Source organism: Shewanella sp. ULN5 (assembly GCF_030731885.1).
Taxonomy (GTDB): domain Bacteria; phylum Pseudomonadota; class Gammaproteobacteria; order Enterobacterales; family Shewanellaceae; genus Shewanella; species Shewanella holmiensis.
In genome coordinates this window covers 115343-173013 of sequence record NZ_JAPJEE010000009.1, presented here as the reverse complement: position 1 = coordinate 173013, position 57671 = coordinate 115343, and the positions used below count along the sequence as shown (strand labels likewise).

The 57671-nt window shown below is 40.5% G+C and carries 43 protein-coding genes and 1 pseudogene (2 of these 44 running past the window's edge); 18 read left to right on the top strand and 26 right to left on the bottom strand.

All coding sequences use genetic code 11. The annotated features are described in order from the left end of the window. The 5 genes from ORI98_RS10930 to ORI98_RS10910 form a co-directional block, all read right to left on the bottom strand. A protein-coding gene (locus tag ORI98_RS10930; protein ID WP_306135233.1) for an AAA family ATPase crosses the window boundary here: on the bottom strand, positions 1–2172 show its 5' portion. The gene continues 174 nt to the left of window position 1, outside the view; only the first 2172 of its 2346 coding nucleotides appear in the window; its start codon is at positions 2170–2172; the stop codon falls past the left edge of the window. Then, complete coding sequence (locus ORI98_RS10925) at positions 2138–2827, bottom strand: ABC-three component system middle component 1 (protein ID WP_306135232.1); 690 nt, start codon at positions 2825–2827, stop codon at positions 2138–2140. Before ORI98_RS10925 ends, ORI98_RS10930 begins: the two co-directional genes overlap by 35 nt. After that, on the bottom strand, positions 2817–4076 hold the full coding sequence (locus ORI98_RS10920; RefSeq protein ID WP_306135231.1) for an ABC-three component system protein: 1260 nt from the start codon (positions 4074–4076) through the stop codon (positions 2817–2819). The genes ORI98_RS10925 and ORI98_RS10920 overlap by 11 nt, the downstream gene beginning before the upstream one ends. Before the next feature lie 70 nt (positions 4077–4146). After that, entirely contained in the window at positions 4147–5049 is a 903-nt protein-coding gene (locus tag ORI98_RS10915; protein ID WP_306135230.1) for a nuclease-related domain-containing protein, read from the bottom strand. A 458-nt stretch (positions 5050–5507) separates the two neighbouring features. Beyond that, positions 5508–6824 carry a PD-(D/E)XK nuclease family protein gene (locus ORI98_RS10910; protein ID WP_306135229.1) on the bottom strand — a complete coding sequence of 439 codons (1317 nt, stop codon included), beginning with the start codon at positions 6822–6824 and terminating at the stop codon, positions 5508–5510. 602 nt (positions 6825–7426) lie between these two features. On the opposite strand from ORI98_RS10910, the gene ORI98_RS10905 reads away from it, so the two are divergent. Both ORI98_RS10905 and ORI98_RS10900 read left to right on the top strand, forming a co-directional pair. Further along, on the top strand, positions 7427–7783 hold the full coding sequence (locus ORI98_RS10905; RefSeq protein WP_261298710.1) for a hypothetical protein: 357 nt from the start codon (positions 7427–7429) through the stop codon (positions 7781–7783). A 27-nt stretch (positions 7784–7810) separates the two neighbouring features. Continuing rightward, on the top strand, positions 7811–9223 hold the full coding sequence (locus ORI98_RS10900) for an FUSC family protein (protein WP_261298709.1): 1413 nt from the start codon (positions 7811–7813) through the stop codon (positions 9221–9223). 19 nt (positions 9224–9242) lie between these two features. Here ORI98_RS10900 and ORI98_RS10895 read toward each other — a convergent pair whose 3' ends face one another. Further along, the gene (locus ORI98_RS10895) at positions 9243–10550 is read right to left on the bottom strand and encodes a sensor domain-containing diguanylate cyclase (RefSeq protein WP_306135228.1); all 1308 of its coding nucleotides are present in this window, start codon (positions 10548–10550) and stop codon (positions 9243–9245) included. Positions 10551–10879: 329 nt separating this feature from the next. Between ORI98_RS10895 and ORI98_RS10890 the strand changes: the two genes are divergently transcribed. Next, complete coding sequence (locus ORI98_RS10890) at positions 10880–11305, top strand: HPP family protein (protein ID WP_261298707.1); 426 nt, start codon at positions 10880–10882, stop codon at positions 11303–11305. Between the two features lie 264 nt (positions 11306–11569). Here the strand turns inward: ORI98_RS10890 and ORI98_RS10885 are convergent, their stop codons facing one another. Continuing rightward, a complete protein-coding gene (locus ORI98_RS10885) occupies positions 11570–12781 on the bottom strand; it encodes a porin (protein WP_261298706.1) in 1212 nt (403 codons plus the stop codon). A 280-nt stretch (positions 12782–13061) separates the two neighbouring features. Here ORI98_RS10885 and trxC point away from each other — a divergent pair, with 280 nt between their 5' ends. After that, positions 13062–13484: a thioredoxin TrxC gene (gene trxC / locus ORI98_RS10880; protein WP_306135227.1), complete on the top strand. Its 423-nt coding sequence runs from the start codon at positions 13062–13064 to the stop codon at positions 13482–13484. A gap of 86 nt (positions 13485–13570) precedes the next feature. Here the strand turns inward: trxC and ORI98_RS10875 are convergent, their stop codons facing one another. From ORI98_RS10875 to ORI98_RS10825, 10 genes are all read right to left on the bottom strand, one after another. Then, the gene (locus tag ORI98_RS10875; protein WP_306135226.1) at positions 13571–14029 is read right to left on the bottom strand and encodes a nuclear transport factor 2 family protein; all 459 of its coding nucleotides are present in this window, start codon (positions 14027–14029) and stop codon (positions 13571–13573) included. A 146-nt stretch (positions 14030–14175) separates the two neighbouring features. Beyond that, a complete protein-coding gene (locus ORI98_RS10870; RefSeq protein WP_306135225.1) occupies positions 14176–15168 on the bottom strand; it encodes a GGDEF domain-containing protein in 993 nt (330 codons plus the stop codon). A gap of 208 nt (positions 15169–15376) precedes the next feature. Beyond that, on the bottom strand, positions 15377–16570 hold the full coding sequence (locus ORI98_RS10865; protein ID WP_306135224.1) for a serine hydrolase: 1194 nt from the start codon (positions 16568–16570) through the stop codon (positions 15377–15379). Positions 16571–16959: 389 nt separating this feature from the next. Further along, a complete protein-coding gene (locus ORI98_RS10855) occupies positions 16960–17757 on the bottom strand; it encodes a polysaccharide deacetylase family protein (RefSeq protein WP_306135223.1) in 798 nt (265 codons plus the stop codon). A gap of 5 nt (positions 17758–17762) precedes the next feature. Continuing rightward, positions 17763–18446 carry a PilZ domain-containing protein gene (locus ORI98_RS10850; protein WP_306135222.1) on the bottom strand — a complete coding sequence of 228 codons (684 nt, stop codon included), beginning with the start codon at positions 18444–18446 and terminating at the stop codon, positions 17763–17765. Between the two features lie 99 nt (positions 18447–18545). Beyond that, a complete protein-coding gene (locus ORI98_RS10845; protein WP_306135221.1) occupies positions 18546–19034 on the bottom strand; it encodes a GDYXXLXY domain-containing protein in 489 nt (162 codons plus the stop codon). Beyond that, positions 19021–20163 (bottom strand): DUF4401 domain-containing protein, encoded by a 1143-nt coding sequence (locus tag ORI98_RS10840; protein ID WP_306135220.1) that lies wholly within the window; start codon positions 20161–20163, stop codon positions 19021–19023. The genes ORI98_RS10845 and ORI98_RS10840 overlap by 14 nt, the downstream gene beginning before the upstream one ends. After that, complete coding sequence (locus ORI98_RS10835; RefSeq protein WP_306135219.1) at positions 20156–21229, bottom strand: DUF2157 domain-containing protein; 1074 nt, start codon at positions 21227–21229, stop codon at positions 20156–20158. The genes ORI98_RS10840 and ORI98_RS10835 overlap by 8 nt, the downstream gene beginning before the upstream one ends. Before the next feature lie 308 nt (positions 21230–21537). Beyond that, a complete protein-coding gene (locus ORI98_RS10830; RefSeq protein WP_306135218.1) occupies positions 21538–23367 on the bottom strand; it encodes a S8 family serine peptidase in 1830 nt (609 codons plus the stop codon). 557 nt (positions 23368–23924) lie between these two features. Beyond that, positions 23925–26078, bottom strand: a complete 2154-nt coding sequence (locus ORI98_RS10825; RefSeq protein WP_306135217.1) for a M3 family metallopeptidase — start codon at positions 26076–26078, stop codon at positions 23925–23927. Positions 26079–26383: 305 nt separating this feature from the next. Here ORI98_RS10825 and ORI98_RS10820 point away from each other — a divergent pair, with 305 nt between their 5' ends. Both ORI98_RS10820 and ORI98_RS10815 read left to right on the top strand, forming a co-directional pair. Continuing rightward, positions 26384–26644, top strand: coding sequence for a DUF5062 family protein (locus tag ORI98_RS10820; RefSeq protein WP_188840837.1), 261 nt, complete (start codon positions 26384–26386; stop codon positions 26642–26644). A gap of 204 nt (positions 26645–26848) precedes the next feature. Further along, a complete protein-coding gene (locus tag ORI98_RS10815; RefSeq protein WP_188840836.1) occupies positions 26849–27097 on the top strand; it encodes a DUF3297 family protein in 249 nt (82 codons plus the stop codon). A gap of 233 nt (positions 27098–27330) precedes the next feature. Here ORI98_RS10815 and ORI98_RS10810 read toward each other — a convergent pair whose 3' ends face one another. Further along, positions 27331–27939 (bottom strand): protein-disulfide isomerase, encoded by a 609-nt coding sequence (locus tag ORI98_RS10810; RefSeq protein ID WP_306135216.1) that lies wholly within the window; start codon positions 27937–27939, stop codon positions 27331–27333. A 238-nt stretch (positions 27940–28177) separates the two neighbouring features. Between ORI98_RS10810 and ORI98_RS10805 the strand changes: the two genes are divergently transcribed. Continuing rightward, positions 28178–28702, top strand: coding sequence for a hypothetical protein (locus ORI98_RS10805; RefSeq protein ID WP_261298773.1), 525 nt, complete (start codon positions 28178–28180; stop codon positions 28700–28702). A gap of 178 nt (positions 28703–28880) precedes the next feature. Here the strand turns inward: ORI98_RS10805 and ORI98_RS10800 are convergent, their stop codons facing one another. After that, positions 28881–31844 carry a M9 family metallopeptidase gene (locus ORI98_RS10800; protein WP_306135215.1) on the bottom strand — a complete coding sequence of 988 codons (2964 nt, stop codon included), beginning with the start codon at positions 31842–31844 and terminating at the stop codon, positions 28881–28883. 992 nt (positions 31845–32836) lie between these two features. Between ORI98_RS10800 and ORI98_RS10795 the strand changes: the two are divergent. Next, positions 32837–33968, top strand: a pseudogene (locus ORI98_RS10795) (Na/Pi symporter). A gap of 416 nt (positions 33969–34384) precedes the next feature. On the opposite strand, the gene ORI98_RS10790 reads toward ORI98_RS10795, so the two are convergent. Both ORI98_RS10790 and ORI98_RS10785 read right to left on the bottom strand, forming a co-directional pair. Then, positions 34385–38242 (bottom strand): Ig-like domain-containing protein, encoded by a 3858-nt coding sequence (locus ORI98_RS10790; RefSeq protein WP_306135214.1) that lies wholly within the window; start codon positions 38240–38242, stop codon positions 34385–34387. Further along, positions 38242–39348 (bottom strand): OmpA family protein, encoded by a 1107-nt coding sequence (locus tag ORI98_RS10785; RefSeq protein WP_306135213.1) that lies wholly within the window; start codon positions 39346–39348, stop codon positions 38242–38244. The genes ORI98_RS10790 and ORI98_RS10785 overlap by 1 nt, the downstream gene beginning before the upstream one ends. A gap of 429 nt (positions 39349–39777) precedes the next feature. Here ORI98_RS10785 and ORI98_RS10780 point away from each other — a divergent pair, with 429 nt between their 5' ends. Then, positions 39778–40692, top strand: coding sequence for an aspartyl protease family protein (locus tag ORI98_RS10780; RefSeq protein ID WP_306135212.1), 915 nt, complete (start codon positions 39778–39780; stop codon positions 40690–40692). 28 nt (positions 40693–40720) lie between these two features. On the opposite strand, the gene ORI98_RS10775 is transcribed toward ORI98_RS10780, so the two are convergent. Beyond that, a complete protein-coding gene (locus ORI98_RS10775) occupies positions 40721–41623 on the bottom strand; it encodes an ABC transporter substrate-binding protein (RefSeq protein ID WP_261298692.1) in 903 nt (300 codons plus the stop codon). A gap of 467 nt (positions 41624–42090) precedes the next feature. On the opposite strand from ORI98_RS10775, the gene ORI98_RS10770 reads away from it, so the two are divergent. Further along, positions 42091–42477, top strand: coding sequence for a ribosome recycling factor family protein (locus tag ORI98_RS10770; protein WP_261298691.1), 387 nt, complete (start codon positions 42091–42093; stop codon positions 42475–42477). Positions 42478–42664: 187 nt separating this feature from the next. Here ORI98_RS10770 and ORI98_RS10765 read toward each other — a convergent pair whose 3' ends face one another. After that, positions 42665–43525, bottom strand: coding sequence for a PA4780 family RIO1-like protein kinase (locus ORI98_RS10765; protein ID WP_306135211.1), 861 nt, complete (start codon positions 43523–43525; stop codon positions 42665–42667). A gap of 360 nt (positions 43526–43885) precedes the next feature. On the opposite strand from ORI98_RS10765, the gene ORI98_RS10760 reads away from it, so the two are divergent. From ORI98_RS10760 to ORI98_RS10745, 5 genes are all read left to right on the top strand, one after another. After that, entirely contained in the window at positions 43886–44383 is a 498-nt protein-coding gene (locus ORI98_RS10760) for a VF530 family DNA-binding protein (protein ID WP_306135210.1), read from the top strand. A gap of 772 nt (positions 44384–45155) precedes the next feature. Next, positions 45156–45365, top strand: a complete 210-nt coding sequence (locus tag ORI98_RS10755; protein WP_226411051.1) for a cold-shock protein — start codon at positions 45156–45158, stop codon at positions 45363–45365. Between the two features lie 236 nt (positions 45366–45601). Beyond that, the gene (gene rluF / locus ORI98_RS10750; protein WP_306135209.1) at positions 45602–46534 is read left to right on the top strand and encodes a 23S rRNA pseudouridine(2604) synthase RluF; all 933 of its coding nucleotides are present in this window, start codon (positions 45602–45604) and stop codon (positions 46532–46534) included. Between the two features lie 180 nt (positions 46535–46714). Then, positions 46715–47083 (top strand): deoxyribodipyrimidine photo-lyase, encoded by a 369-nt coding sequence (locus ORI98_RS18150; RefSeq protein ID WP_371931152.1) that lies wholly within the window; start codon positions 46715–46717, stop codon positions 47081–47083. 560 nt (positions 47084–47643) lie between these two features. Next, positions 47644–49824 carry an OsmC domain/YcaO domain-containing protein gene (locus tag ORI98_RS10745; RefSeq protein ID WP_306135208.1) on the top strand — a complete coding sequence of 727 codons (2181 nt, stop codon included), beginning with the start codon at positions 47644–47646 and terminating at the stop codon, positions 49822–49824. Between the two features lie 129 nt (positions 49825–49953). Here ORI98_RS10745 and ORI98_RS10740 read toward each other — a convergent pair whose 3' ends face one another. After that, the gene (locus tag ORI98_RS10740) at positions 49954–51321 is read right to left on the bottom strand and encodes an MATE family efflux transporter (RefSeq protein ID WP_261298685.1); all 1368 of its coding nucleotides are present in this window, start codon (positions 51319–51321) and stop codon (positions 49954–49956) included. Positions 51322–51970: 649 nt separating this feature from the next. On the opposite strand from ORI98_RS10740, the gene ORI98_RS10735 reads away from it, so the two are divergent. After that, entirely contained in the window at positions 51971–52630 is a 660-nt protein-coding gene (locus ORI98_RS10735; RefSeq protein ID WP_306135207.1) for a nitroreductase family protein, read from the top strand. A 106-nt stretch (positions 52631–52736) separates the two neighbouring features. Here the strand turns inward: ORI98_RS10735 and ORI98_RS10730 are convergent, their stop codons facing one another. Next, positions 52737–53942 (bottom strand): ammonium transporter, encoded by a 1206-nt coding sequence (locus ORI98_RS10730; protein WP_261298683.1) that lies wholly within the window; start codon positions 53940–53942, stop codon positions 52737–52739. Between the two features lie 546 nt (positions 53943–54488). On the opposite strand from ORI98_RS10730, the gene ORI98_RS10725 reads away from it, so the two are divergent. Together ORI98_RS10725 and ORI98_RS10720 are read left to right on the top strand one after the other, a co-directional pair. Further along, a complete protein-coding gene (locus tag ORI98_RS10725) occupies positions 54489–55130 on the top strand; it encodes a TetR/AcrR family transcriptional regulator (RefSeq protein WP_306135206.1) in 642 nt (213 codons plus the stop codon). Between the two features lie 90 nt (positions 55131–55220). Continuing rightward, the gene (locus ORI98_RS10720) at positions 55221–56204 is read left to right on the top strand and encodes an MDR family oxidoreductase (protein ID WP_306135205.1); all 984 of its coding nucleotides are present in this window, start codon (positions 55221–55223) and stop codon (positions 56202–56204) included. A gap of 347 nt (positions 56205–56551) precedes the next feature. Here the strand turns inward: ORI98_RS10720 and ORI98_RS10715 are convergent, their stop codons facing one another. Further along, positions 56552–57671, bottom strand: partial view of a M13 family metallopeptidase gene (locus tag ORI98_RS10715; protein ID WP_261298680.1) — the 3' portion only. 950 nt of this gene lie beyond the right edge of the window; only the last 1120 of its 2070 coding nucleotides appear in the window; its start codon lies off the right edge, out of view; it ends in the stop codon at positions 56552–56554.

Here is a 57671-nt window from a genome sequence, read left to right as displayed (position 1 = left end):
CGAGGCAATATTAATTTCATCCATGCATTGGGTAGGATCATCAATGAACACAAATGCAGTCTTTGCATACTTTTTATTCAACGCGAGAAACAACGATAGTGACAATGCACTGATTTGCCCGCTGCTCATCGACAGAATTGCATCATGTTGAGAATCACGCGCGGTAGTAAAGTTCATCGCAGAGGTTTTTCTCTTTGCGTCTGGTGTATCAATAAACACACCTAATCCACTTTGATAATTTTGAAGTAAACGACCACTATATATATGAAAAAGTGACTCCATTTGACCAATTGTTCTATTCATATAGTCAGTTTGTGCATGTTTTAACTGAGTAACTACTTTTTCTAGTTGCTTGTTCAGGTTATTTAAGAGAACTACCTTTCGTGCACAAAAATCAACCTCCTTTTTTCTCTTTATGATCGAATCGTTTATCGCAAAATTGTGCTGTTGTTGAATATAATTTTGTTTTTGCTCGATCAACTCTTCTGACAGTTTCTCTAGTTCGCTGAGTTCAGTAAATTGGCTAACGAAAAAGTTTATCTCTTGATCTGAAATGATCTCATCTTCTTGCTCAAGAGATTGCAAAACTGATTTTTTTACATTCGATACCTGTTCCTCTTGAACTTCTTCTCTATGTTCATAGTGTTTTGGTAGTTCTATATCCAATGAAACCAGTCGCTGTCCAATAGTACTTAATCTCTTTTCTTGATGCACATGCATCATTAATTCAGCGTGCAATTGCCCTTCATATTCATTCCTAGCCTTTTCGAGTACAGGGATATACTTGACTTTTAAAGGACTTATAATGGCTTCAATATTTTGATAACACTGATTGATTTGTTGGCCAATTCCATCTAATTGCTGCTTGAGCTGTCGTGTTTTTGCTTCAATCGACGCAATTAATAGTGTGCTTTCTTTATAATCAAAACCACAAAGTGGGCAATCATGTTCGTCGCTGCTACAAACTTGAAGTAATTTTCCCCGTAGTTGCATCACTTCGGCCTGTTTTTTACTAACGCCTCCATGTTCAAGTTGCAGTTTGTCTTTAACTTGTAAGAGCTTTGTTAACTCATCAGCATATTGAGCGCTAAGGTACGATGAAATAATAGTGTTGTGAGATGAAGATAGCTTTGGTACCTCTACACTTAATGTGATGCATACTTTTTCTAGCTGATCCAGTAGTGCTTTGTTTTTATTTAAGTCCGGTAACCTTATAAAATGATGATACAGCCTGACAGCTAAACCAAATTCGTCACGTTTCGTGAAATCTACTTTTTGTTTATTTCGGATTCTTTTCGCTATTTCCCCTCGGCCAACATAAGTACGTTTTAGCAGATTCATTTGCTCTAAAAGGTCACCTATATTCTTGTAGTTATCTACTGTGAAAGGCAGTTCCAGATCCCATTGAGGAGTGATGTTTAAGTCTGTTAACTTTGTATAGATAATCTGTTTAGAGTCATTTACAGTTAATGTTTGTTGAAGCTCATTTAGTAACGCTATTTGGGTTCTACTTTCATCATCTGCTTCTTTTAATTGTACTTTGGTCTCTTTTTTTAGTTTACTTATTTTATCAATGCGAGCTTCTAGTCCGTCAAGATTAAGAAGATGACTTATTTGGTCTGTTCTTTTTCTATCGTCGCACGCGTCCGGAATAACAATTGATTTGCTATCTTGTTGAAGGTAATTGAGCACTGAAAAGTTATTCAGAAATTTATCACCTAGTCTTTCTGACCAAAACTTTTCCTCATCGCTAACCAACCTAGATTCAGCATCAGCATGCAAGCTCGTTAATTCATATAGCTTAAAGTCATAAAAGCTATTAGGTTTGTTTTTACTCGCATTTAAATCCTCTTTCTTTGCCAATCTCATGACATAGAGGGACTCATCACCCTTTTTAAGCTCCGCTACTATCGAGATATCTTGTTGGCTATAATGGTTTTGATATAAGCTTTTCTCAAAATTCTTGCCTGCAGCGATTTTAAGAACATCATGCCTAGCTACCACCCTTGGAAGCTTGTTGCAAAAGAGAAGTTGTTTCGCATCAAACAAGGAAGTTTTTCCGAAACCATTCGGTCCATCGTAAATGACTAAATCAGATGCGTAACTTTCCTCAAACTCAGTGAATACTTTGAAACCATTAATCTTCAGTTTGTGAATTCGCCATCTTTCCACGAATATGCTCCTTAACTATTGCTTGGTAATTGTTGTCACTGCTCACAAAAAGCCGTTCAAACTCGTTACTCAACTCTAAAACATTTGCATCTTCTAAGTAGTTATCCGCAAGTTTGCAAGGATCGTCTAATTCAGATTCATCGACAGGAACGGATAGAAAAGGTAGCTTAATGAAGATACGGCTAGCAATGCCATACTCAGATTCCACTAAGGGTGATTTTTTATATAAGCGAAATTTACTCTGATCTTTGATCAAAGTAGCAATAGCGTTTATATCCATGTTGTTTAGAAGGTCCATTTCAGCTTTTGAGTAATATAAAACATGCTTTTTAAAGCTATATCCATCCTCTTCGAGGGCAAAAATGTCACTTTCATAATCAACTATATTTGCTAAGCGATCTATCTCGAGCAAAACCAAAACATCCGTATTCTTAGCAAAAGCAGGCTGTTCTTTTAACGCATCGGGTGTGTTGATAAGTACCCACTGATTAAGCTTGCTTGGTGTCATAAGTTTTGTGACCTTAACTACAGCCAAAAATCTTTGGTATTCTTTCGACGTTGCTCTATAAAAAGAAAACCGCTCATCCTCTTGCTTAACTAACTCAAACTGACATGGAGATTGATTGGAGAGTGCTGTTATTATTTTACTGATCATTTATTTCACCACTTGCGTCACGTACAGACACAAACCTCACGTTGTTAATTTTGGTAAATCTATTTTTATCCGTTTCACTGATGTCAGTGAATTTGCTTGCATTATTGGATTGCTCACATAATCTAAATGGAGGACTTGGCATGTCGACAATCAAGTTTTCATAATCATAAAGTACATCCTGCACGATTGGATTACGCCGCATACCTGTTACATTATCTTGAATTTCATCAATATTAATTTTCTGATTGGTGCGTCGAAATTGCATAGAAGTCGGTAGAAAAGCACCCAGATCACTTTTGAAGTAATGCGGTAAGTCCTGTGTGATTCTAATACCTTTAATTTCCGCAATAATATCAAGATACATTTCTACAGAATTCACACTAAAACCTTCCAAAGAAATATTATTTTGATTGGGTACTTTTGAGTAATATAGCCTAGTTAATCTATCTGTATTCATACTAGCTATAAAGTGTCTGCAAGCGAACAAGTCGTTCAAGTCAATACTTTGGTTGTCTTGATGAGACTCTAATAATTTATCGGTTCTTTCTAGGAGCTTGGTTCTAAACCTGAATAATACTGCATCGTAATCACTGTCATGTATTGCTACAGAGTGGAGACAATCCACAATTTCAGTAAAATTGATCGGAATAGAGTCTGCGGCTTCGAATTTATTTATAGATTCATTCTGATTACGATGATGTGCTAGATTCACGCGACTAGCTAAAAGCATTTGCAACTTTGCCAGTTTATGTTCGACAAGTTGTTCTGTAGTTAATAAACGATTATCGGCAAGGTACTGCGTAACAATTTGATTGAGTGCAGTATCGATAAACCCAGTTTCAACAAAGTAACGTTCATCATGATATACATAAAATTGGACTAGAAATTCGCCATTCACAACATTAGCTGCTCTATCAGTAAAATCATCGAGATCTGTTGAAACATGAAACCATCTAATTGTTTTTGAGTTACATTGACTAGATACTTTTGAAGCTTGTTTTAAAGCTGGTTCATAAGCAGAGCGATTGCCACTTTTCATTGCCTTAACTTGATGGATAGATAGAACGGAGCCGACACTATTGTGGATAACAAAATCATCCAGAGTTTCGACTTTCAGACAAAATGCTTCATTGTCCTTTTGCACAAGAAGACGTATTGCGTGATAAAGTGCAACTTTCCCTTGATATACAAATCCACTCCAAGCCGGAATAGCACTACTGTTAGCTATTTGAGACGTGACTAGTGTCAATCTTTTTTTTCCTTAAAGCATATAGTTGAATTAGGAATAAATGAAGTCAAACTAAACCGTTCAATTCTCATCATTTCCCCACCTCACTCTTACTCAAACATCTCTGCGCGACTTGATACACAATCGCATCGACTTGTTGTTGTGTGAGTGCTTGGGTTCGGACGGCTGGTATGGTTTTGACCAGCTGTTTGTGATTTAAGATGGGGAACGGTGGCCTAGTTTGGCTAGTGACGTACCAGCCGGGAAATACCAATACTGGGCTGGAAAACACCTGCTGGCCAGTGGCTTTAGTGAGCCATTGGCTGACCCAAGTGGCTTGTCGGGTTGCTTGTTCTATTGGCTTGGTTTCAGTCCACGATGGGAAGCATAAGAGGCCATCTTTATAAAATAGTTGGTAGTCTTTAACTTGGGTTGCGCTAGTCGATTTACTGTCGCGTTTGCGCTTGTGGCGACCTTTGGTTTCGATGGCGAATACACCATTTTTTCCAATGGCTAAGTGGTCGATGTTAAAGCCGTCGGCTTGTATGTCGTGAAATATTTGATAACCCAAAGCTTGTAAGCCAATTAACTCATTAGCTGTGGCGATTTCTGCGGTATGGCCTAAACGTAGCTTGGTGAGTTTTGAGAAGTTCTTCCATGTTTTATAACCGCAATAAGTTAATCCGATAATTGAGGTTAGGGCAAACAGCCAGGGGAATTTACCTACGGTAATATGTGCTTGAATACTGTTAATAGCAAACGGCAGGCATACAACCAATACGCCCATTAACATGCTGGCTATCAAATTAATTTGCAGATCTTGTATCTCTTGCTGTAAGCCAAATGCGGGTATGCGGATCAGTTGATCACGATCAACAGGCAGCTTTACCGTGGCATCACGATGCTTGAGTAAGACATACATAACTCCTAAGGTGACAAACATGCTCGAAAGCAAAATACCTACAGATAATATACCGGAAGCGAAGCCTGTCATTTTCATCCTTGAGCGTAATGTGATCGAAAATATAGTGTCAATAAAGTTTATTGATCAGAATATTTATAAATCGAATAAGTTAACCTGAAATGCAGCAACAAAGATCAAAGGGGAAGGGCGTTAAGCGGTGAGCTGTGGCTTTGTGTAAACAATAGCGCGGTGGCTATGGTTTCATCCCTGATTTTGATTGCTTCACTTTTGTCGCTTTTACTGCATTAGAGCCTGCATTCCTTGTGTATTCAGACAGTAACCGATTTTGTTTACTGCTATCAATCAATATTTACTGTTTATGTGATAATAAGTGCAAAAATATCATTGCATAAGAATGACTTGTATTAATTTGTATCTAAGAGATATTTTTAGTAAAACACTTGTTTGGCTTGCTGATTGGCTAATTAATATGGTCTCCGTGATTATTAATAGGGCTGAATTGTACTCAGCCCTATTTTGCTGCAGGGTTATAAGCTTCTGGCGAGTTTTATGAATTTATCAATTTCTATGCGGATGCGGGAGTTAGGTGAGATGTCTAACTTATCAATGCCATCTTCTTTGGTGATCCTCGCTATAGTCTTATTTTGCCAATTTGATCTAACTTTCATCTGCGCCTTTTCTACAAAAGCCTCGGCATATTTTACGTCAGCTTCATTACAATATCTTAGCGCTTCCCAGCTGATAGTATAGTAATCAGCATTAGTTTCTTTGTCGGTGTGTTTTACTAAATCGAAGTAATAAGGCATGAAGTCAACTTCATTGTTACCTGTGTAATGTCGGCTCAATAAGAAGTAGACACTCTCTGAATTGACTTCAATGGTTATTTCAGGGTAAATACGCTTGATTTCATCGGCAATATGCTCGAATGCTGAGTAGTCTTGGATGTTATTAAGTACCTGATGTGACGCTTGCAAGATGAGTAAAAGTTCATTGTGCTCACTATCATTGTGAACTTTCGGTTCCAAAGCGATAGTGTTGAAATAAGTTTCAGGAGAGACATCGATTAATTTGATTTGCTTACCGTTTGCCGTTACTGATTCATTGGCTAATGTTTCTAGCAATGAGGCATGGTTGTGTGCCAATAATTTTGCATATTTAGTGAGGTCTTTATCTAATTTTTCAGTATGCTCATCCCACTCACCAAACACATAGGCTTGAATGTCTTTTAATATGCCTTCTTGTCTAGCCGGTAATGCTTCTAATTCTAGTAGCCTTTTAATTGCGGTGACTACCCATGCATCATCTAACTGCACAAAGGCATGATGCATTTGTACGCCGTGATTTTGTTTGTGGCTGTCAGATAAAATGTAATAACGCTGCCAATTCGGATAGTGAGTTTCAGCCCAATCAAAATAAGCGGAAAGCTGACCTGTATGGGCTTTGCTGCCGTCTTTACGTTCAATCAGCATGAGGGTTTTTGTTGCAGCATCTGCGAGCAGTAAATCAATTCTTTTGTTGTCGGTGATCACCAGTTCGCGCATTACGGTAACTTGGTTAAAGCTTTTTACCGATAACTCATATACTTGTGGTAATCCTTTTAGTTGTTCATCAGTTGCACTTTGATAATAAGCTGCGAGTAATGCCTTGATAAAATAGTCTTGCTGTAGGTGCCCCTCATGCGGGGAGAGTAGCCATTGTAAGATGTCCGATTTACGGTTTTCATCAAAACTGACATAACTATCCAGATAAGTGACAGATCTAAATCGCTGGTAAAAGGCGAGGTAATTAGGGTCTTGAAAGAAGTTGTTCAAGTCCGATTTGAGTTTTTGGTATAACGGTTCCATTGATAACCTTTTAATAAGTGTGTCAGAGTAAAATTTTTACAAATTAACTCACAGATCCAATTATTGAGTCTGAAATGCATCAAAAAGATCAAAGTGGGGAGGGCGTTAAGCGGTGAGCTGTGGCTTTGTGTAAACGATAGCGCGGTGGCTATGGTTTCATCCCTGATTTTGATTTGATCACGTGTGTCGTTTGACCGCATTCCCTGTGTGCAAACAATAACCGATGTGAGCGGTTTTATTCAATCTCTATTTACCCTTTTTGTGACAAATAGGCCAAAATATCATTGCATAATAATGACTTGTATCAACGCGTGTCATTTGTCGTTAGCCTAAGTAAATTGCCCTTTGGTTAATCAATTTATCTTTAGCGGCTATTTTTAATGCTAGCTGCGTGGAATTGACTTGCTATAAGCCCAGCTACTGGCGCGTATTCTAGCGAATGTGGTTATTCATCTTGCTTTGGATGCGATTCGTAGGGGCTCATCCATCAAAGATGATAATGGCTTTGGTTAAAGTGGCGTTACTATACTGTTAATCTGTGAATTTACGAGGTTCGTGCGTGTGAGTTCACTCTCTGATTTCATTTTTTGAGGTAATACCCAATGAGCAAAGCAAAAACAATCTTACTTGCGACATCTTTAAGCCTGCTAGCATTAACGGGTACTGCGAATGCAAGCGATTTAACCTGTACTGTGGCAGGTGGTGAAGATATCGTTATGAATAATATTGATATTCTACGCACTAACCAACCTATTGTTAAAATTGATGGTGGTTATAAATCGCCAATTTTAAGCAATATCTATCGCATTGATGGTGTCGATGGCGTCGATATTAGTGATACGCCAACGTATTTATCTTATGAACATTACCCATTGGCTGACCATCAGCTGGCTGCAACGGTTCAGGTTTATGGTAAAGACGCGGTGAAAGGCCTTTGTATTGTAACCGATGAAATGTAAGCCTACTTATTTCTTTGAGGTGTTTAATTGGATCTAACGCCAAATAAATCAGCTGTTAAGGTGGCACTTGCTGTGTCTCTTTCTGTGTGTTGTGCGCTTTGGTTGCAATGGGACAAGCCTTATTGGTCTGGCATGGCGGTGATTGTTATCGCCATGAGTGAGTCACTTGGGCATGCCATCAAAAAAGGTCAGCATCGACTTATTGGTACCAGTGTTGGCATTGTTATTGGATTACTGCTAATTAGTTTTTTATCTCAAGAACGTTTTCTGTTTTTGGCCTCGCTGTGTGCTGTGTTAGTTGTGTGTGTGTTTATGACTAGCGATGAAGAATACGGCGATATCTATCTGACTGTTTTTATCTCTTGCGTTGTGGTTGCCAGTATTGGTGGGTTTGATAGCCAAATCACTTTTAATACTTTATTGTTGCGTTTACAAGAAACCCTATTGGGGGTGGTGGCTTACACGTTGGTTTTTCGTGTGTTATGGCCGTGGGATACCGAAGAGATTTTTTTCTTACTGTTTAGCCAAACTCAACAAAAGTTAATTACCAGCCTTGATGACTTAGGGCATTTTTTAGCGACTGAGCCAGATGAGGGCTTGCTTAAAAAGGCGATTAAAAAGTCAGACCATCGCAATAGTATCAAGAAGTTAAATGAGTATCTTAACGTGCCTTTAAAGGGCAGTTATCAATTACAAAACCAGCATAGGCAGTGGAAAATACGTGTTAAAGCCATGTCTGTTGCCCAATACTATCTGTCATTTATACTGCAAAATATTTCCAGCTCAACACCGTTGATGATCCAGCAACGGCGGTTAAATAAAGCCGTGAATTTTTTAAAAGATGCAGAAAACGATACCCAACCGGCCACCATTAGCACTGAATATATATTGCAGGCTTATGATAATTTGCCGTCAGACGCTAAACCTGAGTTTATGCGCCCCAGAAATTATCGTCTTGATGCGTTAAAAGCATTGAAGGCGTTAAGTATTTTTGTGACGGCGATATTTATGTGGATTTATCTTCCCATTCCAGACAGTTACCTTTTCCCACTCAATGCCGCTATATATGCGGGGTTGTTAGCGACTATGCCCGATCGCGTCCTTAAACACTGGATGTTGGGTTATTTAGGTTTTGGGATATTGTTTATTGCCCAGTACGTATTGATCATGCCTTTGATGACGGAGGTTTGGCAATTAGCCTTATTTTACTTTATTAACACTTTCATTATTTGGCGGGTGGCATCAAAACCACAGTTTGTTATCCACCGACTTATTGGGGGGAATTTAATGATGATGATGACCATGGGCGCCTTACATAGCACCCCAACGTTTGACATTGAAACATCTTTAATCATGCTGATTTACATCATGTTGAGCTTGGTGTTGGTGCAATTTTATACTCGATTATTCAGTAATAAAATCGCACAACTTGGCAATTAATCATGAGTGGGTGTAGGGGCTATTCGTTGTTTTCCCAGCATATAACTTGATTTCTACCCGCTCCTTTAGCTTGGTAGAGGACTTTATCTGCCCTTGCAAGTAAATCGAGGTGTGAGCAAGGCACGCTGCTATAACTTGCGGCTATGCCAATACTAATGGTGATGTTGAATTGGCTTTTTTCAAATTCTATTGTCATAGCGGCAGCTTTTTTACGCAAATTGTCTGCCATTACGCGGGCCTCTTCTAGCGGGATGTGCGGTAAGCTGATGATAAACTCTTCGCCACCAAAACGGCCAATGATAGTCCCATCTTTAAATGTGTTGCGGCATAAGGTGGCAAAGGTTTGTAAAACATGGTCTCCAGCTAGGTGACCTAAACTGTCATTGATGTTTTTGAATAAATCTATGTCTATGATGAGTAATGACAGGGGCTGATTTTGTTGTTGGCAGCTGAGTAAGGCTTTTTTACTCAGCAGAAGACACTGACGTCGATTCAATAAGCCTGTCAGCACATCAGTGGTTGCTAATGCTATTAGTTCTTCTTCATGTTGTTTTCGTTCACTTATGTCAAGCCCAATCCCTTGATACCCTATGGGTTGACCGTCATCGGAAAGTATCAATCTGTCTGTCCATTGAAACCATTTTCTGTTGCCAAGACTGTCAGTACCACTGTGTTCGTGGGTTGAAATAGGATTGTCTGGGGTAATACCTGCAAGATGAATTTTGGCTCTTTCAATGTTTTCAGCATCCATCACATCATAAATACTCATTCCTATGATGTCTTCTGCTTTAGCACCAAAATAATTACATACAGCCGCATTTGCTAGGGTGACTATGCCCTCTGTAGTGTAGCGATATATTAGCGCGGGCATGTCTTCAACAACGGCGCGGTAGAAGGCTTTTTCATTTTGCAGATCTTTTTCAATCTGTTGTTTCGATTTAGATACCAGGATAACAATCAGTATTTCAAGCAAGTTGTTATCCTGATCAAACACCGGGAAGTAACGTAATGATAAGTCGATACTCATTTGCTGGTTTGCTAGCGTTAGCTGCGACATTTGGTCAGCTTGGGTTTGGCTAGCGCGTAACCATGGGGTGTCTTGTGTTGCGGGGGCTAAGGTGTTGATGATATCAAGCCATTGTTTACCATTGAGATAAGTGTCGTGTTCCTGGGAGGATAATGTGGGTAAAAACGACTTAATTAACGTTTCAAGTTCAGCATCAATGGTGCTGATGGCAAAGTGTTTATCCAGCCTTAACATGCCACTTTGTGGAAGTTCGACTAACTTATTAACGTGATTTCTACTGCTGTGCGATGGGATTGCCATAGTCATCCTTCTAAGGGGTACGCTATATTGAAATGCTAGCAAACTCGTTGAGTAAGATTAGATTACAACCACTTAGCAAATAGCACCTTAAGTTGGGGGCCCGTCATTAACGTGCACTTTATTGGTGCAATTGTATTGACTCTATCGGTTAAACACAACCAAACACTGATTAGTATATTTCAAGGCTTATGCTTTGTTAAAACCTTCTAAAGATGAGGCCTTCAGCGAACGTCTCTTTACGGTTATTGTTGATATGCAGTAAGGGGACCTCGCTATTTATGCAGACTTGGATTAATCTTTAAGCATCATCCGGTATAAGGAGTAATACCATGAAAGTCAGCGATATTATGACCCCAAATCCTGTCTGTATTAGCGATGAGGCCAGCTTGAAAGATGCCCATCAATTGATGCAAAGTCGCAATGTGCGTCATTTACCGGTGATTTCAGAAAACACCGGCGAATTTATTGGCATGCTGACCCACAAAAAGATGATCGCCAGTGTGCTAACTATGCTGAATAAGTATGGCCAAGGGGCGCTAGACCGTAAAGAACGCTACACACCAATTGCTGATGTAATGGAAACCCAAGCGCAAAAACTAGCGCTAGATGAGCCGCTTACTGTGGTGGTGCAATATTTTATTGATAACAAGCTAGGTTGTTTACCTGTGATTGATGCGCAAAACAAAGTGCTTGGCATTGTGACCTCATCAGATTTTGTGAAGTTGTGTCAGCGGTTGTTATTAACGCAAAAATAACAATCAAATGATTTAACGCTGCAGCGAATATGCTGTGGCGAAAACTAATGGAATACATGATTAAGCGACTAATAGGGTCGCTTTTTTGTTGGGTATAAAAAGGGGCTAAGCGCATTAGTCACCAGATCTGATACAGATAGGGTGTTTTACGTTGTGCTAAACATCATTTTCTATTAATCAGAAATAATGTTTTAGCAAATCAGGAGTCCACAAAAAAGCCCGAAGTAAAAAACTTCGGGCTTTTTATTTTTATTAGCTTATCGATTACAAAGTGTAACGAACACCAATTGCTATACCGTCTTCTTCTGACATTGACATTCTTGCTTCTTGTGCTTTGTCTGCACTGGTAAAGTCGCTGAAGTCTTTACGGCCTTCTACATACAATACTGTGTTGGTATCCCATACATAGTGTAAGCCAACTACCACAAACTGGCGCTTGAATACGTCGTTAGGGTCAGAATTAAAGTTTGGTTGAATAACATAATCATCACCCGCATCTAAAATGTTGTATGACACAAATGGACGTAAACCGTTGTCAAACTTGTACGAGAATAATGTTTCAACACCATAGGCATCTTTGATTAAGCGGCCTAGGTTATCTGTGTCATGGTTTTCTTGTTTATTGACGTTAGCGGCAGCATATAGGCCATTATTGTCCCAGTTGCCCCAGGTAATACCAGCACCGTAAATTAAGTCGATAGCCGTTGTTTGCTCACCATTACCAAAGGTCACATCAAACTCACCTCGGTTTACACCCGCGGTAAAGGTTAATTTGTCTGTGGCGTTATAGGTTACTGAGCCGCCATAGGTGTAATTAAATTCAACTTGTTGCGCTTCTTTTGCACCGCCAATGAACTCTTGCTCACAGTCAGATTGGCTTATTTCTTCGGTTGTATCACAAGTATAGAAGCTGCTGTTTTTAAGCTGAGTTTGAAGAGCGAAGCTGACGTCGCCAAAGCTGTTGCGGTATTGAACGGTTTTGTCGCCGCGACCGACACCATTTACTGCACCATCATCTTTGTTATAAGTGTATACACCGGCGGCATTACCATCCCACACAAAGCCGTAGTTGGTATTATAAACCACATCGTACCAAGCACCCCATTGCTTACCTATGGTTAATGAGCCATAGCTGTCATGTTCAAGCCCAACATAACCTAAACGGTTATAAAAGAACTCATCTTGTACTGATTCAAAGCGGTTGTTATAAACAATATCGCTGTTACCAACAGGGTTAACGCCCCACTCTAATTTAGTAAACGCTTTCCAGCCATCAGTAAGCTCACGATTAAAACCGAAGTTAATACGTGACGCACCATTAACAACTTCAGTTTCGCCCTGAGTATTAATGATACGGGCATCAACAAAACCGCCAATTTCTACTGCGTTTTTATCATCCTTGTAAATTTCAATTGCCGATACTGTTGGCGCAATAAAAAGTGCTGAAAGTGTGGTGGCTATGAGTGTCTTTTTCATTGGGGGTTTTAACCTTTTAGTTTGAGTCTGTAAGCTGTATCTCATTGTTTTATGCTTACTTGAGTTACGTACGAGATTAGCAAAAGATTATCAATCCCTCAAAGATAAAAGACACTATAACAGCTGATTAACATCAAATTTTCTAACTATTTAACCGATGATGTACAGAGTTAAATGCTAAAAACATACGATTCAAACAGACAATGAACAAATATTACATTGGGTTAACATCGGTTTTTTGTTTTAATAGCTTTATGATGACAAGTAAAATGGAGTAAAAATGATATTAGCTTGCCCCCATTGCGATACGTTAAATCGCGTGCCTCAAGAGCGCCTTGAGCAACAACCCACTTGTGGTAAGTGTAAGCAGCGCCTTTTTATTGGCGAGCCAATTGATCTTACCTCCGCTAATTTTAGCTACCATGCCAATAAATCAGAACTGCCTTTGATTGTGGATTTTTGGGCGAGTTGGTGTGGACCTTGTAAAAGTTTTGCCCCAGTCTTTTCTCAGGCTGCTCAAAAGTGGGAACCCACATTTCGCTTCGGTAAACTCAATACTGAAGAGCAACAAGCAATAGCGGCTCAATTTAATATTCGCTCTATTCCAACCTTAATGGTCTTCAAGCAAGGCAAAATAATTGCACAGCAATCAGGTGCCATGCCAGCATCATCATTCAACCAATGGCTAGAGTCAGTAAAATAGGCTTTTAGGTTTTTGATAGGTCAATATTGAAGTAATAAAACGCGATAATAAGATGTCGCGTTTTGTTATGGCGAATCTAGTTCAGGCTAGTCATTCTCGCTGTGGCCGTAACTTAATACTCGAGTAATTTGCCACTTATCGTTAACCTTGTGCCAAACCATCACAAACTTAGCTTTACCTTCACATTCACTCGTCTTATTTTGACAAAAAATATGCACCCCTTCAGTGATGGCGCCAAAGTCCTTAATCGAATGTACGTTGAAAGTCCCCTCAACCAGTTTACGGCTGTAATGACCACATGCATTGTTTTTGGTGTTGGCTATCATACTGTCACGGTTCCAGGTGACACCGCCATTATCGTGATAGAACTCAACATCAGATGCAAAAAAACTAGCATGTTTTTCCAGCTCATCCGGACTTTGACAACGATTAAATGATTCAAATACCGCTGTATCTAAGGCTTTCATTTTGTTAGCAAATATTAACTCATCAGCAACTGAAGTCATTGAGACAAATACTAATAAAACTAAGGCGAGCTTGGTCATCTTTTTCGATTCCTAGAGTCGAGAGCAAACAGGGTGCATGATAACGCTTTGATCAAGCAAGTTGAAATTTCATTAATATAGTACAGATGTAGACATAGTATAAATATCGTTATTTACCATTATCTTAAACTATCGATTTTACTACGCTAAGCCACTCTATTTCTGCCTAAGTGCTTGGCTTGATAAAGTTTTGTATCGGCTTGTGATAACGCATCAGATAGTGTCATTCCTGCTTCAAATTTGGCTATACCTATACTTAAAGTTATGGACAATATCTGATCTTCAAATTTGAATTTATGTTGACTGATTTTTACTCGAATAGATTCCGCTAACGCTAATGCTTCGGCTAATTCTTTGGCTTCAACTATGACACAAAATTCTTCCCCACCTATTCTGAAAGTAGAGTGGTGATTAGCGATAAGGCGAATTTGGGAAGCGCATTCTTTAAGAATAATATCCCCAGCTTCATGGCCATAGTTGTCATTTATTTCTTTAAAGTAATCAAGATCTAATAACAATATATACATCGAAACATTAGGTTTTTCCGACATTTCTTGGAACTGTTTTGTTAAACCCAAACGGTTATAGCTTTGGGTGAGAGGGTCAAGCAAGGCTAACTCTTGTAACTCTCTTTCTGAGTTCTCTCTGTTCGTTTCATATACATAAGATACGATCCACACAATAAGATAACTGCATACAAAATTAATCAGCATAGATGGGAACATCACTTCTGACTTTACGCTGATATCGAACACTGAAAACACCAGCAAAATACTGGTAGGAATAGCGGCTGTTTTTTTACCCAGTATAAGAAAATACAGCAAAGGGATAACCAGCACCCAGCAAAACCGAAAGCTGTTTAAGTCTGCGATATAAACAGCAAAAATAATCAATGCTGTAAGGCTATAAACGTATAGATGCACTTGCCAAAGTTGATGAAGTTCGTTTAAAGCACGATGCATTACGATAAGCGATAGCAAAGAGTACATTAGCTGAAAAGTCGCTAACACTGGGTTGCTGGTTTCTCTAAATAAGTTAAATAGACCTAAAAATAAGCCAATAATACTCAATACACAGCAGGTGCCTATTAACACTTTCTTTCTAAGCCGGTAGGTTTTATCTAACTCAATCCTATGCATAGCACTTCCATATCAAATTAATTTACATCATGTTCTTTTATCATAGCGTTATTTGGAACAACGAGTAATAAACATAAACATTAGACTTCATTGTTCAACCTTGAATCTGGGTCATTATTTGATGTTCACACTATGGCTTAGCCAATTCACTTTAATCGTTACACCATTATGGTGACTAACGCTTACCGTCCAGGTTTCAACGATTAGGTTATTTCAATAACGCTACAATTTCACGAAAGAATTCAATCGTTTCATGTTTAGAGATTAAGCTGTCTTGAAAGCCTAAATCAGCGCTATTTTTGACTATCACGATATTGTGTTTTTGATTGATGTAAATATATTGCCCATACACCCCAACACAAAAAAACTCTCCAGCTTCAGCTTCGGGGGGAAGCCATATTTGATAGCCATAACCCAGTTTATCAGCCTGCGGTTGCAGGTAGTCGGCTTGGGCTGTGGTGGCGGCTTTTATCCAATCAGCAGACACAATTTGTTGTCCATTGTACAAGCCATTGTTTAATAATAAACGGCCAAAGCGGGCATAGTCGCGGGTGGTCATATTCAAGCCACCTAAAGCAAAAGCCACGCCTTGAGAATCAGTTAACCAATAGGCATCGTCTTCCATGCCAAGCTGGCTCCACAGGGTGTTTTGTAACAATTCGACTAGCGACTGACCTGATACGCGCCTGACTATCATGCCTATCACATGGGTGTCCATACTGACATAGTGGAAGGTTTTGCCTGGTGTTGATTCATTAACAAGCTCGCTGGTCATCTGATCTAACGAACCGCCAATCGCTAAAACGCGGCCCATTTTATTGATATCAGAATAAAAGTCTTGGTAATCTTCATTCCACTTTACGCCTGAGGACATTTGCAAAACCTGTTTTACTTTTACCTTGGCATAACCCGAATTAGCCAGTTCTGGCAGGTAAAAATCGACAGGTTGCTCGATATCAATTTTGCCCGCATCTACCTGCATACCAAATAATATCGATACAAATGATTTTGCCATTGACCAGGAGATGCGTTTGTCATCGCTATGGGTGCCTAAAAAGTATTGTTCGTAGCTAATTTGGTCGTCTTTTAACACTAACAATGCAGTGGTGGCTCGGCGGGTTAAAAAGGCTTGGGTATTGGTCGATTGGTTTTTGTAAATAAATGATGCAGGTAAGGGATGCAAGTTGCTTTTAAACACATAAGGCGTGCCTTGTTGTTCAATTGTTTTATTAAAAAATACCGTTTTCATCTGGGAAAAGTTGTTGACGATTAATGCTTTATCAAACAGGGTGATGACGCTGTATAAACGGTTAACGGTCTGCCAATTAAATGCAATGAGTAGGGCGAAAACGATCACAATGCTGATTAGCGCAACTTTGATGTACTTTAACCAAGTAGGCATCGAGATTTCCCAATAGATAAATTAATGTATGTTCAGTAACCTAGGGTCTGTTGATCTTTCAAGGTTGTTTTTGCAGCGAATTGTTGGCCAATTATACAAGGCAGAGGCTTGGCTGTGTAGTTATTCTACATAATAAGCCGATAACGAAGTAAAAATGGCCAACAAACGCTGTCCGAAGGATTCGGCTAAAAACGAATTACGCTTTGTTGAGTGAACTTTGCTTAGATTGCTAGGCTTCACTCCACTCGCCGCGCTTAATTCGTTTTTATCTCGAACAAAATTCCACCAGCAAAGATCAACAGACCCTAGCGTTATACCTCAGATAAATCAATTCATTCATCGTATGGTTCACTATTGAAGGGGGTTAATTGTGTTATCTAAAATGGTCGTTAATGTTGAGCTGCATACTTCATCAAATTAATATAGTTGTCGACATAGTAGATATGGCTATTCAAGGCTAAAAAATCCACTAACTCTTCATGAGCTTGAGCCGTTACCGATAAGTAGTCTCCGCCTACACCATGAAAAATAATATTCACTAATAAAGTGTCACTGGGTTGCTGCTGAATATATTCGATAAGCTGTTTACCCGTTTCACCTGCGGGATATAGGATTGGCGTAAAACGAGGGTCAAGGCCATGACCTTTGATGGCAACAAAAAGGTGCCAGACGTTATCAAGGTATGGTTGGCCTTCAATTAGCAAATCACCGCAGGGCACGGTATAAGTCCGTTCCGTTTTGCCATCAAGGGTGGTTAAAAAAGCATTTGCCTGTTCGAGCTCCATCACCATCAGCTTGACGGTATAGCGGTCAAGATTGTGTGCCTGTTGCACCCACTCTCGGTTAGGTAATGAAGCGCTACAAGGGTGATTAACACTATGGTTACCAAGCTCATGACCATTCAAAACTGCGGCTTGCCATTCAGCTTTTCGTTGTAGTAGCACGGGTGAATTAATGACCACATAAAAGGAAGCCTTAAGGTTACGTTTATCCAATGCAGGAATGACATTATCTAACTGACTATTCAAGGCATCATCATAGGAAAGGCTTACCGCTAGCTTACTGCCATTGGGCCAGGTGAAGTGATTAGCAGGAGCCTCGGCATAGCTAAATATTGAACACATTGAGGCAAAGGTAACCAGTAAGCACTGATTTAGGTTATGGATGCTGAAGAGTATTTTTTTCAACAAGATTACTTTTCCGACAAGAGTGCAAGACGGATAATAGATTCGATAGTGGAAGATTGCTCGGCTGCAAACTCTACCCCAAATTCAACACCCTGCTTAAATGGCTTAAGGTTACACACTTTGCACGATAGGGTGAGGGTGGCTTCTTCTTGATCGTTTTCACAAAATTTAGCACTGACTAACATGTCTTCAATAATGCTATCTACGCCTCCTTGTGCAAGATTAATGTGACAACCTGATAACGACACATCTGTCATTATGGCCTGATATTCTTTGCCATTGGTGCTGATGGTGCAATTAAGTTCGGTTAACACTCGTTTAGTGGAGCGTAAATTATGGATTACCATAGTGTCAGGGAAATGTAATACCAATATTTTGGTCGGGGTGCTTAAGGTTTGCTTTAAGGTGGTTTGAAAAGCAATCACCGAGGCTTCGTGGCCTTCAACTAATCCCCGGACGGTTATCGGGGCATTTTTAATGATGTATTGTTCGTGTTTGCCAAGCTTGGCTGAGTCGGGAAATTGGATAAGAATAAATTGTTGGGGTAGATAGCCGATAAAGGTGGTTCTGAAGCGTCCGATTTCACCGGTTGGGGTGGATATATCAATATTAACCGGCGTACCCGCCAATAAAAACTTAAATGCGTTTGTGTGATTATTATTTTTGGTGCTGACTTGTTTGGTTGCCATACTTTGTCCATTTGGGGCTAACGCGTTCAACGTTTTCGCTCAGTGTATTAATCCTAGCAGATAATGAGTATTACTTTACTGGATTAAGATGAGCGGCAATTAAATCCGTTTAAAATCTTTATCTAACATGTTGCTCAGTAGTAGTTTTCCGGCTGGGTTGACTCTAAACTCGCCATATTTAGCCTTAGCAAATGCATCAGCTCGGCCCTCTTCAAAGAAAAAGGCATTACTGGCCAGTTTCACTCTGCCGCTTCGCACTCGATATTGAATTAACTGTTGATTTGGCAGCAACGCTTGCCCCTGATAAAGCGCATCAAATTGAGCAAGTTGATGTTGTGCTAGGGTAACAACAAATAAACCATCATCATTTTCTTGGTCTGTTGCTTGGCTAATGTTGCTGCTGATTTGGTAGTTTAGTGCCATATAGTCCCCTTGCATTAGCGAGCGAGGATCGACAGGTGCGAGTTCAAATACCACAATGTCGCCGTTAGCCAGTTGTTGCTCTTGCTGATAAATGTTGAGATTTACCAGTGCCAATATGGCTAAAGCACTGAGTGTCACCCCAATCGCGCTTTTACTGAACGTCATGGCGTTGCTCCTTGTTTGCTATTGTTTTGCCAATCGATAAAGCCATCGTCAAGCGGATCAGCAATAACACCACACCACTGGCCATTAACCATAATGATTTGTCGAATAAGTTAATGTGCAGCGAGTAGTAATATAGGCCGATAAAGCTAACTAATGCACCAATGGCAAGGGCAACGAGTTTGAATTCATTGTAAAAGTAGCCGAGTAACAACATGAGTAATGCGGTGCTGATCCCCGCCATGGGAATCGATAATAAACTGATTAATATTGCGCTTAATATGGCGATAAATTTAACTCGGCTAAGCTGTGCTGTGTTTGTTAGCTCAATAGGCTGGGTGCTTAACTGATTAAATACTTGGTTGATTAACCACAGTGCAGATAACAGTATCATAGCGACAGCAAGGTAATGACTAAAGCGCGCGTCAAATGTCATCAGTATTTGGGGAAGGTCCATCCAGCGGCCCATATCTGACAAGGCAAAGTTAGCACACAGTAAATTAAGGCTAATGGCGTACCCTAACATCCGTAGGCGCTGATAACTCTGTGGCCATTGATAAAGCTGTGACCATACCAGCATTAAACTGACAATTAATAGTGGCAGAATGAGTTGGCTGAGTTGGTATATTACCAATATGGCTAGCAAGCAAGGCACCATAGCGATAGCGGCAATAAATTGATTGGCTTTGTGTGGAATAAGCCACCAATGAACAGCAAAAAGCACAGCGTACATTAAGGCTATAAGGCCATCATCCATGTGCTTTAGGGTGTCGTGAATCCCCCAAAGCATCATCAACTGGCCAGATATACTGAAGGCGAATACCATTTGCAGTACAAACTCTTGATTACTTTTACCCATGCGATAATAGGTTAAACAGCCAAGTGTAATGAGTATACCCATCACCAGTATCGACTGTTCCTTGTCGTCGACAGAGGCAATACACACTAATACAAATGCCAATATAAACAAGGCTGCTATCCAACCACCAATAATTTGGGCACCTATAATATACCAGGGACTTGATAACGGAGTGTCAGGTGCTATGTCGTTGCCAACCAGTCCCTGGTTAAATAGTGATTGCCATAATTGTGCTTGCGACCCTTGGGCAGGGCTATTTGTTGGCTTACTCATCGCTGGCATCCTCATGGCTCAGTTGGGCTTTTGCGGTGAACTCTGTTTGTATTTGCTTTAGCCAATATAAGCTGCCGCTGGTGAGACCGACAATGATCATGGCAATCAATAAGAAGATCCCGATGGGATTATGACTTTCAAATAAGCCCCTTGATAATATCGACACAATGGTCGCGCAGAGGCTGGTTAATACTAAGGTGAGTGGGTAAAGCGCAGGCGATCGGTAACGATACCAGGCAAAAATAGTGGCCATTACCGTTAAATACAGTAACCAGTAGTAACCCAAGTGCACGGTGGAATCAAAATCAAACACCACCCACATCATCAGCCAGGTTAAGCTGACAATACTTGCTAATAAGCTGGTGGCCTCTACTACGGGGCTTTGGAAACGTGATTGACCCACCCATGTTAACCTGCGCGCTAGGCTAAAAAGCAGATGAATAGATAAATTAACTAAGCCAAAAATGGCAATGATTTGAATATCTTCCAGTAATAGCCCAAACACATGTGAGAATGAATCAAAGTAAATGCCTAAGCTGACGTTCAACAACACTGCAACCAACAGCCACAACAGATCAAACCCTGCGATAACAGCAAAAGGTAAAATGAAAAGCGCCCACAGGGCAAACAACTGCCAGGGATCGGCGCCTGTTTGATAGGTTTGCCCGACTAATGCGAGTAGTGCGCCGACCATGATACTGGCACCTAATAACATGGCGTTGGGTAAGTTCCAGCTTGCGTTTAGCGCACTAAACTTAGGTGGTTTTGAGGTCTTTGCTACACCATTAGCGAGATAAAACCCGCCAATAAAGGCCATAAACAAACCTTCAATAATTGCAAACTTAGTCAGGTTGGCTAATGCATCCCAATTGAATGCCATGAAAAATATCACCCCTGCCCCAAGCAATAAAATGCCAACAAACAGCACTAGATTAGAGATGAGTTGCAGCCAATTGTGCTCATTGGGATAAGGGTAGGCGACTAGCATGGCGGCGTTAAGATTGTTGGGGGCTATTTTACCCTCAGTAAACCATTGCCATATTTCTGAACGTTTTCTGATTATCATTCCATTTCCTTGGAATTAAGCCGCGGATGATTAACACTGCTTGACGATTTTTGGGTGACGCATTGTGGCCCATTCATGGTAGATATCACCTAAATATTGCTTCGCGAAACTCCTTGGTGATCTATGGTTATAATGAAAAACAATGGCCAATATAGCAATCATAATCATCAAAAAATATGCCCATTTTAGGGGGGCGTTAATTATTGAGTCAATGGATAGATTTATGGCATAAAAAAAGCCAGTTTCCTGGCTTTTTAAACTGTTAAATGGCGTTTACTTTATGTCGTTTACGCCATTAATTATGATGCTTAGAAAGTGATTGATTTGTCAGCACTACAAGTTGCAGTACCAGCTTCACATACTTTGTAAGTGTAGTTAAGGGTAGATTTAGAGCTTATTGAGTCTGCGTAAGCACCATCATTGGCGGTGGTAGTGACTTTAGTGCCGTTGCGATAAACATCCACATTGCTACCTGACAATCCAGCAAAGGTTAAATTGATAATCTTAGACCCTTTACTTTTCACGCCATTCAAGCTCAAAGTGATATCGCCGCCTGTGGGTGGAGGTGTGACCCCGCCGCCATTACAGCCATTAGTTGTTAAATATGCATGTGCTGCAGCAGCTTTAACAATACCATATCCAAAGTAATCATCTTTACCTGGTGCACCTGCATCTTGCGCCGTTGCTTTAAGAGCATCACGGATTTCAGTACCAGTACATTCGCTGTGCTGTGACCATACTAACGCCGCAATACCAGAAACTGCAGGCGTTGCCATTGAGGTGCCGCTCATAAATCCAAAATCAGAGGTACCAATATTAATCGCTGCAGCTGATGCTGCAATTAATGTTGCTCTGTCTTCAAATGCCGCGCCTACCGCTGGAATTGACGTTGCGTTGGCATCACCTAATGTACCGTATAGCATACCAGGTTCATTATTAATGATAACCGCACCCACACCGCCAGACGCTTCACAGTTTGCCACTTTATCGTAGAAAGAGATCACGCCGCGATCAATGATACACACATTACCATTTGCGCCGCTGTCTACTGCTTCTGCAGTGCCCATGTAATAAGTTGAACCAGATGCATTACCTGAATTCTCCATAGAAGAAGAAGCAATGAATGCGTTATCTGCTGTTAATGAAGATGCTGTAGCCATATCTGCTGGATAAGTTGATAAGGTATCAACACCACCCGCTGTCACTTCAACACAAATGGTTTCATCTGTCGTTACGCGACGACCTTTACCAGAAGAACAAGATGGAAATTGAGAAAAGTCAGCAATGTTATTGTTAGCATCATTGGCACCAATCATCATTACTGATGGGTAACCAGCAGGGTAAGAACGGACATTGTTACCATCGTTACCTGCAGCAGCCACCACTAAACCACCTGCATCAGTAAAGGCTTGGAACGCATTTGATTCAGTTGAGTTTGAACCACCGCCACCTAGACTCATGCTAATGATGTTGGCACCAGCATTACTACATAGGTTTGCAGCATGTGCTAGATCTGATGAATAACCCCAGCCAGCTTCGTTAAATACTTTGATGATGTGTAAGTCAACATCAGGTGCCATACCTACAACACCGAACCCATTATCTGATGCGGCAATAGTACCCGCTACGTGAGTACCATGTGGACCACCGTGATCATCCCAGTTGCCCGTGCCTGAATCGTTATTACCAGTGATCTTATTCCAGTCAAAATCTGTGTTGCTGCGGTCAAGACCCGAATCAATAATACACACTTTGATGCCCGCATTTGGATTAAAGCTAACTTGGTTGGCTTGTGATTGGTACACAGCATATGGCGTGACTTGTTGTGTCATTGGGTTGCCGCTGTCGTCAGCGTAAACAGACATTAAATGACGTGGTTGGTCTAATTCAACCAGCTTAACGTGAGGATTATTTAATAGTCCTTTTACTTGTGCTAAGTCTTTACCGCTAAATGTTGCCGCGATAAAGCCATCGCCATCAACGTGAATTTGAGCGCCTAATTGCTTAGCTAATGCTTTTACTATGCCTTTCTTTTGTTGGTCAACTTGAATGACATAGCGATCGTCAGCGGCTTGAGATGATGCGCTAACACCAACAGTTAGGGCTAGCATTGCACTTGAAAGTAAAGATAATTTCATGACTTTTCTCTTTTTAGTTATTGTTTTACCACCGACTACATTCACCTGTCTTTGCAAGTTTTGGTAGCATTTCGTATTAAGGTCTTAAGGTGTAACTCAGTAAAACGTATCACAACGTATCGTTGTTAACAATTTATTAACGTAAACTTGGTTTGAGTTATGTAATGCAATTTTTACATGGTTGCTAATTTATTGTTTTTGCTTGTTAATTTATTTTGTTAATGTATACAGTCGCTTAGGTGGCCAGCTTGGATTGCTGTATCAGGTTTGTGGTTATGTTCTCTACCTATGTTACTTCCTGTATAGAACATAATAGTGTTTTACGCGACCCTACTTGCTAACATTATATTAACATTGTTGTACTGTTTGAGTTTTAACGCAGTGACACAGATAGGTTTTATTTATGAGTTAATTTTTGAGTGGTATTGCGAATTAACATCAGAATGAGTTAACGAGGAAAAATGTGGTGAGTTATCATCAAAAAGAGGACATATAGTCCCCTTTTTGATGGTTATTGATTTTTATATAAATAGATAAAAGCTAAAACTTAACAGCGATTAATGCACTAAACCGCGGCGCTTTAATAACGCGTCAGTTGATGGTTTTTTACCGGCAAAGTCGATATAGCTTTGCATCAAATCCTGGCTGTTACCTTTTGATAAAACCGTGTCACGGTATTTTTGACCGTTTTCTAAGGTTAATCCACCCTGCGACATCATGTAAGAGAATGAGTCAGCAGCAAACACTTCGGTCCACAAGTAGGCGTAGTAACCAGCAGAATAACCGCCGCCAAAGCTGTGGCTAAAGTAAGTGGTTTTATAACGAGGGGGAACTGGCGTGTAATCTAAGCCATGTTTTGCTAAGGCTTGTTTTTCAAAGGCGGCCACATCGGTAATCTCGGTGTCGGCTGCAATTGAGTGCCATTCCATGTCGAGTAACGCCGCTGATAGATATTCAACGGTACCAAAACCTTGGTTAAAGGTATGGGCTTTTAATACTTTAGCCAATAACTCGGCAGGAATAGGTTCACCCGTTTGATAGTGTTTAGCATAGTTCGCGAGCACCTGAGGGTCGATGCTCCAATCTTCATTGGCCTGTGATGGAAACTCCACAAAGTCACGCGCGGTTAACGTACCCGCTAGACTTGGGTAATTAACCTGTGAATACAAGCCATGAATAGCGTGGCCGAACTCATGGAATAGGGTGCTGACCTCATCAAATGTCATCAGGGTTGGCTGGCCTTCAGCTGGCTTAGGTATATTTAGCGCATTGTAAACAACAGGCTGAGTATTTTTTAAGAATGATTGGCTAACAAGTTCATCCATCCATGCGCCACCTTGTTTACCCTGGCGGGCATATAGATCGAGGTAGAACAAACCAATTGAGCTGCCATCTTGATTGAAAATCTCATAGGCGCTGACATCTTTATGCCAAACGGGTAAGTCATTGCGTGGTTTTACGCTAATGCCGTACAGTTTATTCATCGCGAAGAACATACCATCATTTAATACTGTGTTCATTTCGAAATAAGGTTTTACTTGGCTGTCGTCTAGATCATATTTGGCTTTACGGACTTTTTCCGCATAGAAAGCCCAGTCCCAAGGTGCCAGTTCAAATGTTTGACCCTCTTTAACGATTTCAGCTTGAATATCGGCCGCTTCGACTTTGGCTTTAACCAGAGCTTTTGGGGCCAGATCGTCAAGAATGCCATAAACCGCTTCAGGGGTTTTAGCCATTTGATCGCCAAGAGCATAAGCCGCCCATGTTGGATAGCCTAATAGATTGGCTTTTTGGGCGCGTAATTTGGCTATGTTAATGTTGAGCGGTGCATTGGTTTCCATTGCGCGATAGGCCGATGTTTCCCACAGTTTTTTACGTAAGTCTCGGTTTTTAAGGCTAGATAACAAGGGTTGAGCTGTAGTGTTGACTAAGGTGATCATGTAACCGGTTTTACCAGCATCTTTAGCCGCTGCGGCAAGTGATGCAATTTCGCTATCAGACAAACCGTCAAGTTGCGCTTTATCTTCAACCACAATCACATCATCTTTGTATGACTTTAATAAGTTTTGTGAAAAGCTGGTTTCAAGTTTAGCTAGCTGGCCATTGAGTTCACGCATTTTAGTTTTATCAGCTGGTGATAACTCAGCACCTGCACGCACAAAGCTATCGTAATACACTTCAACTAAACGCAGATCTTCACCAGTCAATGTCGCTTTGTTTTTATAAATAGCCTGAATGCGGGCAAACAGCTTTTCATCAAGATACATGTTGTCCTGATGTGCAGTTAACTTGGGGACTATTTGCTCTTCAACACTGGTGAAGTTGTCGTCTGAAATTAATCCTGAAAGATTGAAGAAGATACGTTGAGTGCGGTCTAAAATTGCACCTGTTTTTTCTAAAGCCACAATGGTGTTTTCAAAGGTTGCAGCTTCACTGTTATTGGTAATCGCCTCAATTTCAGCTTTATGTTCTAACATGCCTTGCTCAAATGCTGGCAAATAGTCACTGGCTTGCAACTTGTCGAACTGTGGTGCCATATATTGCAATGGGCTTGGTGTCAGTAGGACGTTTGCGACGCTTGCAGGTGCTTTAGTCATTGTTGTTGGTGTCTCTGCTGCTTTGCTATTGATAGTGGCGTCTGTTGATGGTTCTGAACAGGCACTCAGCATCAGTGCGGCACTGATTGCTGTAGTGATAAGAGTTTTACGCATTGAAATATCCTTGGGTCTTTGCCCTTTCGGTGTATTTGTTCGATATGTGCTTGTGTTGTTAATTTTGCGTTGTTGGATGGAACAAAGTGACAACGCGAATACAATACCAAGCTATAGTCTTTTAGCCTAGGAGGAAAAATTAAGATTAACCTTTGTTAGCAACAGGCATAAGCAAAAAGGCAGGTTAAATCCTCTTTCTCTTCTATCTGAGCTATTTTTTACGTCATCTTCTACATTTTTATGGTGGTAATTTACTGATATTCGCGTAGTTTAGGGATGATTGAAATGCACGACTAGGTGGTCATATGAAAGCAGGTAAACACGATACAAAACTGCTGAAGCTCGCAATGGACATTGGCATGGGTTACGCGCACAAACGTGGTTTTGCTGATTTTGGTAAAGGTATTTCGCCGAAAGACAAAGTTGAATGTATTTATCGGTTATTAGTACAAGATAAGTTAATACAACCATTAGCTGAAGATAAAGACGACGGACCCAATAGAAAGCACAAACTGATATTGTGGATCAGTAAACAATTACCTAAAGATCACGAGCTGCTAAACTAACTTTGGCTTTTTGATGGTTATCATCACTTGATTGACGCGTTTGATTTAGCCACCTTAATTTTATGCTTTGAGTTAGTTTCTAAGTGACTTGGGTTTTTATAAGTATTTATTCGCTTTGTGAGTATTTATTATGACATCGATACTTGAGCAGACGACCTGTATTGCCTACAATGACGCACGCTTTATTCACAATAGACAACGACTATGAACGACACAACTTCACAACCTGCTTTACCCGATCGCTTAAGTGTTAATCCACGTAGCCCACATCATGTGGCTGCTATTTTTGAACATGAAATTGGTATTACCTTAAACGGTAAAGAACGTTTTGATGTAGAAGAATATTGTATCAGTGAAGGTTGGGTAAAAGTCCCAGCTGGCAAAGCGTTAGATCGCCGTGGCCAACCACTGACAATGACGATGAAAGGTAAAGTTGAAGCGTTTTATCGTTAAGATTTACGCATCGACATAACCCGCTTATGTGCCAAATACTGATGTTCATATTGAACTCAGGACTAAAAATAAAGCGCTACCATGAACATGGGAAGCGCTTTATTTTTGGTTTTCATATAGCTTAAGTCAGCATGAGCCTGTTATAGATAATTATTTGAGATAAATGATTACTCCCACGCTACTTAATCAAAATCGAATCCAAGTTTGCTAATTATCACTTAATACATTGATGACTATTTTATTGCTGCGATCTCTTTTTCCACAGCAGCAACAACAGCCTGTGGATTGTTTAGGTACAAAGAATGATCGATAAAAATGGCATTGTCATCTACTGTCATTACTAGCACTGGGAACCCTGTTGTGCCAATGACCTGTTGTATTTCAATAATGTTCTCAAGGACATATTCAGCTTCCATACTGAGTTCATCTTTAAATATTTTATTTGAGGGTGATAACTTGCAGTTTTCGACTATGGCATTGAAGTCATGTTTATTATCGAGTGGATTACCTTCAATAAAGTGAGCGCGTTGAATCGCATTAAGAGTTACCAATTGTTTTTCAGGCTGTTTGGCCTGCAACCATGCCATTAAATTTGCCGTTTTAATGGAGTTTTTAGGGCTATTGACGTAACGGATATGATCACGGCCAAATTTAAGTCCACTTATTTTTGCCGCTGCAGCCATTTGAGCTTCACCGGCACTGTCTGTACCTATGTAATGTGCGCTGTGTAATAAGTGCACTGTCATTTGCGGATAGGCTGCTTGCAACGCATTCACTAAAGGCGTGGTGGCGTAGCTCCAAGGACAATGTGAGTCATAGATAAAATAAAGCTCAGTGGTCATTAAGTTAATTCTTGTTAGCGATCAGATGCGCCGATCCTAATTAGTTTACCGACATTATACAATCTTTGAATCTGCAATTAACTGCAGAATGGGTGAGGGCGATACTTGTTGAAACACCTGTGAAATTAATTCTGGGTTAATGTCATTGACATATTATGGCAGGATATTGACCGTCATAAATCATGTTTGATTTTCAGGAGTAATAATGTCACTGATATTTTTATCAAAAACACGTGCGATGACATTAAGCAGTTGCTTAGTGGCTAGCGCTATATTGTCAGGTTGTGGCTTTATAGGCTCAGATGAAAAACAACAAGCAGAAGCACTTTGGTTAGCTAAAGACGAACAACTAAAACTGGCAGTTGAAGCCGTTAGAAGTCAGGGCATTGATGCGGTCATTAAAGGCGCTGAGGCCGGCAGTGTTTCGGCGTGTGTTGCAGCTAAGTTGAGTGAAGATCCGCTAGGCGAACTTGTCAGTGTCGAGGGGGCTTTAGCTGAGTCTGCGCAGGTTGCTGAGCTTATTGGCTCGATACAAAAGTTACTTGAGCAAGACATTAGCTTTGAGCAAGTGGCAGGTTTACTTCAGCAGGGGGCTGATGCAGCCTCTTATGCCAAATCGTTGATTGAGCAACTTGGGGTCACTGGGGCGATAGCCAGTATGCAACAAATGGCTTTGGCCAGTGAGCAATATGCGACTCAAGATTTAGGCGGACACTTTAAGCAATTGTTATTAGAGTGTCAGTCTCAACAATCAAGCAAATAATATTGCAAAGTCATGGTGAAACAACAGTTTGTGTGATTACGTGGTAGCATTTATTTATGCTTTATTTGGTTTTTAACGTAAAAGCCGGCTGTTAACAGCCGGCTTTATTTGTTGGCGATGAAGGCGAGTGATAATGGGCAGACGTTATTTCATCTTAACCACTATGCCATCTTAATCGCTATTTCATGTTAACGACTAAGCTTGCTCCGTTACTTGATGGAGCACCATCGGCGCTGATGTAATACCAGCCTTCACTTGGTGCAGTAATGGTTAAGCGTTCATCATTGGTCGAACTTTCTGATTTAACATCATATGAACTTGGATTAGCCCAGGTTTGCTTATTACCGTAAAGATTAACATTTCCGGTGCCATTGCCACTTATTACTGTCACTTCTTCTGTCGCTGCTGGCACATAGAAGTAGTAACTTGAGTGACCATCAGCAATACAGATAGCTTGTCCAAATGTTACCGCGCCATAGCTGTAAGGTGCTTGCGTTGCACAGGCATCTTCGATGGCTAAAGGCGGGGTTCCTGTATCATTGTTGGTTAGGCTGACATTTAAGCTAACACCTTCGTAAGCTTGTTCTGCCACTAAACTGATATATACCCAACCTCTGTTTGCGATCACGCTGAGTAATTCATCATTATTGGCCGTGGTTGCTTTTGCATCATAAGCTGAGGTTTTTGCCCAAATATTTTGGTTAAAGTAAATATCGACATTGCCGCTTCCGCCAGCGGTTGATATATAAAGCGGCGTATTATCTTCTTCTACATAAGTGTAGAAATAGTTAATGCTTTGACCACTCACACACTCGGCTTGCTCTTTGGTTAGATTACCGTCTGTAATAGTTGGGCTACCGCAGTGCTGAATAGGATCAATTGGTCCATCAGTATCTGCATTATCACCTATTCCATCACCATCAGAATCGGCCCACTCACTAGGATCGTTTGGAAATACATCGGCATTATCACCAAAACCATCACCATCTGAGTCGATTGTTTCAGTAGGATCGGCGGGGAACATATCACTGTTATCACCTACGCCATCGCCATCAGTATCTCGGGTTTCTGTCGGATCAAATGGGAAAGCATCCTGATTGTCATTTACGCCGTCACCATCAGAGTCAATGGGCGCCACAACGCCGGTGTCGATGGTGTCATCGTTGCTAGATACTGTGGCGAGCCAGGTGTTCCATTCAGTGTTGTATTGTTGGCCAATTGTATCATTGATATAGGTTAGCCAACCTGCAGCGTCACCACTGCGGGCAAGTACTAGCAGTGCATCGACATCTGATCTGTGTTTTTCAAACATAAAACGTACGGCGAGATAGCCCCAACTGTAAACTCGTTCTGTGCCGCTGTCATAGGTGTTCGATAAAATCTCACTTAAGCTAAATGCTTGTGAGCGTCCAACATTAATTGCACCATCATTACGGTTTTGTTTAGAGATGTATTCCGCTAAACCTTCTGCCCACCACACTGATTTTCCGGTATCAATGTCGAAGTAATTAAATGCGCCATAAAGGTTAAAGCGGCCATCAAGGTAGTGCACATACTCATGCTCAAGGTTCCAGACAAGGATGTCTTCTGTCCATGTGGCTTCATGGGCAATAAATCTTGCTTGGTTGCCTTCTTGAGACGGTGTTCCTTCTAGGTACATACCACCATTGTTAGTGCCTATACCAAATATCACCCCAGCATACTGAACATAGTCATTGTAACTATCAAAAATATTCACTTCCAGGCGTTCATTTAAGTCATCCGCTACGGGCTGATATCCTGTTGCCAGCACATTGTGAAACAGTGTTTCTTCTAAGCCCATTAGATCACATGAGCTTTGTAACTCCGTATCTGTTAGTGCTTGTGCGCGAATATAGATGGTGTCGCTACAGGTATAGTTAATCGGTAATGCAGTACGTTCAAGTTCTTCTTCCCAGCCGCAAATACCGAAAGCTTCACATTCTCCAGGGTTGTAATAATCAAGGTAGCCAGCACCATCAGCCCATTCAGATGACATACGTTCAAATTTACTCATGTAAAGTTGTACGCCATCGTTTAACCGCGTTTTGAAGCTAGCAGGCAGGTTCCAGGTTTTTTGGTAGCCATAAAATCGTCCAAATTCGTGGAATGCATCGGTAGATTCATATTGATAGGCAGAAGTATAAATATACTCTGAGGTCGCTATTTTCAGTAAAGCATCAATTAAGTCACTATGGGCGAGGGCATTTTGGCTGTATTCATCTTCCCAAGTACCGTAATAAAGTGTGGTTAATGCGCTAGTCAGTGCCGCACGGTGGCGATTACTGGCAAGGTATTCGGGATTAAACCTTTGTAAGTAATCAGTAATAACTGGCACACTTTCAAGAATATGATCCGCACTTGCCCATGAGCTAAAAAATTCAGTTAAGGTGTCACCTGAGCTTTGGCTTAAATCAAATAAATGCGGGTTTTTAGTGTATTCCTGTAATGCCGCATAAACGGCATCTGCTGCCTGAGTGTCGCTGTAAGTTAAGTTATCGTTATAGAATTCAATATAAAACGCGCCGCGTAAGAAGTAGAAAAGATTACGCATTTCATCGCCATTACGGCTATCGTAGGTCGCGGCGATACTTTTCGCTTGATTCGCAACCGACACTACATTTGCAGTTTGATATACAGCTACCGAGACTGCATCATTTCTTGAATATAATTCTGAGATACACGACAGTTCTGCTTGTTTGACAAAATCAAATAATGCTTGGCCAGTTAAATTAGCCATTTCACTGCTACATACATTGGGTGCTGCTTCTGCAGCAGTCGCCAATGCGCCCATTGGCCCATCAATCTTTTTTAATGACTTGCCCTCCGCAGGGGGCTGAAGTGGATCTGTTTTGGTATTTTTTTGTTGGCCAGGGATATTGGCGCCTTTCTCAAAGCGATTGGTAGTCGCCTTAACTTGATCTAATTTTGACGTCTCTTTGATTGTAGAAGGTTTGTTGGTGGTCGAGAACTCCTCAATGTTTGAAGACTCTTTCACAGTTGGAGGTGCCTCGTTAGTCGCTTGTGCATGGAATGGGAAAAGAATGGTTGAGCATGCAAGCGCTACGGCATGAACAGTGAATTTTCGGCTGACATCGATTAATGGTGATGATTTTATTGGCATTTTAAACTCCAGTTAATTACAACAATGTCGTTAAATCACCTAATTCAAGGAAGTGATGTTCAGACTATTATGTTTTTATCGTCGTGAATTCTATTGTGATACTTAGGGTTGTTAATCTTTTGTTAAAGATTGGTATAATTTATAATGTATACAATATTTAGTATCAAGTATAAAAATCACCACAAAAGTGGTTTACAGGCAGAGAGGATTTTTGAAGGTGAATGTGCATTCAGTAGTCAAATTAATGGCTCAGTCTCGTGAGGAACTGTGGTATTTAAACAGAGGTTAATAATATGCCGATATGGGCTTTCGAGCATAAAAGCAGAAAGTAAGACGCAAAAATAGTGAGTCAAAGTTGGTTTTTAGTGATGAGTTAACAACTATCAACATTCAATTTAACAATAACTTGGTTACAGTTTTATTACAGACGTGTGTGGCGAAATAGAGGTGAGAAGTGCACATGATGAGTCATTATGTTAAGGCTGAGTATTTTGCAAAATTATCTTATTGCAATCTTGATTGGGTGTGTCAAAAATAAAATTTTGAAAAAATCTACCGTTAAATCCTGCATAAAATTCGATTATATTGAATTTATATTCACACTCAATTAGGTGTAAATATATATAACCAAAAAGAATAAGTTATTTCGTTTTGCGTTTTGTGGCGGCTGGGTGCTGTTAAGTATGCTGATTAAAGTATCAGTTACACTTTGTTTGGGTATTTCACCGCCCACTGAACCTTTAATGAGTATTACAGGATGATAATGCACCAAGATGCCTCAATTCTGCTACAACTCATTGATGCCGTTGATAATGGTATTTTTAACTGATGAACCAGTGTTGTTGAACAGTTTTTCATGCTGTTTTTAATGAGAAAAACAAGTCCTTTTGCAGATATTTATATTTTCATTTAGCCCTTTCAAAGTCATTACTTTTTTATAGCTTCTGCTAGAATGCCGCGCGTCACAGTAAGTGTCATTTTGGAGTGGTTGTATGAACGGTTCTCCTTCAGCACTAAGCAATGGCTTACGTTGGTCAAGTTTAGTGGCTTCGTTGTATTTATTGTTGCTTGCAGTAGCAATGATCAGTACAGGTTTTAAATTGGCGAGTGGCGAACAAGCCAAAGCGTTATTTGAGTTTGCTTCACATCCTATAGCAGGCTTAATGGTGGGGTTAGTCGCCACCGCATTGATCCAATCTTCTAGTACTACCACAAGCATTATTGTCGGCTTAGTAGCGGGGGGGGTTACCTCTACCTATCGCTATACCCATGATCATGGGAGCTAATATTGGCACAACCTTAACTAATACGTTAGTCAGTTTAGGACATCTTCGATGTCAGCATGAATTTCGCCGCGCGTTTGCAGGAGCAACTGTGCATGACTTTTTTAATCTGTTAGCGGTTTGTGTTTTTTTACCACTCGAAATAATGTTCGGATTTTTAGAAAAACTCAGTGGCTGGATTGTGGCGCCATTTGCTGCAATGAGTGGTGGTTCAGGCAGTTTCGGTTTTGACTTTATCAAACCCATAACCAAACCGGTTACAGAATTAATCGCAGGCCAGTTACATTTTGCCAGCCCCGTTGCAAATGGCGGTATTGTCATTCTTGTGGGCATTTGTATCCTGTTTTTTGCCATCCTTTTTATGGGGCAACAACTGAAAAAACTCATGGTTGGCCGAGCAGAAATTATGCTGAAAACCGCATTAGGTCGCGGCCCGTTCCATGGCATTGCTGCTGGGGCGACGGTCACGGTATTAGTGCAATCTTCATCTACCACCACAAGTATCATTGTGCCATTAATTGGTAATAATATTATCACCTTGAGAGAGGCTTACCCATTTACTCTTGGGGCAAACATTGGTACTTGTATTACTGCATTGCTTGCAGCAATGGCGGTGTCTGGTGATCATGCCATACTGGGGTTGCAAATAGCCTTAGTTCATTTGTGTTTTAATGTGCTGGGTGTTGTCGTGCTGTACGGTATTCCTTGGTGTCGCGATTGGCCAATTAATTGTGCAGAGTGGTTAGCGGAACAAGCCCAGAAAAATAAACTCGCTGTGGTGGCATATATCGGGACTGTTTTCTTTGCTATCCCTGCGTTGATGATAGTGGTTACTCACTGATCCCGCTGGAATGTTTATGTTTGGCCTCTTAGCGGCGTCAATTCATGTTCATTTAGACTAGTTTTCTTTTGAGCTAGAAATCTATTAGCGGTCAATAATTGTTATTCTGCTATTAAGTTGATAAAAACACACTTTGTTTAGTTATATTAACCGCTTGGGGTTGTTATAGGTAAGCAAGCTTGTTTTTGTGACATTAAAGAAAGAACACTGCGTCTCAATTATTGTTAACAAATATGGCTCCATAGCGAAAACCATGCCTGTGAAAACTTTAATGTTATTCATGGCGAACAAGTCGTTGGCCTTTATCTCACCAATACATGGGTGCAGCGATAGTGCATTGTTAGTTTAATCTGTATTTTTGTCAGTTTGAGGTCAATCCGAGCCAGAGTTCTTTGGCTTGGATTGACCATAGTTGATTATAATACTGGTTTCCTTACTGTAACTTGACCATCAGTATTCCTACTTGTCACGCCATGATAAGAAGCAAATACTCGTGTTGTTCCGTAGTTTAAGCCAGTAACTAAACCACCTGACGGCTCCACGTGGGCAATATTGGTATCTGAAATTGTCCATAAAGCTTCATCTGTACAATCCCCTAAGCTCAAATCAACATAAATAATTGAACACCTTAGCTGCACTTGTTCACCAATATCGAGGTGATTAACATGAGGGATGACTTGTATATTATCTATTTCTTTTTCCTGTACAGTTAAACTGGTTTGCGCTGTGAGCCCAAGGTAATTGGCTTGAATATTAGTTACCCCTGGATCTTTACCTAGTGCTAGTGCGCTGCCATTCGTTGTAATAGTTGCGATATTAACATCACTACTCTTCCAACTACTGTCTTTGGTAACATCAAGGCTACTACCATCTGTAAAATGAGCTGTGGCAGTATAAGCTTGCGTTTTACCATCAATAATTATGGCATTCGCTGGCGCAATGGTTAATGAACTGAGTATTGCGGGAGTAACCACAACAGTAGCGGTCTGAGCAAGGCCTAAGAAATGTATTTCAATGAGGCTTGTTCCTACTGACAGTGAGGTCACTAAACCACCATTAGACGCAGTATTGTCTACATGAGCGATTGTCTGGTCCATCATGCGCCAATCAACATCATTGCTCACCAAATATTCTTTTCCAGTTGAATCAATAGCTATTGCTTGATAATGAATACTTGATCCCACAGGTAACTCTATAGAGCTTGGGACAATGATCAAACTTTCAACAATAGGGGCTGAAATATTGAAGGTTGCCTTAGCCTCTTTACTAAGATAATCGGCTGATACGATAACAGACCCTTGCTGCTCTCCTTTTGCTAGACCTGTCCTGGTTATGCTTGCTAGGTTAGTATCACTAGTTTGCCAATGAACTAAATTAGTGATGTTTTTGTGAGTACCATCTGAATATACCGCGGTTGCAGCAAATTGATACGTCATTCCCTGAGAGGCATTTGCTACAGCAGGTGAAATAACAATATTGTCTAGTTCTGCATCTGTTACTGTTGCTAGCGTAGTATCGATTATTGAGCCATATGAGGCTCTAATAGTAGAAGTGCCAACTTGATTAGCGCTGGCTTTACCTGCCATATCGCCACTTGCAATTATAGCAATAATGTTAGTATCAGAAGAACTCCATGTTGCTCTGCTAGTTACATCACTACTGCTGCCATCACTGAAATAGGCCGTTGCCGTAAAATAACCATTACTACCTAAAGGTTCACTTGGTTGTTCTGGTGTTATTTTTAGCTCGGTTAATACCGCCTCCGTTATCGTCAAGTTTGCACTTGCTGATAAACCTTGATACACGCCAGTGATGCTAACAACGCCCTCTTGGTAGCCTCGTGCTCTGCCAATTCTATCTATTGAAGCTACCGTATTGTCATCTGATAACCAGTGTCCTCGATTTGTGACATCTAAGCTGGTTCTATCAGAGAACTGTGCGGTTAATGCGTATTGTTGGGTAAAACCTGCCGCCATCGTGTGTTTTATGGGGGTAATATTTACACTCTCTAGTGCTGCGGCAGTGACTGTAGTGATATTTGATGCAGTTTTACCTTCAAAACTGGCAGTTACTGTCACTATGCCTTCATTAATTCCCAGAACGCTTCCACTTTCGGCTTGAGTATTATCAACCGACGCTATCTCACCCTCATCAACGCTCCATGTTGCTAACGATGTGATGTCGCTACTGGTTTTATCAGAATAAACAGCACGAGCTTGAAGTGCACCTTTATGACCAATTGCGATGCTTTGCGTGGCAGGGGTGACTTCTATATGGTCGAGTAATCCGGCCGTCACCTTGAGGCTTGCGGTTGTCTGTAAGCCGTTATAGCTCGCCATCACGGTAACAGGCTGGGCATTATATTGATGCGCAGTGACTAGACCTTGGCTATCAATGGAGGCTAATGTGTTATCACTGGTCTGATAGTGAGCAAATAAGGTTAAATCGTGATTAGTACCATCAGAAAACAAACCAAATAGCTGATATTGCTGGTTAGTGCCAGCAGGTATTTCTGCCACTGATGGTGTTAAGGAGATAGCGTCTAACTTCGCTGGTGTCACAGATACTAAGGTGCTTACGGTTTGACCTGAAAACTTTACCGATAATTGACTTGTACCCTCAGCCAAGGCTTTAGCGTAACCCGCTGAATTCCCGTTGGGAATAACGGTAATAATACTGTAATCATCAACTTGCCAATTGGCACTCTGGGTGATATCTACTGTGGTGTTGTCTGAGTAAAATGCCGTGGCGGTAAATTGTCCTTCAACCCCTACTGGTACACTCGGATTTTGTGGTGTGATTTGCAATGATTTAACTACAGCTTGATTTACCGTTAGCGAGGTCTGTTGGCTGATGCCTTCAAAGCTCACTGATATGTTAGTACTCCCCCTTGAGAGGGTATTAGCCACTCCTGATAAGGCACCACTAAATTGAATGGCAGCCACACTAGGTTCATCACTTGACCAAGCAGCTAAGTGAGTGATGTTATGCTTTGAACCATCAGAATAACGGGCATAGGCTTGGTAAGCGACTGTGGTGCCGAGTGGGGTAGAAAAATCAAGTGGACTGATGCTAATTCCGATGATTTTGGCGTTAGTTACCTCCAACCCAGTGCTGACGGTTAAGTGTTGAAAGCTGGCACTGACCGTTGTTTTTCCAGGAGATAAAGCCACTCCATCGCCTGCAAAAATCCCCGATGGCACAATCGTTCCCACACTGTCATCTGCAATATCCCAGGTTGAAGCTCGGGTCACATCCACCACACTACCATCAGAAAAATAAGCATTGGCACGATAAGCCCCGATTTTACCTACAGGGAAAATACCATCCACTGGGCTGATTGACAGAGAGCTAAGTTGTGGGGTGCTGACCGTTAATGCGGCGTTAGCAGTTAACGTTTTGGCACGATGAACTAGGTTTGCAGTGACTAGCGTTGACCCCGTGTTTACCGCACTTAGCCAAGCATTGGTATCAATGGCTGCGATGTTCGCGTCAGCGACTTGCCAGCTTGCCGTCGTTGTAACGTCGATTACCTCACCAGCTGTTGTCGTTAAAAAAGCCTGATATTGTGTCGCAGTCCCTTTTGGGAGTACAGCGCTTGCTGGGGTAATTACCAAGGTTTCACTTGTACTATTAATCACATTCAGTTGAGCATAAATTGACTTGCCATGGTAACTCGCAGATATATTGGCGACACCCTCAGTTAAACCTTTAGCGAACACTTTATCGTCAATAACTCTGACACTCGCCACCGCAATATTATCGCTTTGCCAAGAGACTTGTTTAGTCACCTCAACTTGTAATCCATTGGAGAAAATGGCAAATGCTTGATAGCGCTGTTCCATTTCGGTCAATATGGAGCTGACACTCGGGGTAATCATCACACTAACCGCACCCACCAATAACTGTGCACTGGCATTTAAATCGTGATAACTCGCCGAAATTGTTGCTAAACCATCCGCTGAGCCAGTGGCAACGACGTGATTTTCTTCCACCACTAGGGTTGCAATTCTACTATCGTCAATAATCCAAGTTACTTTTTCTGTAATATCGCGCTCGCTACCATCCGTTAAGATCGCTATTGCCTGATAGCTTTGTTGTCCACTCACTAACACCGCTGCGGCTTTAGGTGTAATAGTTAACTGACTCACGCATAAGTTGGCTTCATCGCCACAACCACTTGGAAACCCCGAATTACTGCCGTCACCACAGGCACTTAATAACAGCAGCAATATTGATAAAAAAAAATATTTGGTATGGGATAGAGTAATCATTATTGTTGTTCCTGTAGCGGCTGGACTATCGTTTTAGGAAGTAACACCTGAACCCGGCGATTTAAATGTCTATGCTGTTCAGTAATATTGTCTACCGCGGGATATTGTTCGCCGTAATACTCAACAGTAATTTGCTGCTGTTGCACGCCTTGTGCAATAAGGTGCTCAGTAATGGTGTCAGTACGTCGCTTTGAAAGTGCTAAGTTATAGTTACTAGTACCCTGCGAGTCAGAATAGCCCTGTAAAAGAACAGTGGCTTGCGGGTACTTTGTTAAACGATTAACAATGATTTGCAAAGAGTCTGTGCTGATTAGCTTACTGCTATCAAAGTCAAATAATACTGAGAAAGTGACTTCCTCGAGCTCGACAGGTGCCGATTCCATTACAATCTTTGTTACTGTATTTGTTACCGTATTAGTAATTATAACTGGTCTAGTTCGACCAAATTGATAGCTAATGCCAATGCTGGTTGAGTGGGCGTTAGTGCCACCAATATTGTCATCACCCAAATGATGAAAGTACTCATATTGCAATCGTGCTTGCCAAGAATCGCTCACTTGGTAAGTTATACCTGCTCCAAGAGAGGGGGACCAATCATCAGCCTTTATAGTCGAAAATGGACCTTTATTTTCGCCATGCCAGTTAAATAAACCTGCTTTTGCAAATAGTGAGAAGTTAGCCGGTAAGTCAATTGAACCTAAAGCTGAAAGATTGATCCCTGTCATGCTTCCTTGGTAAATATGTTTATTCGATCCTTCGAGATAAGTGGCCTCAGCTTCTCCTAAATCAACATAGGCCGCTTCTAAAGCAAAATTATTATTCAGTTGATACCCTGCAAAAATACCTGACATTGTACTGTTTTTGTCGCAGGCTATATTCCAAGATTCACAACCATGCTGATAATGATTCACCCCTATTTTACCGCCCAAATAGAAATACGATTCAGGCAAAGTGCTTAATGTTTGAGATTGTTCTTGTTCAAGGAGATTAACGTGGGCTTGTTCTGTTGCCTGGACACTCCCAAAACACAAAAATGTTAAAAGAGTGAACTGTTTTGTAAAATTAAGATTGCGGAGTATTCGATAATAAAGCATTTGTTCTTCCATGATATTAATCCATAAATTATCAGTAGGGCATTATAAAAAATTTCAATTATTAGTACAACGTTGAGGAGGAGTATTCCCTTTAGCTTACCTCACTTGCGCCACCTTTTTTAAAAACGCCTTAATCCTTTAAAACTGCCCAGGAAAATGCTAGCGATAGAAACAATTTTATGCATGTATAGCATATCTAAAGATAGAGCTAGAAAGTATTCAATTAATGGTGAAATTACTTCATCAACAGGTGTTCCGTTTATAATAGGAACCTTTGCTTCTAGGTAGTATTGTTAGTAATTAAAGCTAAACTGCAGCTAAATACATGTAATGTAAATATTAACTAGTATTGCGCCGTGTTTGGTTGCATCCATTTTGTTTTACTTTAACGATGGGTAGTGTATTTTACTAACCTTATTTTACGTAAATTAAGGATGAATAATGCGTAATAAAATCATTAAAGTACTCCCTATTTTGTCTCTTTTTCTTTTTTCGCTGAATACCTTTGCGGTAACTAATTGGGTTGATTTTGAAATCATTAATGGCCATATCAATTTACCCGTAACAATTAAAGGGGTTGAAGGCCGAGCGATTTTAGACAGTGGTGCGCAGTTAAATGCGATTAATTTAAGTTTCATCAATAGACACGGATTTGAATTTCCTAAAGGTGGAAAAGTCAATGTGGAAGGTATTTATGGCACAGAAACTCGTCGATTATTCAATAATGTTCAAGCAAAACTTTTTAATACTGACTTAGAGCTAGATAACCTAGCAGGACTTCGTTTGGGACATCATGAGGTTCAACTCCTATTAGGTGCGGGATTATTAGAGAAATTTATTTTTCAGATAGATTACCCCAATAGCCGTTTAAGGCTGTTTGAAAGAGGCTCTGTTGATTTAGCTAAGCTTGAGAACATTCAAATGCAGATTGATCGAGGTTCCGGGCAACCAATAGTAAAAGTTGACTTGAATGGTCAAAAAGACGCTTGGCTTATACTTGATACTGGCAATAACGGCGGATTATTTCTAAAGCGTACTCTGGCAACAGATTCAAACTGGTTGGAGCTTTATGGTTCACAATCAAGCCTAATTGCAGGGGCTAATAATATTGGTGTTGTTGATGATTTTCGTTTACCCGAGGTGAAATTTGGACCTTTTACCATTGAAAATGTTCAAGTTAGCGTTCCTGCGGATGGTCAAACTGAGTCAGTATCTGGTCAAGAGTCGATTAGCTTTTCACGCATCAAAGGAAAAAATATCAAAGGGCTTGTTGGTTATGATGTGCTAAAACATTTTGTTTTAACCATAGATTATAAGTCCGGCCATTTACATGTTGGATTACCAGAAGAGATATAATTTGGCGCAGTTATGAGGTCAAATTAACCTATTCAGCAGAATAACGTTTAGATGCATTTAAAGCAGCAATTAAGCCCTGTTCAGTTATATTCATTACACCACTTGAACTATCAGTCGGAGTCGCTTTTTGTTGTGACTCTTGGGATTTGGCAACAGAGATTTGTTGCCACTTCTTCATCACTCTGGCTAAGGCCCCATGATTTGATAAGGTTGAAATTGATCGGTTGATTTCAGCAAGTAAGGCTGAGTTATTGGTTTTTTTGCTAATCATAAAGTGGATCTGATTAGTGTCTACCACAAGTGCTAATGGTGACAGAATGAGCCCTTCGGATTGATTGGCAATATAAGGTAAGGCAACTGAGTCACCGATTAATACATCCCCTCTTTTATAGGCAAGCATTTGCACTGATTGTGTTGCGTTAGGGCTAGTAATTAATAAACCTTGTTGCGATAACTCATCTTTAGTGGCTAAATAGTCCTGACCATACCAACCATAAGAAGGGGCTAATAATTTAAGCTTCTTAGTGAAAATGTCCTGCCACTTATCAATTGTGATACTTGAGGTATTTCCTGCTTCGACAAACAGCCTGACCTCTTCATCACGATATGAATCTGAAAAATAGGCGTACTCTTCTCTTTCTGGGATATAACTTGCTCCCATCATCATGTCTAATGTGCCGATTTTCAGCATTTGATGGGCACGCTTAACGGGCATTTGAATGAACTGTACCTTACAGCCGAAATTATTTGCCACCAGAGTAAGCATATCGACATCTAAGCCAACAGCTTTACCCGATTCATCAATCCAAGCGTATGGAGCCCAGTCATTAAAGCCTATTTGAATGGGTTCTGGACATACTAATTTGCCATCTTGCGCATGGGCGTTGCCAGATTGTCCATAAATGACTAAAAGAATTAATAATAACCTCATTGTGATAGCTTTCATTTATTACTCTCGAATTGTCTTTGAGAAATTGCCAGCACTTGTACTAACGTGCCATTAGCTCACTGGAAATAGGTATATTAGATTTATCTTAGTCTTGTATTTGGCTATTTACCAGACAATTTCAGTCAGCGATTTTTGAGGGGGATGAAAGACCGCGCCATCAACTTTCTGCTTCAATATGATTTTTGGCTGACGTAATTATTGAGTGTTTTAATCGTATTTACATATAGGGCTGTGCTGATTTATTGGTTACTTTGGGCTTAAATTGGTTTGGTATTGCCGATGCTATCGAACTTAGTGCTTCGATAGCCTTGGGGGGGATATCATCATACTTGTCATTCGTAGAATGATTAACTTTTGTTGGTAACGCTTAAACTCACTATTATGATAGTAAATTATATAATGTGATTAAGCCGTTATTTTTATATTTTAATATGTTGTAAAAATTATTGATGAATAAACCTATTGATATCGCATTGCCTTCGCTGGTTCAGCGGATTGGTGGTGACAACGTGAAGCAAGCAAAAGCGATGGCACAACAATACGATTGCCAGCTTAAGCGTGTGCGACGCTCTAGAAACTGGCTAATGCATGGCGACGCAAAGATGATTCAATCCTGTGTGTTGCGATTGAAAGCTGACAAATCAGAGACTTTTAAATATTTAATTCATAAGATAGAAGCAAGCTTATTAACACATGCGGATAAGCTAGAGCCTTTAGCTGTGAAACTACAACGTTTGATGGCTCAAAATCCCAGTATGACATTGACAGAGTTGATACAGTTGACCCATTGCACAGAGGCTGAAGCAAGAGTGGCTCGTTTTAATGCTGAAGTATAACCCACCCCCTAAACACCATCGAAAATACTGGGTATTTATTGACGATGAACGCAGCATATCATCCTTGAACTTGTGAATTGATATGCTTTGGGCTGTGATGTTTAGTTGGTGGCGTTAAGTATCAATGGGTTTTAATTTAAAGCGGCAGGTTATAGCAGAATAGTGCAATCAAGCCAGAAAAGATGTTCTAGTAATCTTCATCGTTAGCATCACTCATTCGCTGTAATCTTTCTAGCTCTTCTTCTTTTGCGGCATTGATTTCATCAATAATCGCATTTACATCGGCAATATGTTCACTTTCAGCAAACTCGCCTGTTAGCTTTGATGTAGGTGTTAGTTCACCCGCTTCAAATAATGCCCACATTTCTTTAGCGAATTTAGTACCTGCTAACTCAGGAGCAAACTGACTGTAATAACTTGTCATGTTGTTTACATCGCGAGCAAACATCCATTGGGCGTTATTATTGGCTGCAGCATCAACCGCTTGGGGCAAATCAATAATCACCGGACCTTTGCTATCTACCAGCACGTTAAATTCTGATAAGTCTCCATGTACGATACCCGCACACAGCATTAATTTGGTATATTCAATCATGCTGGCATGATCTCGGATAGCTTCTTCGTAGCTCATTTCCACATCGTTTAGCCGAGGTGCAACTAAGCCATCATCATCTGTCACTAACTCCATTAACAATACGCCGGAATAGCAGCCATAAGGTTTCGGCACTCGCACGCCCGCATCGGCTAATTTATATAGGGCATCTACCTCGGCATTTTGCCAGGCTTCTTCTTGTTGATCTCGACCGAATTTAGACCCTTTTTCCATCGCTCTGGCGCGACGGCTATTGCGAACCTTACGGCCTTCTTGATACTGAACAGCTTGCTTAAAGCTACGTTTGTCAGCATCTTTGTAGACTTTCGCGCAGCGAATGTCCTCGCCACAACGGACGACATAAACACTGGCTTCTTTGCCACTCATTAATTGACTTAGGACATCGTCTACTAAGCCTTCTTCAACCAGAGGTTGGATTCGTTTCGGGATTTTCATTGCGTCCTTATACCGCAAATAAGCTCAGGATGGAATGCACAAATGCTTGCTAGAAAATAAATTTTGATGAAACGGGTAAGTTAGCTATTTTATTACAACTTACTATCCGCAAAAAATAGCCGATTATTATTTTTGTGTGGTGATGAGCTGAAGAGTGTCATAGCCCAAGGTGGTGATTATTTGTTATCATATCGACATCTGATTTTATATTTGTGCAATGACATTAATGCAGTTGTCTCTAAGCTGGCTATATTGATGTTAAGTGTTGATAAGCGAGATTAAAGCTGCGCACAAGCTTGCCAGTTAACTTCCTGATTTACAATGATAATACAACCGATTTATCGGTTATTGGAATTTCTTATGATTGAACTGCAACAGAATAACCCGCTACATGGCTTAAAATTAGAAACCATGGTGGCCGAATTAGTCGACTTTTATGATTGGAAAATCCTCTACGCTGCATTGCGTTTAGAATGCTTTAATACCAACCCAAGTATGGAAGCGTGTCTAAAGTTTTTAAAAAAGACTGAATGGGCCAGAGAAAGAGTAGAAAGTTTTTATCTTTATCGCTTTAAGCGTATGCCTAAAGGAAGTGCGGCGCAGTTTGAGTTAAAGCCGCGTGAACGTGGTTTTGCCCATGGTATTTTGCCTCGTAAACCTCAAGAGCTAACGGTAGAGTTAATTGCTGAAATGCGAGATAAAGCTACGGCGGACTATCAAGAGATGAAGCGCAGTAATAGCCGCCCAAAATACGGTAAAGATAAACCCAAAGCGCAAGACAACTACGCGCAAAATAAACGTACTGGCAACAAGCGTCCTGCGCCCTCACAAGATCCCAAAAATCCTTGGGGAAATTAAGCTGCTGATGGCTTAAAGCCAAAATCAAATATTGGATAGTTATCTCAATGCCGCAAATATTGCGGCATTTTTGTTTAGAATTAGTCATTGGCTTTGACGGCCAAGTCACTATTTAAACCGTCTTGAGGCTCGAACATTGAGTTAGCTCTATTCACGACTAGATTATTTTCTAGCTTATAGATAAGGCCTATGCTTGTTTGGCATTAAACGAGACGTCAGTCATTTCATCGGTGGCTTCGCTGATATTGGGTTGGTGGCATTACTGAAACGGATAGAAAGTGAACTGGCACTCATGGTGACTTTGTTAGTCAGCTGCTGAAGTGATCAAAGTCATTTGCTGCTTTTTGTCGTTACTGAACAAGCTAAAACCATGATAAGTATCACCGTAGAGGTTTTATATTTTATAGTGCCCTTTAATGTTACTTAACCTCATAAAATTATCAGACAGATGATAAGCCGCGTCGAGGAGATAATTGGCTTAAGTGAGTGTTTTACCTGTTTGAAAAATTGATTTTGCATCATAGAGTTAAATCGCTGTTGTTATTATTTTTTTATTTATCTTTACAATAGTTCAAACTGATGTATTCTATAGCCTGCTCTGGCAAACAGAGTTATTAATGAATATCAAGTAAAAGTAAAGCTCTAGATCTCTGCGTTATCGTTGTTATCCAAAGTGTTTCCCTTAGCTTCATAGTCACATTCAATAATTCAAGCTTCAGTGCATCGCATTATCGCGATAGATTTATTAATTATATTATATAAGGGACACAAAATGTCTAAAACTACTGGTTTAGTAAAATGGTTCAACGAAGATAAAGGTTTTGGTTTTATCACTCCTGATAATGGCGGCGCGGACGTTTTCGTTCATTTCCGTTCAATCACTTCAGATGGTTTCAAAACTTTAGCTGAAGGCCAAAAAGTATCTTTCGAAGTAGAACAAGGCCAAAAAGGCCCTCAAGCAGCTAACGTTACTGCTGAGTAAGTTTATACTTTGTAAGATAGCGCAAATAGTTTAACGACTGTTTGCGCTTTTTTTTACCTGTAATTCCTCGCCTAACACTCTCCTGCAGTTACCTCGCTTTGTTATTTGCCTTTATAGCCATTATTTTGCTTATTCAGCCTTAGTCAACCTAGTTAAAAATTGCTAAACTCTTTCGCGACTTTCAATGTCGTTGCATAATTAATTGATCCAAAAACCTTAATTGATAGGAAACCAACGTGACAGATTCAGCTATGCGTCTCAATAAATACATCAGCGAAAGTGGCATTTGCTCTCGACGTGATGCAGACCGTTATATTGAACAGGGGAATGTATTTATTAACGGCAAGCGTGCACAGGTTGGTGACCAGGTTAATTTTGGCGACAAGGTGAAAGTAAACGGTCATGATATTGAACCTCGAGATGCTGAAGATTTAGTGTTTATTGCCTTAAATAAACCTGTGGGTATTGTCAGTACGACAGAAGGCACCGAGCGCGATAATATTGTTGATTTTGTGAATCACTCAACCCGTATTTTTCCTATTGGCCGTTTAGATAAAGATTCCCAAGGATTGATTTTTTTAACCAACAATGGTGATTTGGTTAATAAAATATTACGCGCGGGCAATAACCACGACAAAGAATATGTAGTGTCGGTAAATAAACCCATTACCGATGATTTTATCAAAGGTATGGGCGCTGGTGTGCCTATTCTTGGGGTTGTGACAAAAAAGTGTAAGGTAGAGCAGGTATCAACCTATGCGTTTAAAATTGTTTTAGTACAAGGGCTTAATCGTCAGATCCGCCGCATGTGTGAATATTTTGGCTTTGAGGTCACTAAGCTTGAACGTCAAAAAATCATGAACGTTAGCCTTAAAGGTTTACCAATAGGTGAGTGGCGCGATCTCGATAAACAAGAACTGGATGTGTTGTTTGAAATGATCAAAGACTCTTCTTCAGAAGATAAAAAGTCTGCTACCAAGAAAAAGCCAAAACCGAAACCTAAAGTGGAATCTCTTCGCGATAAAATCGAAGGTCCTGAACATTTTATGCAACACAACCGCAGCACTAAACATAAAGGCCAGGCTAAAGGCGCTCCACGAGGGCAAACTAAAGGCCAGGCGCAACATGGTAAAGGTAAACCAAGTTCTGCAAGAAAACCTAAACGCTAATATTTAGTAATATAGTGTGATCTCACTGAAATTGATTAAGGCGACAGCTATGCTGACGTCTTTTTTATTGGCACTTTTTCTGAATAATGAGCGGTTAATTGGTTTACTTGTTCAATAAGGTAAACTTTTCTTGTTATCAGCACGTAATGGTTCATATATTCATTTTGCAGTGAGAGCCTCGTGTCTTCATATCGCTCCCTTTTTTGTTTTTCTAATGATCTTAGATTAAAAGATAATCTAGCCTTAAGCGCACTAATACGTAGCAGCTCTAATATCGCTTTTGTATTTGTTTTTGACGAGAGCAACTTTAAACCCATTTATTTTCAACAAACATCAATGGGTAAGCATAGGCTGGGTTTTTTATTACAATCTTTAGAAGATTTGAGTCATCAGCTTGAAGCGTTAGGGCACAAGCTTCACCTTTGTTATTTAGTCATGATGAAACAGCAATATTTAAACGTATTCAAAGGTATAGCATCAATACCATTGGTAAAATTAATACCGCACTGTTATGGCCTGTTAACCGTAAACAATCTTTATTACTGTTAGATTTTTTTGCCGCTTTAGTTGGGATATTATGCGTCCTGATCGTGTGCCAAGAGACACCCTAACCAATATCCAACAGAATGGTTTTTATACCATTAATATAAGATACTTTGAAGTGATATGTTTGTTGGTGAGTATTAAAAAATTGTTCAATATCATAGAGTAAACCTATTTGTTCTGCGCTGTTGATAACATAGGGTTGCATGTAATGGTAGGTATAAAGAAGTACGTCTTTACGTTGGGACAGAGGAGTTCCCAAAGTGTCAAAACAAAACAGTAACAGCGTTAGCCAAATAAATGTCAAATGGTTTTCATTTTCCTTCTGAATCAATGGTGTTAACGGTCAATGAACTTTTCATTCCTCTAATGTCGTTCATATTAATCTTGTCTGCACCGTTCAAATTAGCATTTTATTCTGATTTAGTGACTTCATTTTTCATCGTATAAAGAATCTGCTGGTTCATTTATGCAATAAACCCAAGACTATTAGGCCAAAAACACCGATAATTCATGTTAATTAGATAATGTGGCCGTTTGGCTGTGAATGACTGTAGGTGTATTCAATGGAAATCAAAGTAAATTTTCTCGACAATTTAAGACTCGAAGCCAAGTTTGACGACTTTACGGTGACTGCCGACCAACCTATACGTTATAAAGGCGATGGTTCTGCCCCGAGTCCTTTTGATTACTTTTTAGCATCGTCAGCATTGTGCGCCGCATATTTTATCAAGGTGTATTGTAAAGCCCGTGATATTTCAACGGAAAACATTCGGTTATCGCAAAATAACATTGTTGATCCTGAAGATCGCTACAACCAGATATTTCAAATTCAGGTAGAGTTACCTGAAGATATCTCTGATAAAGACCGTGAAGGTATTTTACGTTCAATTGATCGCTGCACCGTTAAAAAAGTGGTGCAAACAGGTCCTGAATTTAAAATAGAAACCGTCGCAAATTTAGATGCCGACGCCAACGCGATGTTAATGGGGCAGCCTGAAGGCGATGGCAGCACCTTTATTTTAGGTAAAGACCTGCCGCTTGAACAAACCATCAAAAATATGACCGCGATGTTAGCTGACCTGGGAATGAAGATTGAAATCTCATCCTGGCGAAATATTGTACCTAATGTGTGGTCGTTACACATTCGCGATGCGGCATCACCTATGTGTTTCACCAATGGTAAAGGGGCGACTAAAGAAAGCGCATTGTGTTCTGCATTGGGGGAGTTTATTGAGCGTCTTAATAATAACTTTTTCTATAACGATCAATTCTTTGGTACTGAAATCGCCAATAGCGAATTTGTGCATTATCCAAATGAAAAGTGGTTTGCTCTTGAAGACGATGATGCATTACCAGCAGGCATATTAGATGAGTATTGTTTAGATATTTATAACCCAGATGAAGAGTTATGTGGTTCACACTTAATTGATACCAATTCAGGTAATAAAGACCGCGGTATTTGTGCTATCCCTTACACGCGCCAGTCCGATGGTGAAACCGTGTATTTTCCATCAAACTTAATTGAGAACTTGTTTTTAAGTAATGGTATGAGCGCAGGCAATAACTTACCAGAAGCACATGTTCAATGCTTATCAGAAATCTTCGAGCGAGCGGTAAAACGTCAAATCATCGAGCAAGAAATAGTCCTTCCAGATGTCCCTATGGCGGTGTTAGAAAAGTACCCTAGTATACTCGCGGGGATTAAAGGACTTGAAGAACAAGGCTTTCCGGTTGTGGTGAAAGATGCGTCATTGGGCGGGCAATTTCCTGTAATGTGCGTAACCCTAATGAACCCAAGAACAGGCGGAGTGTTTGCCTCATTTGGTGCACACCCAAGCTTTGAAGTAGCATTAGAGCGTAGCCTAACCGAATTACTACAAGGTCGAAGCTTTGAAGGTTTAAACGATGTGCCTAAGCCAACGTTTAATAGCATGGCTGTAACTGAACCTGAAAACTTTGTTGAACACTTTATTGATTCTACAGGCGTCATTTCTTGGCGCTTCTTTAGCAGTAAGTACGACTATGATTTCTGTGAGTGGGATTTTTCGGGTACAAATGAACAAGAAGCTGAGGCGTTATTTGGCATTTTATCGGCAATGGGCAAAGAGGTATATATTGCTGAATTTACCGATTTAGGTGCTTCAGCATGCCGAATTTTGGTACCAGAGTATTCTGAAGTTTACCCTGTCGATGACCTGATTTGGGATAATACCAACAAGGCGTTGTTATACCGTGAAGATATCCTTAATTTACATTCTTTAAGCACTAAAGCTTTGGGTAAATTAGTTAATCGATTAGAAGAAAGCCAGCTAGATAACCAAACCGATATCCCTACATTAATTGGCATCGTATTTGATGAGAATACGGTTTGGGGGCAATTAACCATTATAGAGCTTAAAATTCTGATTTATTTAGCTTTAGGTGAGCATGAAGATGCCCTGGAATTAGTCGAGGAGTTTTTGCAGTTTAATGACAATACTGTACAACGCCGCTTGTTCTATCAAGCAGTCAATGCCGTGCTTGAAGTGACCTTAGATGAAGACTTAGCGCTAGAACACTTTATCGGTAACTTTAATAGAATGTTTGGTGCTGAGGTAATGGAAAACGTTGTTGGCTCTGTTACAGGTAAAGTCCGCTTTTATGGTTTAACTAAAACCAGCATTAATTTAGAAGGTATTGAACCCCACTTAAGGCTGATTGAAAGCTACAAGAAGCTTCATCAAGCGCGTCAGCAAAAGTCATAAGCATAAAGAAATATTTAAGCATGAAGAAATAAAAATGCCAGCGATAATTGTTAAGTTACCGCTGGCATTTTTATGAACCTAGCCTATTCAATTTTTTATAACTTTATGGTGGTGTAAAGAGGATTTTCCCTAAGCTCCCATTCTATATTTGTCGACTCGTTTAATGGCAAATAACATCCATATCGTCAGTACCGCGCTGCAACTCGCGAGTGAAATCCATACACCGAAAACACCGAATGCCCATGCAAAAAGGTAAATTACCGCGGCAATTAATATTAATTTTAACCCTGTTAAAATAGCAGACTCTTTGGTAGCACCAATAGCTTGGAAAAAACTCGCTCCAACAAGTAATAATCCTTCCATAGGCAGTCCCCAAAAATACCATCGTAACCCTTCAATCGCCACAGGGGTTAATTCAGGGTTATTTCCGGCAAAAAGATACACCATCCACTGTGGGCGAGTGTAAATTAAAATAAGCCCAATAACGGCTACCAGTAAAGTCATACTAAATGCAATGTGGCGAGCCTCTTTGACCCTGTCGTAGCGACCTGCGCCAGCATTAAAGCTAAAGATAGGCTGGGTGCCAAAAGCAATCCCTTCAAAAACCAAATAGAAGATTGCCTCGGTATAACTAATAACGCCATAAACCGCAACATGTAAAGGTGCGCCTACCCAGAGTAAGGCGGTATTGTGAAGAGTGAGTACTATCGATAAGTACAAATTCATTAAAAAGCTCGGAAAACCCGTCTTAGTAATATCGATGCAATGCTCTGCTCGAAGCCGCATTTGCGACCAATTGATTTTCAATTGCGTTTTATGGCCAAAAAAATGCTGAAGGCACAATAAGCCAGTTACAGCTTGACTTAACATGGTGGCTATCGCAGCACCTGCTAGGCCAAAGGGGTATACCACTATAAATAACCAATCTAAAAATGTATTTAATATGCCACCAGTAATAAGAACACAGGTGACAAAATGTGGTCTACCATCGTTACGTAATAGAGCTGTAAACGCTAAAGACATAATCGGAAAATGGCTCAGGGCAAAGTACCAGAATAAATAGTCATGGGCACTGTGTAATACCTCACCTTCGGCTCCTAGTGCAATCAAGATGTCCTCAGCAAACAGGCTCCCACAAACGGCAAAAAATAATCCAGCCAGTAAACATAAACTGAATGCATTACTCAAAATATGCCGAGCCTTGATAATATTTCCCTGACCAAGGTTCATTGATACAAGGGCTGCGCTGCCCATTCCTATTAAGGCCCCTACAGCATATAAAATGGCACCGACAGGGTAAGCTAACATCATCCCTGCTAATCCTGTCTCCCCCAAATAGTGGCCAACAAACATACCATCGATGGCGACATAAATACCGGTAATTAACATTGACGCTATAGTCGGTATTGAATAGCGCCAAAAAAGTTTTGCAACAGGCTGCTCTAACAAGCTTAAATCTTGTTGAGCTGGCTGTGATGATGTACTTGTTGACGACATAGACATGACTCAAATAATAAAAAATGATGTTAACCAAAGTGTTTATCTGAAAACACTTAAGTGATATGCAAATTGATGTGTTAGCTGAAAGTATGACCTATGACACATATCAGTGCTGGTCATACTGTTTTAAGCCTGTAAAAAATAGAGTTTAACGGGATCTCTTAACCGATGACTATTCTATTATTAACCGCTACGATAGAATACGTAATTGCTATTATATTTTAATTTTTTTTCAGGGGTTTTGTATGGCGCTGTTGCCTAAACATATAATTATCCCAAAAACATGACATAAACCACATAGAACACTAATAGGATTGGACGTTATCTGCAACCATTTGGCTTAAACCTGCATTCTCTCGTTAGGTTTTTCAATGTTGATTTTATATTTTGCTTTTAGGCAACAACGCCGTTTTGTATGCCAAAGACTGATTTTTATTGGTATGTTGGGTTAATTGACCGTTTACGATGAGATGGGTAAAGCCACATTCCCACTTTAGATGCGATTTCGTACTAAGTTATCAAGCGACGTAGGACATTTAATTAAGGTATAAATTGTCCATTAATATTGGATTTAACGGTACTAATAAACCAGTGTTAAATCCTTTATTATTCTCCTCATTGACATAGCACTATGAGGAAATCATCCATGTATCACCCAATTATTCAAGATTTAGAACGTCGTTATACCGTGAAAAAATACGATTCAAATAAACGTATCTCTGCTGAAAATATTGCAGTGCTACAACAAGCAATGCGTTTATCCGCGTCTTCAATTAACTCGCAGCCTTGGAAGTTCATTATTATTGAAAGTGATGCGGCAAAGCAGCGTTTGCATAATACCTTTGCAAACAAGTATCAATTCAATCAGCCGCACGCAACTGAAGCTTCACATATTATTCTATTTGCACATAATCCAGCTTATACCAAAGACGATTATAGAAAAGTGGTTGATGTTGAAGTGTCCTCTGGCCATTTGCCGGCAGAGATGTATGACAATATGCTTAATGGTGCGTTTGCCTTTGCTGAAGCTAATACTAATGACGCTGGCTTTAATGGTGAATGGACTAAGGCTCAAACCTATATTGCCTTAGGCAATACTCTGCATGCATTAGGGCGTTTAGGGATAGATTCAACGCCGATGGAAGGCGTCGACTCTGAGCTTATTGCTGAAGAGTTTAAACAGGAATTAAACGGTTATGTGGTTGAGGTGGCATTAGCCATTGGATATCACAAAGAGGGCGAGGATTATAATCATGGTCTGCCTAAATCACGCTTACCGATAGAAGATATTTTTACTGTATTGTAATTAGCACAATCTAGCACGGACTAAAAATGCTTATTTAGTCCGTGTTTTTATGTTTATCTGCAGTCTGATTTAATCGTGAATGATTTAGCCTTATGACTTATGTTAGTTATTTATCTGAGTTAGTTGAACCAATCTTGTGAATCGCTAAATCAGCACCGTGGAACTCATCTTCCTGGCTTAATCGTAAGCTACTCATTTTATTTACAATACCATAAACCAATACCCCGCCTATTACGGCTATTATAATGCCAGCTAGGGTGCCTATTAGTTGTGCCATTATGCTAACGCCGCCGAGGCCACCCATTGCCTGTTGGCCAAATATACCCGCCGCAATGCCGCCCCAAACACCACATAAACCATGTAATGGCCACACCCCTAGTACATCATCAACTTTAGCACTGCGCTGTAATTTGGTGTAAATCACTACAAATAATCCACCTGCTACACCACCCACAATAAACGCACCTACAGGGTGCATCAAATCAGAGCCAGCACACACAGCGACTAACCCGGCTAAAGGGCCGTTATGGATAAAGCCAGGATCATTTTTACCCACAATCAAAGCAATAATAGTGCCGCCAACCATTGCCATTAAACTGTTAACCGCAACAAGGCCGCTGATACCATCTAATGTTTGTGCTGACATGACGTTAAACCCAAACCAGCCGACAATCAGTACCCATGAGCCCAATGCAAGAAAGGGAATATTTGAAGGAGCAAAAGCGATTCCGGGTTTACGCCCACGCCTTGACCCCAACAATAAAATGGCTACCAGCGCAAGCCAGCCGCCCATAGCATGTACTACAACAGACCCAGCAAAGTCATGGAATTGTGCACCAAAAGTGTGCTCTAGCCAGGCTTGAAAACCAAAGTTACCATTCCAAATAATCCCTTCAAAAAACGGATAAACAAATGCCACGATGAGGGCAGAAGCAAATAGAAATGGTCTGAAGCTACCACGTTCGGCAATACCCCCCGATACAATAGCGGGGATCGCTGCAGCAAAGGTTAGCAGGAAGAAAAATTTCACTAACTCATATCCGTGATTTGCGCCTAATGCTTCTGCACTGACAAAAAAGTGTGTGCCATAAGCAACTTGGTATCCAATAACGAAGTAAGCCACAGCTGAAAATGCAAAATCAGTAATAATTTTAACTAAAGCGTTCACTTGGTTTTTGTGACGAACAGTACCGACTTCTAAAAATGCAAATCCTGCATGCATGGCGAGTACCAAAATGGCACCCAATAAGATAAACACGGTATCTGCACTTTGAGCGATCACGCCAATGGCATCACTAATATTATTATCCATTAAGAGTCCTGATATGGTTTGAAAAATAGCCTTAGGCTTAAAAAAGCAAAAATCATTCCTGTTTATTGGTGTTAAATAAAAAAATGTCAGTTATTGGTGCAACACAATGAAAATATTGATTAAATATTTCAAACCCATGAACCATATTGGTGCGTAACTCTTGCTAATTGAATGGTTTTAATAGGATACGATAGTGGGAGTTGTACTATTTTAGTGCGCGAATGTTGTAAGTTGGTGCACTGTAATGGTGCCTAGTGATCATTCTTTTTCTCAGAGTGAATAGTAATAGGCTTAATATCAAACCAGCTTTAATAATCGGCTTAATGACAGTATCAATTTCAGCATTTCTATTTTCCTTAAGGTTTTTTAAGATGGCATAACAGGCTTACTCTGATTGATATTATGTCAATGTTGATCGCTTTTATGGCTTGCAACATATTTATCATTGAACAATCGTTTTAGGCGAAACGAATATATTCGTGCTTTTTCTTACACTTTTGAATTGCGAACTTGTTTTTAAATAGACGATCGGTCTAATATTGACCCATGCATGAGATAACAACTAAACCACGTCGTGGTAGACCGCCTAAAGCGAGTCGAGATAATCAAGACACCAAAGCGGCTTTAATTCGCAGCGGGCTTGAACAGTTAACCGAAACTGGGTTTGCAGGTTCGGGGATTGATCTCATTTTAAAAAAGGTCGGCGTACCTAAGGGCTCTTTTTATCATTATTTTGCCAGTAAAGAAGCCTTTGGCCAGGAAGTTATCGCAAACTATGCTGCCTACTTTATGCATCAACTTGATAAGTGCTTGGCGGATGAGTCGATTTTAGAGATTCACCGACTAAGTTTGTTCGTGAATAAAGCCAAAGTTGGTATGACCCAATATCAATTTAAACGTGGCTGTCTGATAGGTAATTTAGGCCAAGAGGTGGATTTATTACCCGACAGTTATCGCCAACAACTGATAGATATCTTTTTGAGTTGGCAGACAAGGTTAGCCATTTGTTTACAAGCGGCTCAAACCCAAGGGGATATTCACCCTAATGCCGACTGTACGCGATTGGCTGAACTATTTTGGGTAGGTTGGGAAGGTGCGGTTAGCCGTGCAAAGTTGATACAAAGCGTCAATCCTTTACAAGATTATTATGATTTTTTTATGTCAGGCTTACTCACTCAAGATAAATAAATTCAGTTGTAATTGTTAACTAGTTGATTGAGTGATAGTAAACAAAATTTTTTACATTTAAATAGACGAACGGTCTAAATTGGAGGTTTTATGTTTCGTGGCCTTTTAATTGAAAAAGATGAACAAGGTTATCGTGCAGCTTTAAAAGATATTGATGAATCTTTATTGCCAGAGGGGGATGTGACTGTCGATGTTCTTTACAGCACATTAAATTATAAAGATGGTTTAGCTATTACTGGCAAAGGCCCTGTTGTTAGACAATTCCCTATGGTGCCAGGTATCGATATGGTTGGGGTTGTTTCACAATCAGATACGGGTAAGTTTGCGATAGGCGATACGATATTATTAAATGGTTTCGGGGTAGGCGAAGTCCATTGTGGCGGATTAGCACAAAAGGCTCGTTTAAAAAGTGATTGGTTGATCCCTTTACCAAAAGCATTTTCACCGCGTCAGGCTATGGCGATTGGTACGGCGGGTTACACTGCCATGTTATGTGTTATGGCACTAGAAAAAAATGGTGTGACACCAGAGAAAGGCGATATCTTAGTGACGGGTGCTAATGGTGGTGTCGGTAGTTTTGCCGTAGCGATTTTAGCTAAGCTAGGATATAGCGTTGTTGCTTCAACTGGACGTGCAGAAGAGACAGCTTACCTGCATAAGTTGGGGGCTAAAGAAGTGATTGACCGTCATTCATTGTCTGAGCCTGGTCGCCCTTTGGCCAAAGAGCGTTGGGCAGGGGCTGTTGATTCTGTTGGCAGTCATACTTTAGCTAACATTTGTGCCAGTATTCAATACGGTGGCACGGTTGCCGCTTGTGGTTTGGCACAAGGAATGGATCTTCCCGCCACCGTCATGCCATTTATTTTACGCGGTATTACATTAGCGGGTGTTGATAGTGTGATGCGTCCGATTGCTGATCGTGAAACTGCATGGCAGCGTCTTGCTGACATTATAGAGCCTGAAATGTTTGATGATATTGCTACTGAGATGACACTTGATGGTGTGATCCAAGGGGCTAATGATTTAATGGCCGGTAATATTCGCGGACGTATCGTTGTTAATGTTGGCTACTGAGAAAACCAGGACTCTGGTTAATCAATCTATCTTTAGCGGCTATTTTCAACACTCATTATGTTGTATTGACTTGCAATAGGCTTGCTAATGGCGCGTGAGGTTCGCCTTGTTATCATTAAAGATTGCTTGATCAAGGTGTATACTATTTTATTAATAGTATGAATGAATTAGTAAATCTCTTACTGAGAGTTCAGATTAGCTAGATACAAAAATGCCAGTCAGTTAGCTGACTGGCATTTGAGTTTTTAAAGCTGTAAGTCACTGTCGCATGGACTTATCTGATTAGTGCGCCGCATTGATTAGCAAAACAATGTGGCGCGAGAATCATCCTCAGTAAAGTGACTGGATTACCAAATACGTACGCGTTGATCTTCTGGTAAATACAACTTATCGCCTGGTTTTACGTCAAATGCTTTGTACCAAGCATCATGGTTACGAGGCGCGAGTGCACGATAATGACCAGGTGCATGGGTACCGGCTTTAAGCTGACTTAACATACTTTGTTCAGTACGTTTTTCTTTCCATACTTGTGCCCACGCTAAGAAGAAGCGCTGGTCACCCGTTAGACCATTAATGATTGGTGCTTCCTTGCCGTTTAAACTTAACTGGTAGGCATGGTAAGCCATTGCAATACCACCTACGTCACCAATGTTTTCGCCAAGGCTGTTGCGACCATTAACAAAATTACCCTTGATGGGTTCATATAAGCTGTATTGCGCCGCTAATTGATCGGCTTTGGCTTCAAATGCGGCGCGATCGGTATCGGTCCACCAGTTACGTTGAATACCGTTAGCGTCAGACTTTGAACCTTGATCATCAAATCCATGGCCCATCTCATGGCCAATTACCGCTCCAATACCACCATAGTTGACGGCTGGATCGGCATTGGGATCAAAAAATGGCGGCTGTAATATGGCAGCAGGGAACACAATTTCATTGAACGAGCTATTGTAGTAAGCGTTTACGTATTGTGGTGTCATGCCCCAACGGTTACGATCCGTTTTTTGCAGCTCTTGAGCGACGCTGTCGGCATGGAAGTATTGGCGTAATTTGTGAATATTGCCTATTAAATCTTTACTTGATAGGGTTAAGCCATCAAATTCTTGCCACACATCTGGATAACCAATTTTAGGGGTGAAAGCGGCCAATTTGGCATGGGCATTGACTTTGGTGTCATCGCTCATCCAAGTTAACCCATCAATACGTTGGCCTAATGCAGTACGTAAGTTTTCAACTAAATCAGCCATTTGTGCTTTTGATGATTCAGGGAAATAACGGGCAACATAGACCTTACCAATCGCAAAACCTAATGATTCTGTCGCTGACATTTCATCCACGGCACGTTTCCAACGAGGGCGTGGCTCTTCTTGACCGTTTAAGGTTTTACCATAAAAGTCAAAGTTGGTGTTGTAAATGTCTTCTGACAACAAATCGGCGTTATTGGTCAATGTATGGAAAGTTAAATAG

Coding starts and splice junctions, on each gene's coding strand:
- ORI98_RS10725 (WP_306135206.1), top strand. CDS start 54,489: ATGCATGAGATAACAACTAAACCACGTCGTGGTAGACCGCCTAAAGCG.
- ORI98_RS10785 (WP_306135213.1), bottom strand. CDS start 39,348: ATGGAAGAACAAATGCTTTATTATCGAATACTCCGCAATCTTAATTTT.
- ORI98_RS10800 (WP_306135215.1), bottom strand. CDS start 31,844: ATGCCAATAAAATCATCACCATTAATCGATGTCAGCCGAAAATTCACT.
- ORI98_RS10740 (WP_261298685.1), bottom strand. CDS start 51,321: ATGTCGTCAACAAGTACATCATCACAGCCAGCTCAACAAGATTTAAGC.
- ORI98_RS10850 (WP_306135222.1), bottom strand. CDS start 18,446: ATGGCAACCAAACAAGTCAGCACCAAAAATAATAATCACACAAACGCA.
- ORI98_RS10735 (WP_306135207.1), top strand. CDS start 51,971: ATGTATCACCCAATTATTCAAGATTTAGAACGTCGTTATACCGTGAAA.
- ORI98_RS10755 (WP_226411051.1), top strand. CDS start 45,156: ATGTCTAAAACTACTGGTTTAGTAAAATGGTTCAACGAAGATAAAGGT.
- ORI98_RS10915 (WP_306135230.1), bottom strand. CDS start 5,049: ATGACAGGCTTCGCTTCCGGTATATTATCTGTAGGTATTTTGCTTTCG.
- ORI98_RS10890 (WP_261298707.1), top strand. CDS start 10,880: ATGAAAGTCAGCGATATTATGACCCCAAATCCTGTCTGTATTAGCGAT.
- ORI98_RS10730 (WP_261298683.1), bottom strand. CDS start 53,942: ATGGATAATAATATTAGTGATGCCATTGGCGTGATCGCTCAAAGTGCA.
- ORI98_RS10925 (WP_306135232.1), bottom strand. CDS start 2,827: ATGATCAGTAAAATAATAACAGCACTCTCCAATCAATCTCCATGTCAG.
- ORI98_RS10830 (WP_306135218.1), bottom strand. CDS start 23,367: ATGAAATTATCTTTACTTTCAAGTGCAATGCTAGCCCTAACTGTTGGT.
- ORI98_RS10910 (WP_306135229.1), bottom strand. CDS start 6,824: ATGGAACCGTTATACCAAAAACTCAAATCGGACTTGAACAACTTCTTT.
- ORI98_RS10895 (WP_306135228.1), bottom strand. CDS start 10,550: ATGGCAATCCCATCGCACAGCAGTAGAAATCACGTTAATAAGTTAGTC.
- ORI98_RS10815 (WP_188840836.1), top strand. CDS start 26,849: ATGAACGACACAACTTCACAACCTGCTTTACCCGATCGCTTAAGTGTT.
- ORI98_RS10810 (WP_306135216.1), bottom strand. CDS start 27,939: ATGACCACTGAGCTTTATTTTATCTATGACTCACATTGTCCTTGGAGC.
- ORI98_RS10745 (WP_306135208.1), top strand. CDS start 47,644: ATGGAAATCAAAGTAAATTTTCTCGACAATTTAAGACTCGAAGCCAAG.
- ORI98_RS10870 (WP_306135225.1), bottom strand. CDS start 15,168: ATGCATAGGATTGAGTTAGATAAAACCTACCGGCTTAGAAAGAAAGTG.
- ORI98_RS10885 (WP_261298706.1), bottom strand. CDS start 12,781: ATGAAAAAGACACTCATAGCCACCACACTTTCAGCACTTTTTATTGCG.
- ORI98_RS10905 (WP_261298710.1), top strand. CDS start 7,427: ATGAGCAAAGCAAAAACAATCTTACTTGCGACATCTTTAAGCCTGCTA.
- ORI98_RS10780 (WP_306135212.1), top strand. CDS start 39,778: ATGCGTAATAAAATCATTAAAGTACTCCCTATTTTGTCTCTTTTTCTT.
- ORI98_RS10775 (WP_261298692.1), bottom strand. CDS start 41,623: ATGAGGTTATTATTAATTCTTTTAGTCATTTATGGACAATCTGGCAAC.
- ORI98_RS10875 (WP_306135226.1), bottom strand. CDS start 14,029: ATGACCAAGCTCGCCTTAGTTTTATTAGTATTTGTCTCAATGACTTCA.
- ORI98_RS10760 (WP_306135210.1), top strand. CDS start 43,886: ATGATTGAACTGCAACAGAATAACCCGCTACATGGCTTAAAATTAGAA.
- ORI98_RS10765 (WP_306135211.1), bottom strand. CDS start 43,525: ATGAAAATCCCGAAACGAATCCAACCTCTGGTTGAAGAAGGCTTAGTA.
- ORI98_RS10840 (WP_306135220.1), bottom strand. CDS start 20,163: ATGAGTAAGCCAACAAATAGCCCTGCCCAAGGGTCGCAAGCACAATTA.
- ORI98_RS10770 (WP_261298691.1), top strand. CDS start 42,091: ATGAATAAACCTATTGATATCGCATTGCCTTCGCTGGTTCAGCGGATT.
- ORI98_RS10805 (WP_261298773.1), top strand. CDS start 28,178: ATGACATTAAGCAGTTGCTTAGTGGCTAGCGCTATATTGTCAGGTTGT.
- trxC (WP_306135227.1), top strand. CDS start 13,062: ATGATATTAGCTTGCCCCCATTGCGATACGTTAAATCGCGTGCCTCAA.
- ORI98_RS10820 (WP_188840837.1), top strand. CDS start 26,384: ATGAAAGCAGGTAAACACGATACAAAACTGCTGAAGCTCGCAATGGAC.
- ORI98_RS10720 (WP_306135205.1), top strand. CDS start 55,221: ATGTTTCGTGGCCTTTTAATTGAAAAAGATGAACAAGGTTATCGTGCA.
- ORI98_RS10790 (WP_306135214.1), bottom strand. CDS start 38,242: ATGATTACTCTATCCCATACCAAATATTTTTTTTTATCAATATTGCTG.
- ORI98_RS10825 (WP_306135217.1), bottom strand. CDS start 26,078: ATGCGTAAAACTCTTATCACTACAGCAATCAGTGCCGCACTGATGCTG.
- ORI98_RS10845 (WP_306135221.1), bottom strand. CDS start 19,034: ATGACGTTCAGTAAAAGCGCGATTGGGGTGACACTCAGTGCTTTAGCC.
- ORI98_RS10835 (WP_306135219.1), bottom strand. CDS start 21,229: ATGATAATCAGAAAACGTTCAGAAATATGGCAATGGTTTACTGAGGGT.
- ORI98_RS10865 (WP_306135224.1), bottom strand. CDS start 16,570: ATGCCTACTTGGTTAAAGTACATCAAAGTTGCGCTAATCAGCATTGTG.